Origin of the sequence: Microvirga sp. 2TAF3 (assembly GCF_052114965.1) — a bacterium.
Lineage (GTDB): Bacteria > Pseudomonadota > Alphaproteobacteria > Rhizobiales > Beijerinckiaceae > Microvirga.
The window spans coordinates 1-52,320 of the sequence record NZ_JBFRFT010000025.1 but is presented as its reverse complement, the minus strand read 5'-3'; the positions used below and the strand labels follow the sequence as shown (position 1 = coordinate 52,320).

Here is a 52,320-nt window from a genome sequence, read left to right as displayed (position 1 = left end):
AGCTTTTGGTCGGGACCCCTTCGCGGAGGGCATTATGGCCAGCGGTCATGAGCACCGCAGCAACAGGTCGAACACATGGCCGCACCGACCAACCTTGCAGCAGCGTTCAACAAAACCCTTGCCAACGGGGAGCCGTCCACACATGGCACGAGGCGGAAGTAGGGCGAATGTCTGCTCAGGAAGGGCAAATCGGACGCTCCCGAAGGGCAGCAGATTTCTGATTTGACCCGCAGCGGCCATTCCTTGAGGAAATTTCATCCTGAACTGTCGCGGTCTGTTCGACGAACGAGCACCACTCTTCTTACGATTGAGCGTGGTTGGACAAGATCGCCGCTGTCATAAGAGCTGTAAGGCCGCTGCCGGAACCCCAAACATTCGGTGAACCGTTCGGCTGAAGTGGACCGAGTCGGCGAACATGGCTTCGTTCGCACGCGCCCTACGATCCTCATGTGTTCCGCCCGCAATCTCCGCTTTCGTTCAAGGCCTACCACACGGGATTCGGCGACAAAAGTCAGCAGCTACGTTCAAGCGCTACACCGACTGCATGCATAGGTTGCGCGCTATCTGACCTGCGCCGCAACGGCGCCGGAAGAGGCCCCGACCAAGTGGCTGGGATGATGCACTCCGCCGTCCGTTCGGTGCAGATGATACATTTCGACGTCGTCCGATGAACCGCACGAGGAGCATGGTTATGACCAACAGAACATTCAGCCGGCGTACGTCGCTGCGCCTTTCGTCCGGTATGCTGTTCGTGGGACAACTCCTGTACATCGTGGTCACCCAGTTTCACGCCGGCGGGGACGCCAATAACCATCCCGCCATCTTCGCTGCTTACGCAGGCAACGGGATCTGGACGGCCGTGCACCTCGGTCAGTTCGCGAGCATGGCGATCCTGCTCGCGGGGCTGCTCGCCCTATTCTTTGTCCTGGACGTGCAGGATGGAACGGCAAGGTGGGCGGGTCGCCTCGGTGCGGCTTCAGCGGTTGCGGCGCTGGCGCTGTACGGCGTCCTCCAGGCGGTGGACGGGGTCGCCCTCAAGCAGGCCGTGAACGCGTGGGCGAACGCCCCGGACGCCGAGAAGGCGGCACGCTTTGCGAGCGCCGAGGCCATCCGCTGGCTTGAGTGGGGGGTAAGGAGCTACCAGGATTTCGTGCTGGGCCTCGCTTTGCTCCTGTTCGCGGCCGCGGTGGTGCGGATGGCTTGGGCTCCACGGCCGATAGCCTACCTGATGGGCCTCTCCGGCCTCACCTACCTCGTGCAGGGCTGGGTGGCCGCCGCCGAGGGCTTTTCGCCAACGCAGTCGGTCGCAATCGTTCTGGCCTGGGTCTTGAGTCTGGTGTGGATGATCTGGCTGGGCGCCGTCGCTTGGCAAATGCAAAGTTCTGAGATTGTCGATGAAGACGGAAGCCTCCCCACCGTCATCTAGCTATCCTACGGCCGACTACCTCAAGCGGAAGTGTCACAAACTGTCCGGTAACTCCGCTGAGTCTACGCGTCCGGCAAGTGCCGGAGGCGCAAGATGTTCAAAGGTCGTCAGTTTAATTGCTCGGTGATCCTCGAATATCATACAGTCATCTTCGTCGGCCTCGATGACGGCGCGTGGTGGAGCTTTGCTTCCGACCATATAGAGGGGACAGCCGGGTTCTTCGTGGCCTTCGCACGTGCTAAGCAGCGGGTGATCTTCACCTACTGTGCGCGCCGCGGGCAGCGCACCAAGATCACGATGCTTTATCAGCTTCTACAGACGGCGGGCGTCCAGATCACTGCCGTTGGGTGAGATAGCCGCCCTTCCGATTTGGAAGGAAGAGTGACTGAGTGCCTCGCCAGACTTCATGATCCTGAGGAACCTGATCGGGAGCGCCAGGTTCTAGATTGCGTTTAGAAGCGGCATTCGGTAGCAAAGACCACCCAATCAGGTTTGCGCGCCCGCGAGATCCAGCCTGCGTGAAACTCCAACAGCCTCCAGGAACGTTTCATCGTGGCTGACGACCAATAGTGCGCCGTCATAGGCTCGCAATCCCGCCTCGACGGCTTCGATGGAGTCGATGTCCAGATGGTTCGTCGGCTCGTCGAGGATCAGGAGAGGAGGCGGCTTTGGCCCGCTAAGTACGCAGGCGAGACCCGCACGAAGCAACTGCCCGCCGCTCAGGCTGGAGACGATCTGTAGCGCCGCATTGGCTCGGAACATGAACCGGGCCAGAGCCGCCCGGCAGGCATTCTCGTCAGCCTTCGGGTTGAGCCGCCGGAAGTTGTCTCGGATCGATGTCGAAGGATCGAGAAGGCTCACCCGTTGGTCGAACATCGCGAAGTCGGTCATGACCCGCACGGTTCCGGTCCAGGGTCGCAACTGCCCGGTGACGAGCGCCAGCAGCGTCGTCTTGCCGGAGCCGTTGGAGCCGACAACCGCAATACGTTCGGGCCCGGTGACGGAAAAGGAAAGATTACTGAGGATGGGCCGCTCCGGTTCGTAGCCCACGCTCGCGGCATCAATCGTGAGGACTGTCTTGCCAGGCGGCAGGTGCGTTGGCGGGAGAACGACGGAGAGCGGCTGAAGGACTTCGATGCGTTCGCGGGCGGAGGCGGCGGCCTCGAGAGCCTGCGTCCGGCGCCGCTCGGCGAGACGGGCGTTTTCACCTCCCGTGTCTTCGCTGCGATCCTTCCGCATCCCCATGAGGATGCGTGGCATGTCGCCCTGTGTACGCTTCCTCTGGCCTGCGCGATCCTTGCGCGCCTTCCTCTCGGCCGTCTCCTGCGCCCTTCGGTCAATGTCGGAAACGCGTTTCTCGGCATCACCCAGATCGCGCCGCGCTGCTGCAAGCTCGAGGGCCTTGCGCTCGCGGTACTGGCTCCAGTTGCCGCCGTAGCGTGTGGCTCCCAGGGAGGTCAGCTCGACGATGACATCCATGGTTTCGAGCAGTTCCCGGTCATGACTGACGATGATCGCGCCGCCCCGCCAGTTCGCGAGAAGGTCGATCACCGCCTTGCGTCCCTCCACGTCGAGGTTGTTGGTCGGCTCATCCAGGAGCAGGAACTGAGGCTCCGCGAAGATGAGCGCCGCAAGGCGAGCCCGCGTGCTCTGTCCGCCCGACAACGTTGCCAAATGCGTTTCGGGGCTCGCATTCAGCCCGACACGGCCGAGGGCGGACGCAACGCGTGCTTCCAGGGTCCAATCGGCACTTGCAAGCTCTTCGGTTGTGGCCTCGTCGTGGTCAGCGCGGCGGAGAAGGGCCAATGCTTCGGCAATGCCGAACAGGTCGGCGACCGTTTCGTTTGGATCGACCTGAGCGGCTTGGCGTAGGATGCCCATGGAGCCGTTGACGGTGACGGTGCCGGAGTGAGGCGGCACTTCACCGGAGATCAGCTTGAGGAGCGTGGTTTTCCCGACGCCGTTGCGACCGACCAGTCCCGTTCGTTCCGAGCCGAAACTCTGCTCGAGATCGGAAAGAAGGATACGGCCGTCAGGCGTGGACCATGAAAGATTGGAGACGGTGATTGAAGCAGGCATGGATATGGTTTTCCCCGATGGCAAGGCGAGTTGGCATTGCGGTCAGGTTGAAATCCATTGCTGCACACGTCCTATCGAAACTGACGCCTCTCGGTTGGCTGAGCGTCGGATGCCAGATATACGGAAGCACTCTACGTGGCGCAAGTCCCTGACCAGGCCTCGGGGACGTCTACAGCCTGGTGGTCTTTGCTACCGAATGCCGTTTAGAAGCGGAGCCCCAGGTCACGTGCTGAGGTTCATTTTCTGATTCTGAGCTCTCGTACAATTGCGGTGAGCTCAAGGTCCGCTCGTCGGGTTGAGTCTCTGTCGTAATGCTCGTCTCCGACACGGGCGCTGTTGTGTTGCAGCACTCCTTGGGTCAAGTGGGGATGTTCCCCACCAAAATAGGTCACCGTCGTTCTCGCGGCACGACGAAATGCATGTGGACTCAGCGGGACTCCAATCGTGACTTCCGTTGCGACGGTAATTGCTGCCCCCACCGCAGAGTAGGTGAGGGGCTGTCCTGTGACCGCGATCCATAGCGGGCCGGATAGGTTTTCCAATAGGCCGTTCGGTAGTGGCTGCATGCCTCTAGCACTGACCCTCTCACCATTCGTACCAGGAGTCTGTTCTCTGAGGAGAACTGGCCTATAGGTGGTGAGATACCGAACTATGAGTGGGTTCAGATAGTCCGGCACGCATCTCTCATCCACGCGGCCGCCCTTCGTGTCCTCAGCCTCGAGGATGATCCACCAGCTGCCGTCAAGATGACGGAAGCTGGTTCCCAGCATCAGTGCGCCAAAGTTCTTGTGCCGGATCGGGCGTACCGCGAGCAGCGCCATCATCAGTCCATTGCGGGCCAGACAAGCCCGCTTCTTCGGGCTGAGGTGAGAGGCAATCTCAGCCTCCTTGAACAGCGCTTCCCCTGCCTGCAACAGCTCATCGCTCGTGACGTTCTCGCGACGGCGCTTTGGGCGTGCTTCGGCTCGCAGTTCCGCCTCGATCTCACGCAGCCAGACCAGGTCTCTCTCCGGCGCCAAGATCTCGGTCATCCGCCTCAGCTTGAACACGGACTGGAATAGGGTGACGCTGCTCCAATGGGGCTCGACGAGCGTAATAAAGAGTTCCACGGCCTCCGGGGTGACCTGAGCACCGGCTGGTGCATCCGGATCGAACTGTCCGGCCTGCATCAAAGCTCAGAGGAAATAGCCATAGCGCCGCGCCAGCTCGTCTTGGGATACTCGCTTCATATGAGAGGCCCGGCCACCAAGGCGTAGCCGCTGCGTAGGACGGCACGCCTCAGCCCAGGCACACTGGTCGTCGCTTGGCCAGAAGGAGAGGGGAAGGGAGCTTGCCATCTCTGTCACCTCACACCAATTGATGAGAGCGCCTGTTCTCGCGAGCAAGTGCCGCAAAAATCTGATTGGCCTCGAGCGTCTCAAGACCGATGTAGTTGTTCATCGATGTCCTCGTGCCCTTGTGCCCAAGGACCTTCGCAACAAGTGGATAGTTGCCAGGGAACTTCTTGAGGAGCATCGAGGCCGCGACATGCCGGAACTGATGCACGGTGACCCGCAATCCGGTCCGCTGTTCGACCATGTTGCGGATCTGGGCACTCAGAAGGTGCGGTGCCTTGGAGCCGCCATTGTTCACTCCAGGAAAGAGCCAGCGCTTGTTCGAGCCGCGCAGCAGAACCGGTCGATGTACCTCGATGTACTCGGTCACAAGGGCCGTCAGTTCGGCATCGAACGTGAACTCGAGATCCACATGGTTCTTCACTTCGTGGGCTTCGTACTGCAGCCAGAAGTGCCCTTTTGGTCCTCCGACCCGGAAGAGATGCTGGTCGAGCTCGGTTGCAGCGAGATTGCCGATGCGCACCGGCGCCACAGTCAGAATGCCGATTGCGACAGCAATCTGCGCCTTCAGCGCAGCCTTGCGGAGGCTTCTCACCCGCTGTTGGCGTGCCTCGCGCATCAGGATTTCAGGCAGCGCGCTGACCCGCGCCCAGACGTTCGTTGACTTGGCCGCCCGGATCACACTCCGGTTCTTCTCGGTCAGCCCACGTGGCTGGTGCTGCTGCGCTGCGGATCGGATCTCGGCCAGTTCGTCCAGGGCCTCGGGCTCCAAGCACTGGCTTCCGCGGGCGATGACAAACACCCTCCAGGGCAAGTCGACGGTGTAGCGCTTTGGCTTGTCCCCATCTTCCGCCCAGTAGGCTTCGACCACATCCCGGACCACGGCCGGATCTAGGAGAACCGACAGGGAGGTGAGGGTCTCGATCGGGTGTCCGATCGAGACCGCTTTGCCGGCGAAGGCGATGAGCTCTCGCCGCCGGGTCTGGATGGTTCTGGGCGAGCAACTCCTCGCATTTCTTCGTCCAAGCCGCCGCTGTTGGCGGGTGATGCCATCAAAGTAGTTCTCGACCTCAACCTGCAAACTTGCGGGAAAGTTCGTCCAAACGGGCCCTTTGTAGCGCCGGTCGCGAGGCACCATGAGTTGCTGCTTGGGCCAGCCCGTAATGGTCTGAGTACAGAGGTTCCAGGCTCGGACGATTTGACGGTGCTCATAGAGGCCATAGCCCTGCGGCGTCTGCTCAGCTTGCCTGCCTGCTGAGCCCCGGAAGTTGGCTGGAACCACTGCAGCGCCTTGCGCAGGCTAGAGCGGTGATTGGCTGCAGTCTGAGGTGTCCAGCCGAGTTCGGCCGGATGGATCTGCTCAACCCGAGAGCGAACCCTGTTCCAAGAGGCAGGCAGTTCGTCAAATCTGCGATCCAAAGCCTTTGCGATCCGCCGAACAGAGCAGAGCAACTGACGGCGGCGTTGCAGCGAGAGTGTCGTGTCATTGGTGAGACCGGTGATCAGATCCTGAAAGAATGGCTCTTGGGCTGGGCTCATTGTGATCTCCTAAAGATGGCTGATCGTTCCCCAAGCTGTATTGTGATTTACGTTAGTCCATATTGTGAATACGTCAAGTGAATACCATCGCCTGGTACTTCAATGTACGATCATAAACTCTGTAAGTCAAAGTATACATCGATGTATGGTCATTCTTTATCGTTGCCGATTATTCGCATTGTGTGCTCAGCGAGATCGACGTTGCTATAGCAGCGCCCGGCAGTGTCGTGCCGGGCGCTCGCTGCATCAATATTCACTTGTGGATTTGCGGGTGTTGACTGCCTCATACTCGTCCAGGGCTTCTTCCGCGTACCGGATTGCTCGCCCCAGTCGCAGGAAGCGCGGTCCCGTCCCTTTCATGCGGGCCTTCGCCAGAAAGCTCACGCTCACTTTGAGGCGTTCTGCCGCCTCCTTCGGCGTCGCAAGTCGCCGGTTCTTAGGTTTGTCCATCTGGCACCTCAGGTATCCACGGCCATCACCGTGCCCCGAGAGGTTTCAGAAGCCTCAAAGATCGTCACACGACAGAATTGGTGCGCAGCGAGCCCTATTTTCGTTTTGGACCGCCCTTGCCGCGGGCGCGATCGATCCGCCGGGCGCAGGCGGCCAAGCTCTCCGAATGCATACCCTCCGGCAGGAAGCGCTCAATCTCGAAGACGAGTTCCGTAAAGGGAGTGGAGTAGGGGTTTGCCTCGCGACTGCCTGCCGTCGTCACCTCGATGCCGAGATGGCCGGCAACGCTGGCCATGAGATCGAACAATTCCGCCTTCCAATCCGACTGACGACGGCCTTTGCGGCTGGACGACATCGTAACCACCACAAGCGCCTGTTCGACCGTCGCATGCATCGCCTCGATCACGTGAAGGCCGGTCTCGAGTTCGCGGCGCGTGTCCCGGGGCAGGATGCCCTGTCGCCCGAGAGCCTTTGTCATCGCCAGGATATTGATAACCTCAACATCGAGATCAAACTGCAGGCCCTCGTTTAGGCCGACAAGAAGCTCTGCGCTCCTGGCCAACGCCGCCTCGAGTTCTCGCAGGCGCTGGCCAACACTTTTGCGATTGATCCGGGCCACCTCGTTCCAGTAGGTGCCCGCCACGAAGCGAATAGCGGGCATGAGTTCCTGATAGGCTGCCGCAGGATCGGGCGCCTCACGGTGGAAGCGCTTCGAAGGATCCAGGACAATCGTTCTGAATTGATCCTCTGCGATATCAACCGCGTAGATCGAGGATCCGCCACCAACGAGCGTGTCAAAATCGAAAGTTGTCATGACGATACGCTCTAGAACTCAAGCTGCCATCGCTTGCGCGCTCAGCGAAGTCACATGATCTCCCCAAAGGCGTAGCGCCTCGTGGCGCTCGGCCATGAACTCGTGGCGCTGGTAGACGGCGGCAACCCCGGAGATCGTGCCGCTTTGGTGATTGAGGATCTTGTCGGCCACGTGCGGCGACACCCCGAGGCGGGCCATGCCTGATACGACGGTGCGGCGCAGATCGTGCAGGCTCCAGTCGCTCACGCCCGAAAGGCGGTCGAGGCGCGCCTTGGCCTTTGAGTAGCCCTGGAACAGGGTAGTCCCGCCGCCGGAAAAGACCAAGTCCCCAGTTTGAGGCGTTTGGTTCAAGAGAGTGAGAGCCGGAGGGCTGAGGTGGACAGTATGGGGCTTGCCGTTCTTGGCGTGCTCGCCTGGGACGATCCAGAGCCCCTTGTCCAGATCCACCTGGACCCAAGCCATGCGTCCGACCTCGTCCCGGCGCTGGTCCGTGAGGGCCAACATCGCCACGATTGAGCCAAAGGGAAATCCGATCTCGCGGGCCGCTCGCAAGATGTCTGCCAATTCATCGTCCGCCAGAGTGCGATGTCGCGCCTGCTCCCGGGCGGGTGCGGCAACCCCGGCACATGGTGACGTGTCCAGGATACCCCGTCCGATGCACCAGTTGAAGAACTTGCGGATGGCGGCCAAGACACGGTTGGCCATGACCGGCGAGCCCCGTTCCCGCACCCGGTCGAGCAAGGCGATGACATCGCGCTTGCGCACTTCGGCCAAGGTCCACGAGCTCCAGTATGGCAGGACCTCCCGGTTCAAAATGCGGGTGGTCTCCGCGGCAGTTCGGTTCTGAGCGACATGGCGGGCGATGAACTCTGCTGCGAGATCTGCCACCTGCTCGGAGGCGATGCGGCGCTTTGAGATCCGCTTCTCCTCCTGCGGATCGCGCCCGGCAGCGCGCTTGGCCAGAACCCGTTGCGCCTCGACCCGGGCCTGGTGCGGCGTGGTCGGGCCATACTCGCCGATGGTGTACTTGCGCGGATTGCGGCGGTCGCCGGCCGGTCGGTACTGGACGAGGAAGACCTTTCGACCAGCGGGCGTGATCTTGAGCCCAAAGCCCTTGAGGTCTTCGTCCCACCAGATCGCGTCACAGTCACTCGGGGAGGGCAGGGCGTCGATGACACGCTTGGTGAGCTTGCAGCTGGGCATGACGGGAGGGCTCGCGGTTGGCTACCTGAATTGCAAATAGGTAGCCAGAAAAATGCAATCTGAGCTATTGGCAGGAATGAATAACTCGCAGAAATTCAGCAGTAGCAATGGTTTGTGACCGGCCGGCTACTGGTATCCATTATAAGGAATCGACCAATGCCTGACTTTTAATCAGAGGGTCTTGGGTTCGAATCCCACCGCTGGGCGCCACAGGCTTTTCAATTTCACAACCGGACTGGAGCATTTGGCGCGGGAGAGCACAGCGTAATTCGACCCATTTGCGACCGCGTTGAGGTCTTGGATTCGGGCTGCCAGAGAATGCGATTTGCCGAAAAGAACCGACATTTCGGGCACTTGCGAGCCTGGGCCCGAATTTAAAAACAGAACAATATCAAGAGTTTAGATAATGGCGGAGAGGGGGAGATTCGAACTCCCGATACGGTTGCCCGTATGCCGCATTTCGAGTGCGGTGCATTCAACCACTCTGCCACCTCTCCGGAGGGCGAAGGCCTTGTGCGCCATATATCCAAAACAGCTTGTAGATTAAGCCGTTATCTAAAAACCATATCAGATTAGTTTGCCGTCGCAAGACCGAGTTAGTAAGGTGTACAATCCAATTTGGGGCCAGGTGCGTCTCATTCAGTGTGACACCAGTGTGACAAGTCGGTCTGCGGGACTGCCTCGGTATTCATGTGCTTATAAGAGAGAACCCTGCTGTTGAGGCAGGGTTTCTCATTTGCATCAGATCAATCGAGCCAACGCTTTGCATCGATAGGAGAGAAGCGACTGCGCTCTCTTCGCTCTTCGCGTTCTCGTCTACGCTCTTCAGCTTTCTCTTGGCACTCTTTACAGTCGAAAGACTCATCATCTGAGTAGTCCCAATCATCAGCAAGAGGGCCGCCACAGTCGCAGCAATTGGGTATATTGTTAATGTATTTCATAAATGTATCCCTGAGTTAACGTTGTGATTTTTAATTTAAATTTTTAATTGCAGATAATTGCTGCTGATATATTTTATCCTATGGGGCGGTTTCAATTTTATTGAATGTGTATTCAGTTTCAATGATGTCATTGTTTTCCATGAATATAAGTTGTGTAATTAAGTCGTCTCGCGCTACGCACTCGACTTGTCGCTACGCTCCAAGCCTGAATGTAACGAATTTAATTAAAATATAGACTTTACGTTTCAGATGAATCTTCATCTAAATCGCGAAGCGCATTCATATGCGAGGTACGAGCATGTGAATGGCATCTGAAATCTGATGCTTAGCTTGGTTCTTGCGCCTCCAAGCTCGCAAACGCTCAGCATCATCCTTATGGATTCGTGGTCTTCCTCGTTTCCTTGAGACTTCGCTGCTCTCAAGCCCAACATCCAACTGGACAGCTCTGCTACCAGGGAAAATGTCCAACAGCGACTTTACCGTCGCATAGTCAGGAATCAGAATGGTTTTCGGCCCAGTGCATTGAGGCTTACGCAAGGAAGAGCGCATCACAGCCTGATAGACTGACAAGAGATGCGTACCGATCTGCGATGGTGCCAAGCCCCATAACTCTTGATGGAATTTACGACGGTCAGGAGCCAGATGCGCTGCCGTTAGAATGGCCACAGTATGGTAGCCAGAAAAGTCATTTAGGCCGTGAGGAAAGTTTGGGAGTTCTTTCGCTCCATCCATGCCCAAGAACGGCAGCGTATCTGCCCTGTCTTTGTTCTGCTGCCATAGGAATGATTGGTCAGCCAAATCGCGCCTCATCGCCTTGATAATAGCGTCTTCGACACCTGCTTGATTGCGGTGATGTTTGGACCATACACCAGGGAGACCCCATTTAATGGTGAGCAGATGGCCGTTCTCATGCTCACTAAAGGACAATCCCCTCTTTAGGTCCTGGTCTTCAATAAAGTTCACCCCTTGAGCCTTCCAGCCTTGATAAAGAAGGGTGTGCTCAAACAAGGCAGATGCAAAACGAACCGATTTGAAGATGCTTAGGCTGGATGCCTTACGCACCGAATATGCAGTTAGCTTTACGTTCTTACGGCTCAAAAGCTTGGTGAAGCTGTTAGTGAGAACATAGGTTTCCCAATCTTCTGAGCAGAGATAGCGGGCAAATGTCTGAAGTTTGCCCCAAACTTCGTCACCACTTTTGTTGTTCGCAATTGCCTGCACTTCAGCAATGTCATTGATCTTGAGACGGCTATACCTATCCGTAACAGCCTCAAGGCTGAGATATTGCGTTATAATCGGGTGAGATTTGGGGATATTCAGCACATGTGAGACGTCAAGATTAAGCTCCTCGTCGAAAATTGGCGTCCCACTCATTCAGTCGAGGCATCTCTTGGAGCTGATCAAATCCTTTTTGACAGATTAAAAGCACTTCCGCGTCTGTGTCTGCCCTCCCAATATGCTTCGAAATTTCCTCCGTCGCTCCACACACCGTGCCAGTGTGAATAGATCGAACCCTTACCGATTGGCTGGCACGTCGGATTCGCTCTGCTGTGCTATCGACGAGGAGCTTGGTCGGCTGCACTATAAGTGTTTTTCGCCCATCGTTGGCGTTTCTGATAGAAAATTCTACAATTGACTGAGTTTTCCCTGATCCTGCTGGCGCAGATAAATACATATACTCCAAATTTTTCTCTCTTTTAGCAAATTTCCAGTGGAATATTAATATAGCTTGTAAATCATATACCCTCTCCTATGGCTTATCTTAATAAAAGAGAGCACACAGGTCTCCCCATCTCAGTCTATCAATGCAAAGACGCAATTATCTGCGCCTATCAAGGAGACTAAGCCTGCAAAAAGTTATAATTTTGAGGGGTTTAATGAGAATTAGCCCAAGGCAATCCTCTCATTATTTTCGCTTTATATAGAATATTGTGAAGCTTGTCAACACATATTTTGGGAAACGCGCCAGCACCCCAACACTAACCTTGAGCTAACCTCATAGCCGACCTCGGAGAGGCGGTGAAAAAATGGGGCGCTATAAAGGCAGGGGCGTCAGTCCCATTGATCGGGTCCGAGAGATGAAGGCGGCTGGTCATGGATCATCTCCCGTCGCAAAAGAGCTTGGCATCAGCCGAATGAGCGTTCATCGCGCCCTCAAATCTCACGAAGCTCGGACATGAAAGTACATCAGTCCTGTCCTTAGGTAAGGCCCGATAGAGGCATATCGGCAATGCCTCAGGCCCTCTTAGTTGTCACTTGCAAGAGAATATCATTTCATAGGTCTTGCAAGCATCTCACACCTAACGGGAGCATCACTATGGGACTGCACATCTTTGATCTCTTGATCGCGCTACTGACTGCCTTTGTTGCAATCTACGGAATGGGTTCAGCGGCTCGCCAACACACTAAGGTTGATGAGGTGCTTACCTTGATCGAATGTGGCTACGGCTCATTCAATAATCGCCTCAAGAGAGCCAGCATTCATGAGGGTCTTAAGTCGCTCAAGAAAGTCTACGGTTGGGCGACTGTCATTGTTGTGGTCGCATTTTTCATTCTTGGGCGTAGTGTGGAAGCGAACAAAGCATTAGGCTCTGTTCTCTCGGTTGCTTTCGTCGCAACCTTTTTAGGCTGGTTCTCAATTCAATGGTCCACAGAACACAAAAAGGAATTGGCCAAGTCGGCTCCTCTCGTGTTGGCCGCCCTTGGCCCGCTGGTCATTGGCGCAATTGATTTTGTGAGTGGAACATCCTGGATCAACACCAGCGCGGAGCCATTTTACACCTTGATGGCGGGAATAGGGTTGAATGTTCCTCACGTCAATAACCCTGCGGTTCTCGGCGGCATCATCTCTGCAATTTTCGCCGTTTCTTTTGCGATATTCTATCTTCTGACATGGCTTATAGTCGCCCCTATAGCTTTTGCCTCTGTCGCGTTGATTGCCCTGCCGATTTGGTTTGCAAAGGTCGTTGACCTTATTGCTCCAAAGAAAGCATTTCCCGGCTTCATTATGATTGTCACAGTGGCATTGGCCTTATGGGAGTGGGCGTCCCACTTGTAATTTATGAGCCCAATAGGACCCTTTTTGCGGCAAACTAAAAAGGGTCCTAACACCTATACAACGAAGAAGTCGGCATAAGTCAGAGCAAGCCCTTTCTTCAGGACGGCAATCTGAACGGCCTTACCAGAACCGGACCCATCAACGTCATATGAGAGGGTACCGGTTTTCTTGTTGTAGACGAGATAATCGTTCTTATCCTTGGCTCGATCACCCACGGTGAAGTAAGCCTTATTCAGCTTTTTGGGGCTGCTTAGTGTGCCACTGCCGAGCTTCTTGAACACAGCATTATCCAGCCATACGGAATCGTCCCTGACATTGAAGTCAATGATCTTATCCCGATTGGTGCTGTTGTTTGGTTTGGTGTTGAATACAAACACGTCCTTACCTGCACCGCCTGTAAGCGTGTCGTTCCCCAAGCCGCCATAGAGGGTATCGTTGCCAAGGCCACCGGAAAGATTATCCCGGCCCTTGCCGCCTCTGATCACGTCGTTGGTGGCGACGTTTGTAGGAGGCACATACACCTCCTCATACACGTCTGTAACAGAAATGGTTATGGTCTGATCGTGATATTTCCCGCCGCTATCCGTGGTACGAACTATAAGCGAATGTGACTTGGCGGCCTCATAATCGATCAGTCCGTTTACAAGAATTTTGTTGCCATCGATCCTAAAGAGACCACCTGGATTCGTGATCAGCTTGTATGTGAACAGGTCGTCAGAGAACACATCTTCGGTGGAGAGTGTACCCACAAGGGTATTCACCGCACTGTTCTCTTTGATAGCGGAGCCAATAAAAGTGAGTTTGATCGGCGCGGCATCGGTATACGTACCGGCTGCGTCAGTGATCGTCTCGATACCGCTATTGAAAAGGTAACGCTTTTCCTCACGGCTGAAGGCGTCACCTGTCAGAATGACGTGATCAGATGCGCTCACATCACCATTGACTAGGAGGGCGTCTGTCTTGCTATCGGTGGTGATTGTGGTTCCCGATGCAGCCTTCAGATCAATGTGGCTGATCCCGGTAAGATTCACCACAGACAGATTGAACGATCCACCACCAACAAGTTCGATTAGATTCAGGCCGCTCTTTCCGTCTATGGTTCCGATCCCGTTCAGGCGCTCCGCATCGAGGACGAATGTATCGTCACCGGCACTGCCTATAACCCGTTCAAAATCAGAGAAAACGGCAGGTGCAGTCAAATCAAGACGACCAGCCGATGTTAGTTCAAGGGTATCATCACCACCGTTGCCTCTGATGATATCACCAGCGTCTAGGTTCGATGCTGTTGTATAAATCGTGGTTGCACTATCGGTGCCTGTGATCTTGTCGCTACCAGCTTCAAGGGTGAATGTGTCAGAGGCCGAATAATGCTTATAATGCACACCAGCTTCATCAACCCATGACACAACCCAGCCGTCAGCCGTTGCGGTGACGTCGTGATATGTTTGACGGCCTGCAATGTCCTCATTGACACGGGTAATCTGGTAAGCCGTGCCATCAGCCCCATAGATACGCTGATAAATGTTGGCTTCACCGCCTTCAAAAGAATCCCATTGGGACCACGTGACCACCCAACCACCGTTGGCCAAGGCAGCAATCTTGGGCTTGTCAACGGCATTCGTAACTAGGACATCTTCACCGGATGTAGAGCCATCAGCGGCATAGCGACGAAGAAAGGTGCCGTCTACACTCGTCCACGTGACCAGCCAGCCACTATCGGAAAGGCTCGTAAGGGCTAGATCGGTGACGTCATTCGCGGGATCAAACGCATAATCTTTTCTCAAAACACCACGAGTTTCCTCAATCAAATTGAAGTGAGTGAACCTGATGTTATTGTCTGTATCGATCCATGCGGTGATCCAACCACCATCTTGTAAAGACGCTGAAATAGACGGCTTCCCCGGCCAATCTTGGGCATAAACTTGACCATATTGATTGAAATACCCGGCAGTGACACCCGTTCCGTATTGAGAATATGTAAAAATAAGTTGCCCGCTAGTCAGAGCAACAACGCTGCCATTGAACGCATGATATGAGTAAGTGATATTGGTTTGAGGCGAAGAAGCCCCGTTGGCGTCGTATTTTTTATATACGACGTTGTTCTTATAATCCCCCGCGATCACCCACCCGCCATCGGGTGTTGCGGCAACTGAAGTGCCCGACCAATCGCCAAGAACCACATCATCACCGGATGTGGAGCCATCAGCATTATAATGACGTAGATAGTTCGTGGAATCGCTTTGCCATGTAACCACCCAACCACCATTGGCCAGGGAAGTAATGGTACTATAGCGGAAAACGCCAGATGAGGCTTGATTAACGGAAACCTCTTCACCAGCCTCAATCTGTTGGATCGCCATGGGATACCCTAATCAAACTTAGTTTGCAGAACCGACTTATCTGACTGCTTTAGGGAGTTATGCCGCGCTCTCTTGGAAGGCTAAGCGGCGCTCAATCACGCGCTCACCGTTGATCATGCGTGAGGCCAGCCAGACGAAGAAGCCCAAAAGAAGAATGAACGGCAAGTTTCGGCGCACATCACGGGCAGACTCGAAATACAAGGCAGAGCCGCCTATCGCCGCGATGAGAATAGGGATGATCGCGATCAGCTTGAGGACGAGAATGAAAAGGCCGGGCAACAGCCCGTTGTTCAGGATCGTACCGACAACCGTGATGAACAGGCTTCGAAGGAAGAGAAGGAGCATCACGCAACAGACGATGGTGGGAAACAGGTATGTCGTCACCAGCATCGAGAATGTCACATCACCAAGCTTCATGCCCTCGCCCAGCGGCGCGTTGATTGTGCCAAAGCCGACGCCAGCAACAATGATTGTAGCGATGGGGAAAAGAATGACCCCAGCCGTCCAAAGCAAATCGCTCTTATCGCTGAAGACCACAAACCGCGAGCCGGAACCCAGAACGATAAGCAGGAAGATGGCTACTCCCGCTGGCCATAGAACCATCGAAAGGTGACTTGTCTCCGCTATGGCCGAAGTTTCCATACTTTGCCTCAACCTCAATCAAAGAAGTTATACTTTTGTAATTGCATTTCATTAAAAGTCAAACTTCATGGCATAGATGGGCTGCTCCTCGCAATTTCGAGGACATGGTCACTGATCTCAAAATCCTTATCGGCACTCGGATTCGTGCAGCGCGTGAGGCCGCTGGACTGTCACGAGAGCAATTGGCAGCCCTCATAGAGCGGACCCCTGAAGCCCTCGGAAACATTGAGCGAGGGGCTAGCCTTGTTCCATTGGACACCCTTGGCTCAATTGGCGAAGCATTAAGCATCCCACTCACAGCTTTCTTGGACACTGAAGGTGTTAATGACCTTAAGAGGGTAGAGCTTGAGGCAAGGGCGTATGCGCTAATCCGTTCTTTAGATAGCAGTGATGCTGAGTTTGCCGTCGAATTTCTTGAAGCCCTGAAACGCAGAGCGAGGAAGCCGAGTTAAGTAGGCATCCCTGCAATTTGGCTTTTATGCTGCGCAGGCAGCCTCTCTGGCTGAGAACTACCGCGTAGATCAGCTAACATTGCGATGGATAGAGTGTCAGTAAGAACGAGAAGACGACGTTTATTCTGGCTCTGCTCAACAGATTGGTATGTCTGATTTCACAATCAGAGCAGTTTGTGGGTACAGTTCCTGGATCGCAGGAGCACTTAAAGGGGCAGCAGGTCCTATAATAATACGATGTGGCGTTAGCCCCGATCCAATACCCTGATTGAGAATAAGGTATCGGTGTTTGCCGCGTTCATCCTCTCTATGATTGATCGTCTTTAGAGCGGTGAGTCCAGTAAGGAAATTGAAACCAGATACACGAGCAGGGCAGGCAAAGATTCTAATCTCGCGCTCATCTGAAAAACTTGAATCTTTATGTTTTGCACAAAACCTCGTTAGTCGAGTTAGAAAAATGCTATCGACATCAATAAGATCTGGGTCGGGTAAGACCCGACTGTCTCGCCTATCTTGACCTATCCAGAGGAGCATTCGAAGAGTGAACTGCTCGACGAGATAGCGAAATTCAGAATCGCTTTTATCTATACCGTATACGACTTCCGCAATTTCAAGCCATGCATACGAGTAACGCCTCTTTTCTCTCTCAATAGTTTCCTCAATTTGCTCTCTATAAAATTGTAAACAGTACCCCTTATCTTTTGTGTAACGTGTCCAAAGCGTCAGAATACCTCGTTGGTCTTCCTCATCATTCCTGCCACGTGCAAAGGATGCCACGTAAAGGCTTCCATACCCGTCTTCGACCTCGGCCTGCTTTCGCATCTGATTCTTGAAATTAAAAACAATTTCTGAAACATCGCTTTTGCCTTTGGTCATATCTCGCAAATCATGCGGCACACGATCCAACACATTGCCTAGCATAGCCTCATATATAGCAGAAAATGCATATATGAACTCCGTCCTATCGTTGACGGAAATGAATTCAGTCGCCCAAAGGGCTTGAGAATGACTGATGCCACGAAGTCCTTGTTCAGTGGTGTAATGAGAAAAAGGTTTCATACCGGACTCTGTTAACTTAGGCTTTTGCGGCGCTTTTTGAGTATCGCCTCTCCACATCAGAAAGCAGCCATTTTGCTAGAGAAAGCGCCTCGTCTGTATCATCGATTTGTGCGTCAAGCATAATATCTTCAGCTATGGTTCGGAGCGCTTTATTTTCATCATAGCCACTATAATGAACTAACTGTCGATAATGCTGTCGTGCTTCCCAAGCCATTGAGCAGTGTTTAAAATAAGCATCCCATGCTGATCCCACTGCCGCGTTGCTCAGGGCACGATTAGCGGCTTCTTCCCAATTCACTTGATGATCCGCGTGAGCTTCGATGGTTACAAGACATTCCCGTATGTCATCGAGTGCAAGAGACTGATCAGGAATGTCTCTCCTACGCTGTTTAAGTTGGGTGGCAACATCCTGACAGCCAGAGCATATTAAAGTATTATTGAAATCACGCATTACGAAAGCATTTCGGAAGCCCGGCAACAGACGACGCCGGGCCCAAAGCGCCGTCTCATCCGTCTCAGCAATAGGCTCCAAATGCTCACGGATTCCTCCTGACCATTTGTTTCCCGTCTTTGACCACTTGACTATCTGCCGCTTTGACCTTTGACAGACGGGGCAACTCCAAATTTCAGGCGTAGCTTCCCAGCGGCGAGCCGAGACAGGGTCAGTATAGGCGGCATACTCAGCGTTACTTGGCACACGAACCTTATGAGCTGCTGAACTAGTTTTGGGGGCAATGACTGGCGAGTCCTTTTGAACTGACCGCGCTAGAAATTCATCGAGCATTCGAGATAACTCTCGTCCTCGCTCATCGCGGTTAGTTTCTGACAAGAATGCTTGGTAAAGTTGGGTGTGGGGGGCGAACTGTCGTTGTGTCACCCAAAACCATGGCGTCCCAAGCTCATGCCTAAGCACTCCAGATTGGATAAGGCTTAAGGTGTCGTCTATGAGCTTAAGACGCATTTCGAGCTTTGGGCGAGCTTGATCCCAAGCATCCTCGACCTTTTGCAAATCTATGCCGTGAGGAACGTTTGGTTTTGGTGTGATGAACTGCGCAATCTCTGATGGGGAAAAGCTAAAGTAGGTATGCACTTTTCCCTTCAGATGCGCCTTCGCCTTACCATCTGCCGCATTGCATTCTGAGCAGACCAATTCAGGTGTAAAGCTGGAAACAAGATGCTCCAGTTGATCGGCAAGATGGTGCCCACCTCTTGGGATATCGACCAACCATTTCTCGCCATATAGATCATGAGCCCGCTTGCGAACATAATCTCGCAAGTGATCATGATGCTCCTCTAATTTGGCTAATAAAATTCCACGTGTTGAGAGCCGAAAAATCTCGTTTTTTGACCTCTTGCAGATTGGGCATGTCCAGGTTTGTTCAACCAGTGCCCAATTCTGGTTAAGGTCCAAGCCTTTGGCATTATGGCGTTGAAGAGCCGCCTTTGTCTGCCCGCTCCATCTCCCATCGCGGCGTCTGAAGAACAGCTCCATATCCTCATCTGAAAGCTGCGATGGACACCAAAAGAGAAGTTTGACTATCCAAGCCCGATCAGGAGGCGTGTCAAAATCGACATCGTCCTGATCTTCATCGTCAGGAAAGAGCGACATCACGAACAGCCCTATTATTTTAGAACAGTTGCTAGTGGTTTATATTCTTCACCTTGTCCTGATTGTCTCTCATCAACCGTGGTACAATACACCCAGAATCAAACGTGCACTAACCAGTTCTTGCAATCCGACTTGAGGCTTTCCAATTGAAAGCACCTGCGAAGATCCTAGGCCGCCAATACTCTCAAACTGCCTAATATGGTTTAATTCGCCAGGGAGTGTTGAACCAATTCTTTTAAAGATGCCCAAACCATCTTTCAGCTGTAAGGCTGCAAGCCTTCCATGGTAGGAATCAAGAGTATCTAGTTGAATTTGAGCGCCTCCGAGTACGACCTGCTTTGGAAGAGCCAAAGGCACCGCGCTCTCATCGATAACACGGTAGGCAACTTTAATGCTTTGAAAGATCTTGCTTGCATCAACGGATACAGCTTCATCAGAGCCTCGATCAACCGTAAGATCATGATCAAAAATAATTCCAGTTACCCTGTGAAGGGCTACTTCATCTTCGCGAAGGAAGATGGTCTTGGGAGTCCTGGTACGTGGATCAAGAGTCTCTGCTGTAAGCCCGATCAGTTCTGAATTTGTAGATCGAAGAAAGCGTCGGGCAAGAATCTTATTTTCATGCCGCGCTACAACTAGGCGCCTGTCATCAACAGCTGTGGGTTCAGCTTCAACGATAGCTATTGAACCCTCTGGAGCGGCAAAGCCGAAATTATCCCGACGGAGATAAAACGTCGCTTTGCCTTCAAAAGCTTTAGGATCAAGAGGTTGGATTTCTTCTTGTGATTCTTCGGATGAGGAATGTTCAGTAAAAGCTGCTAGGTCAGGGCAAATGGTGATCTTGAGATTAGGAGCCTGAATAGGTTCCAGTGGGGTCGGAGAAGGCACAGGATCTCGAGTAGATGGATCACGCCTTCGCCAGCGTCTGCATTCGTCCCACATTTCTTCCGCGTGCTTGACAAGGCTATCAAGATCGTCAGTGCATAATGCGACATCACCTGCCCGAATCTCATGGCGTTTACCGTGATGCGACTTATTCATTAATTCAATGGTATTCGACTTATCTTGGAGCGCAGGATGGTCGACGAACTGCTTGAAGATGCGAATGCCAAACATTGATTGCGGCCCTGCTGCCGCGACTTGGCTGCGTAATCTGGAAACATAACTTGCAAGTGCTGGGTGAGGGTTTTCTTTAACCCATGTTGAGAAAGCAGGGTCTTCAAAAATATCCCCTAACTTGCTTTCAAGGAAAACCCGACATGCATCAGTGTAGTCACGAGCAGGAACTTCAGCGTCGCGATCCTCATCATAAGCTGCCTTACGCTTAATGATTTCGGAGCGTGGTGGAATGGTACGAAGGGTTGGATGTTTCCGTGTAGCAGGTTGTACCTCGAAGTGGGCCACACCTCCGATCCCAGTCGCTTTCGCTACACAGCTAGAGAAACGAGAATCATAAGACGTCAAGACAACTTGCGCTCCGATTTTGGGAAGTGAGCACAGGGCCGTGGCGAGATACTCGCGGTTCTCATCATCAAGCAGCTCTTGAGGATCATCAAACAGAATAAGGTTCAAACCACCTCGCTCTGCCATCACATATTCCCAGAAAGCTAGATAAAATGCCACAAGGCTTGCCCTTAGAGCAGAGGCATTCGTTATATGTTGAGCAGGCGCTGTTACTCCTCCGGAGCGCATTCGTAGGCCCAGTTCACCATCTCGACCCAACGAAGTACCAACCAGTTCATGCGCAATCGTTGGAAAGGCACCAGTATAAATTTTTTTGCGCCACGTTGCGGTGGAAGTACCTAGCTTCTCTTGAAGTTCATTAACCTGAAGGTCGGCTAGGTCCCCCAGTTTGAGGAGATTTCCTAATGCTGCGCTGGAAATGGAATATGTCTCTAGCCTCTTCTCGACAGTTCGGCGCTGAACGAGTTGGTTATCGAGGCGATGACATAAGTCTAGTGCGTCTGTTAATGGCTTTGCAGCCTTTACCGTCGCTTCAAGCTCAAGGAGCTTGCCAATCAGTGTCTTCTTTTCGACTGCTTCATTATCCTTTGCGGGTCTTCCAATGACCGTTTCAACAATTGTTCGAGCAAGCGGTTCATTGGCTTGTCGCCATCTTGCAAAGCGCAATGCTCGATCAACCCGTCTTAAAGTAAGCTCTAGCTCGCTGAATTCTGAAGGTAAATCGATTAAGGTCTCATCTGCTAATGCAGACTTGTGCATGACTGCAGCGTCGAATGCCTTTGCTGTTTCCTCTTTGAGAGGCGATAATACTCCTGAGAACGAAGGGTGCTCGAATAGCTCGTCGATGAGAGCAGCGCGAAGAAGATCACAAGGATGAGGAGGCAAATCAATTTTGATCTCTCTTTGGAGTGCCTCAGGCAACCCTGCCGATAGTTCATTAAGGGCAGCTTGAGACCATTGGGCGAGTGATTGAGAAAGTAGCTTAGCTTCTACTTTCGCTTCTTCTATGTGAATCTTGACGGCCTTACCGGTTACATCATCGACTACGTCAATGAGGGGACCGCCACATACGATGCATATATCGAGGTTAAGGTTCGGATCAGGATGGTCCGCTATCCAGGAAGCAATTCTCGCATATAGACGAGTCCTCGCAGCTGCATCTGGCGTCTTTGCAAGAGCAGCTAATGTCCTAGCCTCTTGTTGCAGATTTGCGATCTTGCCATCGACTGATTTCAATTGATCTGACGTTAAAGTTCTTAGGCTATTCAATCTCGCCAACGGCGTTAGGCGAGCAAGTTGAGCCAGCTCACTGAGAGCAGGGCCAATACTCTTTTCTAGATTGGCTTTACTCTGGCTGTCTGTGGGGTCGAATTCAGCACAGAGAATCTCTTTAACCGAGCCAAATGCAGACGACTTGAGATCATTGAAGTGCTGCTTAATCGCTTCCAAAGTAATCTCAATGGTCGCATCGTCGGAAGGCGGAGGTATATCGGCACTTGGTTTGAGATCTGGCCGATCTGCAAGTGCTCTCTCAAGATCATTTTTTATCGTATTATAAGCTTGGTCAATTCGATCCCGTTCCTGAATTTTCGCTTTTCTATAATCCTTATCGATCTTGTCTTTAGCACGTCGTGCATGACCAGCTAGATCGACCAAGGCTGAAAGTCCTGTCAGCTGAGATACAGCTCTGCCAAGCTCAGACTCCGAACCTACCTTGATGAAGCCCAGTAGTCCGGGCATTAGTGTTCCTATTCTCGTGCCAATCGGATCGATTCCCAACGCACTCAAATCGCAAGTTTCAACCGGCTTTCCTCTGGATGTGCGGATATGAGTTCGTCGAATAGGAATTGTATTTCCGTTCTCATCCTCGAAAGTTAACTCGACCCAGGTATCAGCCGGGACCCATTCATCAGATGGTCGGAAGTCAGCCACGTCAGGCATCGGAGTGACGGGTGTTAGCTGATGGATTGAGGGACTTCCATCGTTGATGGGATCAACCCAACACGGGAAATTCTGCTCTGTCTTCTCAGGCAGGCGTTGAGGCCGCAGCAGCTCACCGGTAAGTGCCCAAATAATAGCATTTGCAAGAGACGTTTTACCCGAACCATTTCGACCTTCGAATAAGGTCAATGACGCTGAGAAATCGTGGATATAATTTTCTGGAGCAGCTGCTGGAGTCCCAAACTTATGAAGTCCCGCAAAACGGTGGGCTTCTAGGCGTTTTAGGAGTAAGCGCCGTGTATTGGCATTAGCAGGGCGGGCCTGAAGCGGCGGCAACTCAGGAGGAGTTTTAAGAGCCGCATCAGCTAATTGCTCCCCACTAGTGAGACTGACATTTGCTGGCCATCCTTTGACGCCAACCTCATGGTACCATTGAAGGGTGCTGCGCGTTGCGTCATCTGGAAGGCGGTATTCCTTATCACCTACTAGGACAGCTCTGCCACTCACCAAGTCAGCAATCAGAGAGTCGAGTGTATGGAGATGTAGCGCTCTAGGTTGAAGCTCAGCCACGATTTGCCCCGTAGTTAGGGCTAGCCGCTAAGTCGGTTTACTTTGCCCTAGTTTTTCAATCATCGAGTGTAGTGTCTCCATTAATTTAAGCGAAGTTCAACTTTAGATGGTTAATGTGGTTAACTAAGGGGTATTGTAGCCTTAGTCCCTAGTTTTGTTTTCTTCTTTGCCATAAAATCCCATCAAAATTTAGAATAAAATTTTCATTCCATGTATATGTGAGCTTATCTGCTAAGTAAAAACAAGATGATTTAGTAGCATTATAAAAACAAACGCGAAAAAATTTATTCGGTGCAAATGTGATCTTAAAAAAAGAAACTCTTATTAGCATAATAGAGGTGTTGGGCTGATCATTCATAGCTCTCATTTTCATGATGAAATCGATCTAAGCTTCTTGGCGATATCTGCGGGTCTTAAATGCGTATAGCGAGCAAGCATACGTAGGTCGCGATGACCGCTAATCAAAGATACTTCTGGCGTAGAGAGACCATATTCGAAAAATCTCGATATAGCCTCATGACGTAAGTCGTGAAATCTTAGATCTTTAAGCTGAGCTCGTACAATAAGCCGCTCCCATGCCTGGCGCACTGCCATGGGGTCACGGGAAAGATACAAGCAGCCTCTCTCTGCATCGATAGGAATGTCCTACACGCGCATGGCGTCAAAGGAATTGTGCGCTCATAGCCATTCTTGGTTTGGCGCACATGCAGGGTCTGCGATGCAGCATCGATATCCTCCCATCGAATGGCTAAGAGTTCGCCCCGTCTCATGCCTGTTTCGATGGCGAGAGTTATAAAGGGCTTCATCCATGGTGCTCTGGCGCGGTCAACGGCTGCCCAAAAAGTCTCGATCTCGTCAGGGTTGAGTCTTCGTTGGCGGGCATTTCCTGCCTTGGGGAGTGTAATTTGTCGGACAGGATTGATCAGGATGGGAAGGTCCCATTCCTTTCTGGCCACTTCAAAGCAGTGTTGAAGGATGGCGAGTTCCCGCCGCACCGTTCCGCTGCTTACGAGCTTGAGCCTATCATCTCTATAAGAGGCGATCATTCGCCCAGAGATTTTATCGAGACCAGCCTTTGCAACGTCGTGAGCTTTGAGGATGCGGAGCTTATGGATCTCTCGATCAGCGCCCCGTTTCTTGGGGGTCACTTCGCGTTCATAGCGATCTAGCAGGTCATGAAGCCTCACCGCCTTTAGGGAGCGGTGATTAGGCAAAATTTCTGAGCGATCTATGGAGCGTTCTTTATCCCGTGCCCACGCTACCGCATCGGCATGGGTGGAGAAGCTTTGCGCGAGAGACGAAAAGCCCTGCCGTCGAACTTGGACCTGCCAGGAATTGCCGCGCTTGCGGATGGTAGCCATAGAAATCAGCCCGCCTGTGACACGAGTGTGACGGATTGATCTGTTGGGCTGTTTTGGAAGTCTCGAAGGCTCTAGCTGTACTCTAAGAAATCATAATGAAATCATAGGGTTAGCTGGCGGAGAGGGGGAGATTCGAACTCCCGATACGGTTGCCCGTATGCCGCATTTCGAGTGCGGTGCATTCAACCACTCTGCCACCTCTCCGGAGGGCCGGCTCGTTGCCAAGTTCGGCTGGTTGAGGCGGGGTGGATATCACGCACCTTCGGGCTCTTCAAGCACCCTTTGACGGGTTTTTGCAGGGTTCTTGGAGGGTTTTTGATTGACAACGGCCGGAGACTTCCCTTAGAGAGGCCGTCTTTACGCGTGGGCCCTTGTGTCTGCGCGTTTCGCTGCGGTGGCTGTCGGCCATCGTGAAATGAAGCCGGAAACTGCCAAAAAGCCGACCCTGCGGGTTTCCCGCGGAGAGTTGGGTTTGAACACGAGGATCAAGATGTTCGCAGTGATCAAGACCGGCGGCAAGCAGTATCGCGTTGCCGCCAATGACGTCATCACCGTCGCCAAGCTCGCGGGCGAGCCGGGCGCCGCCGTTACGTTCGACCAGGTTCTGATGGTCACGAACGACAACGGCACCCAGGTCGGCGCGCCCCTCATTGAGGGTGCCACCGTGGCGGGCGAGGTTGTCGAGCACACCCGCGGCGAGAAGGTCATCGCCTTCAAGAAACGCCGCCGCCAGAATTCGCGCCGCAAGCGTGGGCATCGCCAGGATTACACCGTGGTCCGGATTACCGAGATCCTCGGTCAAGGCGGGAAGCCCAAGAAGGCTGCGGCAAAGAAGACCACCAAGGCTGCGGCTGAAGAAGCTGCGCCGGCCACCGCTGAATAAGCGAACGGCAACTGACAGGAACACGGGAGTAGACCCATGGCTCACAAAAAAGCAGGCGGCTCGTCTCGCAACGGTCGCGATTCCGCAGGCCGTCGTCTGGGCGTCAAGAAGTTCGGCGATCAACAGGTCGTGTCGGGCAACATTATTATTCGTCAGCGCGGCACGAAGTGGCATGCGGGCGCCAATGTCGGCATGGGCAAGGATCATACCCTCTTTGCCACGGCCGATGGCCGCGTCCGATTTCTTACGAAACAAGGCCGAGCTTTCGTATCGGTCGTCCCGGCCCAAGAGGCTGCAGAGTAAACGGCGAGAGCAAAACGAAGGAGCTCCCGCCGGCATCACACCGACCCGGCGGATCCAGAAGCTCCTAAAAGGCCCGAAAAGGCCAAGCTCCAGATCCGAGATCGACAGGGGAGGTGGGATGTCCACCTCCCCTTCGTCATTTCAGGGCTCGCGAAAGGGCCCAACCGGATCGGAGCAGGACCATGTTTCCCGACCTCACCCGTGACGATGTTTTCCGCCTGGAAACCCGCCGCCTTTGGCTGCGCTGGCCCCGTCTTGCGGATGCCCAAGCCATCGTACGCCTTGCCGGTGAGAAAGCTGTCGCGGAGATGACGGCCCGCATTCCGCATCCCTACCCACCGGAGGACGCGGAGCGGTTCATCTTCCAGGCCCGGCAGGCCAATGCGGATGGCCATAGCCTGCAGCTCGCCATCACCCCGAAAGGCAAGCCGAACAGCTTGATCGGCGTCGTCGGCATCGGCCCGAGTCCGGAGGATGGCCGGCCGAGTCTCGGCTACTGGCTCGGCATCCCCTTCTGGGGGCAGGGCTACGCCACCGAGGCCGCCCGGGCGTTGATCGACGCGTTCTTCGCCTATGGCGACGAGAGCGAACTCACGGCATCCGCCCGGGTGATCAACCCACCCTCCCGCCGGGTGCTGGAGAAGTGCGGTTTCGCCTATCAGGGCTCCGGCCTTGCCGAGCTTCCCGCGCGGGGCGGGTTCTACCCCGCCGACCAGTTTCGCCTCGATCGGCGGGCCTGGGAGAGCCTGAAAACCTGGGGGCACACGGGCCTCGTCAGAGAGCCCGTCGCGCCTGAAACGGGCGAGGTCCTGTCCCTCGCCAGTTGATGCGAAAAGCGCTCCCGATCAATTCGGGAGCGCTTCCGGATGGTTCGCGTTGCCCCCGCACGCCTTGTCCCGTAAAGGATGCGGATTATGAAATTTCTCGACCAAGCCAAGATCTATATCCGCTCAGGCGACGGCGGCGCCGGATGCGTGTCGTTCCGCCGCGAAAAGTTCATCGAGTTCGGCGGGCCGGATGGCGGCGACGGCGGACGCGGCGGCGATGTCTGGGCGGAATGCGTGGAGGGCCTCAACACCCTCATCGACTACCGCTATCAGCAGCATTTCAAGGCCAAGAAGGGCGAGCACGGCATGGGCAAGAACCGTGCCGGCGGCAAGGGCAACGACGTCATTCTCAAGGTCCCGGCAGGCACCGAGATCCTGGACGAGGATGGCGAGACCGTCATCGCCGACATGACCGAGGTCGGCCAGAGGATACTTCTGGCCAAGGGCGGCAATGGCGGTTTCGGCAACGCCTATTTCACCACCTCGACCAACCGCGCGCCGCGCCGGGCCAATCCGGGTCAGGAAGGCCAGGAGCGTTGGATCATCCTGCGCCTCAAGCTGATCGCCGATGCCGGCCTCGTCGGGCTGCCCAACGCGGGCAAATCCACCTTCCTCGCCACCGTCACGGCGGCAAAGCCCAAGATCGCGGACTATCCCTTCACCACGCTTCATCCGGGCCTCGGCGTGGTGCGCGCCTATAACCGGGAATTCGTGCTGGCCGACATTCCGGGGCTCATCGAGGGCGCATCGGAGGGCGTGGGGCTTGGCGACCGTTTCTTGAGCCATGTGGAGCGCTGCCGCGTGCTCCTGCATCTTGTCGAGGGCACGAGCGAGCATGCGGGCAAGGCCTACAAGACGGTCCGTCACGAGATCGAGGCTTACGGCCATGGTCTTGCCGACAAGCCCGAGATCGTGGCGCTCTCCAAGGCCGATGCCCTCGACGAGGAGACGTTGAAGGAGCAGCTCGCGCGCCTGAAACGGGCCTCGAAGCGCACGCCCTATGTAGTTTCCGCCGCTTCGGGGCAGGGGGTGCAGGAGGTCCTGCAGGCGCTTCTCTCGGTAATCGATGAAGCCAAGGCCGTGGAGGCCGTGGTCGAGACGCAAGAGGAATGGCATCCGTGAGCCCTGACCTGCGTCAGTTCCGCCGTGTCGTCCTGAAGGTCGGCTCCGCGCTCCTGGTCGATCGCGCGCGCGGGCGCCTCAATCACGCCTGGCTTGCGGCTCTGGCCGAGGATATCGCCGATCTTCATGCGCAGGGCGCCGATGTGCTGGTGGTATCCTCCGGCGCCATCGCCATGGGCCGCACGGTGCTGGGACTGCCGCCAGGGCCGTTGAAGCTCGAGGAAAGCCAGGCGGCCGCGGCGGTCGGGCAGATCGCCCTGGCGCGAACCTGGTCCGAGGTGCTGGCTCATCACGGTATCACGGCGGGACAGATTCTGGTGACGCTCTCCGACACGGAGGAGCGCCGCCGCTATCTCAATGCCCGCGCCACGACCCTGAAGCTTCTCGAAATGCGGGCCGTGCCGGTGGTCAATGAAAACGACACCGTGGCGACGAGCGAGATCCGCTATGGCGACAACGACCGGCTGGCCGCTCGCGTCGCCACCATGATCGGCGCGGATCTGCTGGTGCTCTTCTCCGATATCGACGGGCTTTATACGGCGCCGCCGGCCTCCAATCCCGATGCGCAGCACATTCCCGTGGTCGAGCGGATCACGCCTGCCATCGAAGCGATGGCAGGGGGCGCGGCGTCGGAACTCTCCCGTGGCGGCATGCGCACCAAGGTCGAAGCGGGCAAGATCGCCACCGCCGGCGGCACGCATATGATCATTGCCGACGGGCGCGCGAAGAATCCCTTGAAGCGCATCGCCGAGGGCGGCCGCTGCACGTGGTTTCTCACGCCGTCCAATCCCGCGACCGCGCGCAAAACCTGGATCGCGGGTGCGCTCGAACCGCGCGGCACGCTCTATGTGGATGAGGGCGCGATCCGAGCCCTTCAGGGGGGCGCGAGCCTCCTTCCGGTTGGCGTGCGCCGGATCGAGGGCGTGTTCGCCCGGGGCGATGCGGTCACGATTCGTGACGAGCGCCGCATCCTGGGACGGGGCCTCGTCGCCTATGATGCGGAGGATGCTTCCCGTATCATCGGCCGTCCCAGCCGTGAGATCGAAGCGATCCTCGGCTATCCGGGCCGGACCGAGATGATCCATCGGGACGACATGGCTCTCAACGCCGAGTGATCAGGCCTTTACGTACTCGATGAGCTTTTGCGCATCGGCTGGGGCTGCGCTTTTCACGTCATTGTCGAAATAGACATAGGCATCGCGCTTCTCCCTGCGCCAGCGACGGAGCTTTTGCGCCCAGTTCCGTAGCGTATCGGAGCTGTAATTTCCCGCGTAGCGCCCATGGGTGCCATGGGCGCGAATGTAGATGAAATCGGCGGTGGCGATCCACGGCGCAGGAGCAGCGGCATGATCCGATAGGCAAAGAGCCGCGTTATGATCATGCAGCAGGTCGAGAACCTGGTCCTCGTACCAACTCGGATGGCGGAACTCGAAGGCGCATCGGCACCGCGACGGAACATGTTTCAGGCAATGGGCCAGCCGTTCGAAATTGTCCGGCTCGGCTCTGAAAGTGGGCGGAAGCTGGAACAGCACGGGACCGAATGTGGGGCCGAGCCCGGCCATGCGATCGAAGACAAGCTTGATGCTATCCTTCACGTCCTTGAGGCGCTTGAGATGCGTGATGTAGCGCGAGGCCTTCCAGGCGAAGAGAAAGCCCTCCGGAGCGCCGTCCCGCCAGGCCTTGACCGCCTTCTCCGTGGGAAGCCGGTAAAAGGAATTGTTGATTTCGGTCGTGTTGAAATGTTCAACGTAAAAGGACAGGAAGTCCTTCGGCTTCAGTTCGGATGGGTAGAAGGGGCCGCTCCAGGTCTTGTAGTGCCACCCGGACGTGCCGATGCGCTGTTCGGTTGCAGCCCCAGGACGGGCCTTGTCGGGAGACAGGGTGCGGCTGGGGTCACGACTCGCCGAGCGCGCCACGGATTTGGTTTTGGATGCGGATCGTCCGCGAGGCTTGGACATGGATGACACTCAGACCCTGAGCGGGATCAATCCCGCCGACCGACTCAACGCCGCGCATGCGGCTTCGGTTGAGGCTCGGGACATCCCAGCCCTGCTCAACGATCTCGGCCGCCGTGCGCGACAGGCCGCCCGCCGCCTTTCCATTGCCACCGCCGCCGAGAAGGAGGCAGCCTTGAGGGCCATGGCAGCCTGCATCCGCGCGCGTTCGGGTGCCATTCTCGCCGCCAATGCGGAGGATCTCGCCGAGGCGCGCCCCAAGGGCCAGACCCCGGCGTTCCTCGACCGTCTCACCCTCGACCGCGAGCGGTTGGAAGGCATTGCCGCTGCGGTGGAAAGTATCGCCGCATTGCCCGATCCGGTCGGACGTGTCCTCACCTCGTTCGAGCGTCCGAACGGCCTCCTGATCGAGCGCGTGGCGACACCGCTCGGCGTCATCGGCGTGATCTTCGAGAGCCGCCCGAATGTCACTGCGGATGCGGGCGCGCTCTGCCTCAAGGCCGGCAATGCCGCGATTCTGCGCACTGGCTCGGAAAGCTTCCGCACGGCCTCAGCCATCGCCGAGGCGATGGGGGAGGGTTTGGCTCAGGCAGGGTTGCCTTCCGATGCCATTCGTCTCGTGCCGACCCGCGACCGGGCGGCGGTCGGCACCATGCTCTCCGGGCTCGACGGCAATATCGACGTGATCGTGCCGCGCGGCGGCAAGAGCCTCGTGGCCCGCGTCCAGGAAGAGGCGCGGGTGCCGGTCTTCGCCCATCTCGAAGGCCTCTGCCATGTCTTCGTCCATGACAAGGCCGATCTCGACATGGCCAAGCGGATCGTCCTGAACGCCAAGATGCGCCGCACGGGCATCTGCGGCTCGGCTGAAACCCTTCTCGTGGACAAGGCCTGCGCCGCGACCCATCTGAAGCCGCTCGTCGCCATGCTTCTCGATGCGGGCTGCGCCGTGCGCGGCGACGCGGCGGTCCTGGCCGCCGATCCGCGGGCAACACCGGCTTCGGGGGAGGATTGGCGCACGGAATATCTCGACGCCATCATTTCCGCGAAAGTCGTGGACGGGCTCGACGGGGCTATCGCCCATATCGAAACCTTCGGCTCCCATCATACCGATTCCATCGTCACCGACGACGTGGCCGCCGCGGAGCGGTTCATGGCGGAGGTCGATTCCGCCATCGTGCTGCATAACGCCTCAACCCAGTTCGCCGATGGCGGAGAATTCGGCTTCGGAGCCGAAATCGGCATCGCCACGGGGCGGATGCATGCCCGCGGTCCGGTCGGCGTCGAGCAGCTGACCTCCTTCAAATATCGCATCCGCGGTTCGGGCCAGACACGTCCGTGATGCCGCCTTCGAGGTTCCGCCTCAGGCCCTCGGGCCTCGCCCGTCTGCCCCGGGTCGCCCCTGGCATGCGGATCGGCCTCTATGGCGGCTCGTTCAATCCCGCCCATGCGGGGCATCGCCATGTGAGCCTCATGTCTCTCAAGCGCCTCGGGCTCGATAGCATCTGGTGGATCGTCACGCCGGGCAATCCGCTCAAGGATCCGGGCGAACTCGCTTCGACATCGGTGCGGGCGAAGGAAGCCCGCAAGGTCGCCTCCCATCCCCGCATCGACGTCACCGTCTTCGAGGAGGCCATCGGCGCCCGCTATACCGTCGATACTCTGGCTTATCTCAAAAGGCGCTATCCCGGCGTCAAATTCGTCTGGATCATGGGGGCGGATAATCTCGCAAGCTTCCACCGCTGGCGCGGCTGGCGCAGAATCGCCCGGATGATGCCCATCGCGATCATCGACCGGCCCGGCTGGACCTTGAAGGCGGGACGCTCCCGAAGCGCCATCACCCTGTCGGGCGGCCGCATCGCGGAGAGCGAGGCACCGGCCCTACCGGACCTTGCTCCCCCTGCCTGGGTCTTCCTCCACGGGCCGCGCTCCTTTCTGTCGTCGACCGAGCTTCGCCGGTTGCGACGAACTTCTCCCTTTGGGGGGCGTTGAAATGAGGTGCCGTTCCACATTATCTTAGAGTGACGGCGCAACGTGTAGCGCTGGTTGAAAGGGTCTGAACCTGAACCGACTATCTTCGCTTGAAGCGGACCTGAATCCGCTTCCCCCTCTCTCCGGAGCGAAGGCTCCCCATGATGAGGATATCCGGGCGGCCGCCTTGGCCAGCCTCGAGGACATGAAGGCCGAGAATACGGTCGAAATCGACCTTGTCGGCAAAACCTCGCTTGCAGATACCATGATCGTCACGTCGGGCCGCTCCCACCGCCATGTGGGCGCGATCGCCGATCGTTTGATCAAGGATCTCAAGGACAAAGGCTTCGGAAACGCGCGCGTCGAAGGCCTTCCGGCCTGCGACTGGGTGCTGATCGATGCCGGCGACATTCTGGTTCACATTTTCCGTCCCGAGGTGCGTGGATTCTACAACCTCGAGAAAATGTGGGGCGCCGACCGTCCGCAAGATCGCACCAGCTGATAGAGGCTTGAGGCGTTGCGACTGAGCTTGCTGGCCGTGGGCCGTCTCAAAAGCGGCCCCGAGCGGGAGCTGGTCGAACGCTACAGGCAGCGGATCGAGGGCATGGGCCGTGGCCTTGGCATGGCCGGGCTCGATATTGTCGAATTGCCCGAAAGCCGGGCGCGCCGGGAGGATGACCGCCGGGCCGAGGAGGCTGCCGCTCTCCTGGAAAAGGCCGGGTCGTCCTTGCTGATCGTCTTCGACGAGCGCGGCAAGAGCCCTTCCAGCGAGGCCTTCGCCGAAAAGCTCAGGCATTGGCGCGACGAGGGCAGCCCCGGCATCGCCTGTGTCATCGGCGGCCCGGACGGGCTCGATCCGCAGGTCCTCCAGAGGGCCAAACTCGTCGTATCCTTCGGTGCGCTCACCATGCCGCACCAGATCGTGCGCGCGCTCGTGGCCGAGCAGGTCTATAGGGCGCTGACAATCATCGCCGGTCACCCTTATCATCGTGCCGGTCACGACGATTCATGAAGGGATGACCCGCATCACGCTTTCTCTTCCCCGCAGGGCTTTCGGCTTTGCTGCATGGTTGGTCGTTTTCACCCTGGGGGCCGCACAGGCTCAACAGGCGCCTGCGCCTGCCTCGGCGGTGCCGCAGGTGCCCCCGGAGACGGTCGAGCAGAAAGCCCAGCGGGAGAAAGACCTCAAGACCCTGGAAGAGGCCATGGCCGCGAGCGCCGAAGCCCGCAGGAAACTCGAGGCCGAGATCGCCGAGATCGGCACGGATCGGGCGAAGCTCAACGCGGCCCTGATCGAGACGGCGGGCCGTGTCCGTCTGACCGAAGACCGCATTCGCGATCTGGAGCAGCGCCTTCAGACATTGACGGCGAGCGAGGCGGCCATCCGCCGCTCCCTGGAAGGCCGTCGCGGCATCATCATCGAGGTCTTCGCTGCGCTCCAGCGCATGGGCCGTCGTCCCCCTCCGGCCGTTCTCGTGCGTCCGGAAGACATGCTGGAGGCGGTTCGCGCCTCGATTCTGCTCGGCGCCGTGCTGCCCGAATTGCGGACGGAGGCCGAGGCCCTGGCAACGGACCTGGCCGAACTTGTCCGCCTCAAGAACGCCATAGCGACCGACCGATCGACTCTGGGCACCGAGTTGACGGCCCTCACCGCCGAGCAGGGGCGCCTCACGGCTCTCGTCGATGCCCGCCAGCGCCGCATCGCCGAGGTCGAGCGCTCGGTGGGCGCCGAGAAGGAAAAAACGGCGAATCTGGCCCGTCAGGCCGGTACTCTCAAAGAGTTGATCGACCGCATGGAGAAGGAGATCGCCGGTGCCCAACGGGCGGCGGACGAGGCTCGCAAGGCCGCCGAGGCCCAGGAAAAGGAGGCCCGTGCGCGCTTCGCCCAGGCCGCTTTCCAGGATCCGGCCCGACTTGCGCCGAAAATTCCGTTTTCCGAGGCAAAGGGCCTGCTTCCAAGGCCTGTCAGCGGGGAGACGCTCCGGGATTTCGGGGCCTCCGACGGCTATGGCGGAACGACGCGCGGCATTTCGATCACGACACGTCCGAAGGCATCCATCATATCACCTGCGGATGGCTGGGTTGCCTTCGCCGGTCCCTTCCGGTCTTATGGGCGTCTCTTGATCATCAATGCCGGTGGGGGCTATTATTTGCTTCTGGCCGGAATGGACCAGATCAATGTCGATGTCGGGCAGTTCGTGCTCGCTGGCGAACCTGTCGCGGCCATGGGAGATACATCTCTCATATCGTCGGCTGGCGGAGCCATAGAAAAGAACAATCCGATTCTCTATGTAGAGTTCAGGAAAGACGGCGGTTCGATCGATCCAGGTCCATGGTGGGCGAAATCGCAAAGCGAAAAGGTTCGCGGATAATGCGCAAAGTGTCCCTTTTAATTCTTGGCGCGGTCATTGGCGCCGGCGGCATGTCGATGGTGTCGCAGACCAGCCTGCTGTCCTCAACGAGTGCGATTGCCGCCTCTACGGACACCTACCGGCAGTTGAGTCTCTTCGGTGACGTCTTCGAGAAGATCCGGACGGATTATGTCGAGAAGCCCGATGAATCGAAGCTCGTCGAATCGGCCATCAACGGAATGCTGACCTCGCTCGATCCGCATTCGAGCTACATGGATGCCAAGAGCTTCCGTGACATGCAGGTGCAGACCCGCGGTGAATTCGGCGGCCTCGGCATCGAGGTCACGATGGAAGACGGCCTGATCAAGGTTGTCGCCCCCATCGACGACACGCCCGCCTCCCGCGCCGGCATCCTCGCCAACGACATCATTACCCAGATCAACGGCGAGCAGGTCCAGGGCCTCAACCTGAATCAGGCCGTCGACAAGATGCGCGGGCCGATCAACTCGTCGGTCACGCTCAAGGTGCAGCGCAAGGAAGCCAAGGATCCGCTCGAGGTGAAACTCACCCGCGAGACGATCAAGGTCCGCCCCGTGCGCGTCCGGGCCGAAGGCGATATCGGCGTTCTGCGCATCACGCAGTTCAACGAGCAGACCTATGAAGGCCTGCGCAGCGGCATCGAGAAGCTCACGAGCGATATCGGCCAGGACAAGCTCGCCGGTTTCGTCATCGACCTTCGCAACAACCCCGGCGGTCTGCTGGATCAGGCGATCATGGTGTCGGATGCGTTCCTCGACCGGGGCGAGATCGTCTCGACCCGCAGCCGCAATCCGGAGGATACCCAGCGCTTCACGGCGAAGGGTGGCGATCTCACCAAGGGCAAGCCGCTCGTCGTGCTCGTCAACGGTGGTTCGGCTTCCGCTTCGGAGATCGTCGCCGGCGCCCTGCAGGATCATAAGCGGGCGACGGTGCTCGGAACCCGTTCCTTCGGCAAGGGCTCCGTGCAGACCATCATTCCGCTCGGAGGCAACGGGGCCGTGCGCCTGACGACGGCCCGGTACTACACCCCGTCCGGCCGCTCGATCCAGGCCAAGGGCATCGAGCCCGACCGGGAGGTTCTGCAGGACGTTCCGGACGAGTTGAAGGGCAAGGACGAAACCAAGGGTGAAGCCGGCCTGCGCGGCCATCTCCAGAATGGCGCCGACAAGGAAGAGCGTGGCGGTTCCTCGGCCTATGTCCCGCCGGATCCGGCCAAGGACAAGCAGCTGACCGCCGCCTACGACTTCCTCCATGGCGTGCGCAAGGGAGCGGCCAATACCACTACGGGCGTTCCGAACTAAGACATCACCTGTTGCGGCCTGACGGCCGCTGCTGAAAGAAAGGGCCTGATGGTTTCGCGCCGTCGGGCCCTTTCGCTTTGAAGAGCGGGACGCACAGAAAAGCTTGTGCATGGCGAAGCGACACGGCACTCTTGCAAGTGTTCGGGAACCAAGAGCACGCGTCGGGCGATCATGAATGGTCGATAGGCCGTGTTTCGAACATTGTCGGGCCTGAGCGGGAGGATGTGGTCGGATGAGAGGCGCCAAAGGATTGCAGGCCAGGACCAATCTCCCCTATCGCGCCTGCGTCGGCGTCATGCTTCTCAATAGGGAAGGCCAAGTCTTCGTCGGCCGCCGCCGCTCCGAGCCCAGCGGCGATCAGGTCGCCGACGGCTATGCCTGGCAGATGCCGCAAGGGGGAATCGATCCGGGCGAGGAACCTTATCAGGCCGCTTTGCGCGAATTGTATGAGGAAACCAGCGTTCGCTCCGTGCGCCTCCTGGCTGAGGCGCCGGATTGGTATTCCTACGATTTGCCCTCGATGGTCGCCGGCCGTGCGTGGCGAGGGCGCTATCGCGGTCAGACACAGAGATGGTTCGCTTTCAGGTTCGAAGGCGACGAGAGCGAGATCAATATCCACCAGCCCGGCGGCGGGCACCACAAACCCGAATTCGACGAATGGCGCTGGGAAGAGATGCAGCGGCTGCCCCAGCTGATCATCCCCTTCAAGCGGCCCGTCTATGAAAGCGTGCTCGGCGCCTTCGGTCACCTGAGCCGCCGCGATGCGCAGGTCTGATCGAGGAATTCATCGCTCGACGACCGGCATTGGCCGAAGCGCCGATGCCTCCGTTGAGTTCTCGTAACCGGTGATGGTCATAAGCGGAAAGGAAGCTGCGACCGCTCTGCTGCGTCGTTGAAGGAGCATGATACCCGTTTCGTAAGATAGGACCTCCGGTAGTCCCATCCTCCGGAAGACAGCGACGCAGGCAAAGCGGCTCCGCAGGCGCGACAGACTTTAACGGACGCTCGGGTGATCGGAGGCGAGCAGCGGCGAGGCGCCGATCCGCCAGCGCGCGGGCGCCAGGAACACGCGTCGCCGCTTCTGAGCCTCGAAAGCCAAGGGCGGCTTCGTGTTATCGATGAAGCGGCCGATCTGCTGCTGGAATTCCGCTCCTTCCCGCCAGAACCCGACATTGACGAAGGTGGTCCAGCGCCGATCGAGGTTCCAGACCATCCACGGAAATTGTTTCCGATCTTCGACACGCGAGAGGAATTCGCCGATGAGGCCGGAACGGTCTGCGATGGTCGCGCGTGTCGCCCAGTACTCCAGGAACTCGTCCTCGCGTCCTTTCTTGATCCGCCACTCGACCAGGACGATTCGGGCCTCGGTCGTATGCTCCACCCCAGTTTGTACCGGCGGCCGTGCGGGGGCCTCTTGCGCGAAGGACATTGCCGGGGAGAGCATCAGGCTGAGAGCCACGGCAAGGTGAGAGATTCGCAGCGTTCGAACCAGGTCGAGAGAAGTCTTCAATTGCGCCCCCAAGGAAATTTATGCTGGGATAATTACACCGCCACCTACCAGGGCCAAGGGCCATGGTCGATCGCCATCCGCGATCTTTTGTTTTGAACTTGCCAGCCTGGTCAAGCCCTAGCGCATCGTGCGCAAAAGTGGACCCGGTTTTGCAGTCACACGATGCTCTCATCCGATGCTTTAGCGTCCTTCGGCGGATGGATGCGGCCATCGTCGGTAAACCTGATCCAGCTGCCTCAAAGGCCACAGACAAAGAGTATGATGAGGAGGCCGAGGCACTTGGCTCCTCACAGCATGATGAGCCTAAGGCGTACGGCCTGCGCGACGGCATCCGTCCGGCCGGTTGCGTCGAGTTTCGCGGCGATGGAGGCGACGTGGAATTTGGCGGTATGGACCGAGATGCCGAGGCGCCGGGCGATGAGCTTGTTGGATGCTCCTCCCGCCAGCAGGCCCAGGACCTCGAGTTCCCGTGCCGTGAGAAGATTTGTCTCGTGCGGAGGGAACGGTCCGTCGGACGCATCGTGGATTGCCGACGATTCCGGTTTGACAAGCGCCCGAGGCATGATCGCGAAGCCCCGCGCCGCAGCCTCGACAGCCAGAGCGAGATCAGCAGCAGTACAGTCGCGTGGCAGCACTCCGCTTGCTCCTGCGCCAAGGGCCTCGGACGCATCCGGGCGGTCTTCCAGAAAGATCGTCGGAGACCCGGTGAGACAAGGCAGGTGATCGGTGATCACCACATCGGGGTTGTCCTGGATATCCAGGAGCGCGATGTCGGGTTCCTCGGCGAGCATCGCGGAGATCCGCTCGCCAAGGTCCGTATCATCGATCAGAAGTGCCACGCTTCGCATGGCATTGCCTTCCTGGGCCCCGCCATCAGGCTTGGGGCCGCTCCCGTATCTGGACGGGGACGATCATCCGCTCACCGGCCCGCAAGATCCCCAACTCGACAGACTGGCCGACGCTCTCAGGCCCAAGGAGGGTATGCAACCCGCGCACGGATCGAAGGGGTTGCGCATTCCAGCTGATGAGAACATCGCCCTGCCGAAGTTTCGCGGCCTGTCCCGGGCCGTCCGGGTCCACGTTGATGATCATGAGACCTCGTGGTTCGTTAAGGCCAGCCGCTTGAGCAACGGCCGGATCGATCCGAAGTGGCTGCACGCCGAGACCCAGATAGCCGCGTGCGATCCGGCCGTGTTCGAGCAGTTGCGGCACAACCCGTTCAATGGTCTCCGATGGGATCACCAGGACGCGGCCTCGGGGGCCGAGGACCGTCATCCCGATTACCCGCCCATCCGCGTCGAGCGCGGCTGCGCCTTCCGACCGAGGATCCAGCTGGAGATCCAGGTGAAGAAGCCGATCGATGTGGCCGCCGCGCAGGCTCCGCCAGGGGGCGCCTGCGAGAGCCACGATGCCGAGCGCGGCGCTCAGGCCCTCAGGTCGCCGACCCACCGCAATGGCGAAATGACCGGTCCGGATCGCGTCAGTCGCCCCGACGGGAATCTCGCCGAGGGGCTGCTCCTCGGTTCGAAGCAGGGCGATGTCAGTACTTGGGTCGCGGCCGACGAGGGTGGCGGCAGCCTGGGTTCCGTCCGGGCGGGTGATCGAGATGTTCTCATCCGTCTCGAGGGCTTCTTCTGCCGTGACGATGAGGCCGGGCCGCCAGAGAATGCCGCTCGATGAACCGCGTCTGCCTCCATGGACGATCACGAGTCTGGAAGAGAGGCGGTCGATGAGATCGGCAAGATGGTCTGAGATTGCGCCGAGTGAGAATGCTGTCGATTGGGCTGGCATGAAACACCTCCCTGACAATTCGAGACGCATTCTGGCGGCAAACGTGTTGGCCGGATACTGACCGGGTGGCTAGGTAGGCTGATCGCTCGCAAGCGCCGTCCTGTCTGGGGCGGAGCCGCTCATGCGCTCAGGTGCCTTCCGAGAGGAGGAATCGCACGGCTATGGGTTGTTTAGGGCGACGACCCCAAAAGAGAGCAGGTGAAAAACGGGATTCACAGCCGGAAGGTGGTCCAAGGTTGTATCGAGCTGGCGGTCGAATGGGGCAAGACCATTTGCATCAGTGCGTCGACAGAGTGCCGACATGGCGACCTGGAAACTAAAACCGTTCGAGCGAAGGGGCCAAAAACATCACTCAAATCAAAATGGTGCCCCTGGCCGGGATCGAACCAGCACTCCTTGCGGAACTCGATTTTGAGTCGAGCGCGTCTACCAATTCCGCCACAGGGGCAACGCGGTGCCGAGTAACACGGCCGAGGAAGGGCGGTCAATGTGCATGAGGCGGATGGCGCGGCACTTCATACCTCTCGCCACCGGCCCCGGCTTATGCTCAAAGAAGCAGGGCTAAGACGGCCCTGTTCTGCCTCATGCGGCCCGGATGACCATGCTCAGACGCCTCTACGACTGGACCCTCTCCCTCGCTGCCAAGCCGTCGGCCCCCTATGCGCTGGCGGCGGTCTCCTTCGCCGAAAGCTCGTTCTTTCCGGTGCCGCCGGACATCATGCTCGTCCCGATGATGCTGGCGCGGCCGGATCGGGCTTGGTCCTATGCCCTGATCTGCACGATAACCTCTGTGCTTGGAGGCATCCTCGGCTATTTCATCGGCCACCTGCTCTATGATTCGGTCGGAAGCTGGCTGTTTCAGCTCTATGGCCTGACCGAGGGAGCCGAGACGTTCCGGCATTCCTATGCGGAATACGGCCACTGGGTCATTCTGCTGAAAGGCCTCACGCCGATCCCCTACAAGCTGGTCACGATTACCTCGGGCTTTGCCGGCTACAGCCTCGGCTGGTTCATTCTGCTGTCTATCCTGACCCGGGGCGCGCGCTTCTTCGTGATCGCGCTGCTGATGAGTCGATTCGGATCGTTCATCAAGAATGTGATAGACCGCCACTTCAATCTGGTGGCGATCCTCGCCATCGCAGCTTTCATCGGCGGTTTCGTCGCGTTCCGCTACCTGTTCTGAAGGAGCTGCCATGCGGCCTGAGCTTAAGATCCGGCAGGTGGCGCTGACGATTGCCCTGGCCGCAGCGGCGACTATCGGCGGCGCGCTCGTGTTCCAGCATGTCTGGGGCTATCAGCCCTGCAAACTCTGCCTCCAGCAGCGCAATCCCTATTACCTCGCCATCCCTCTGGCGTTGCTGACGGCCGTCATGCCTCCGCGTTGGGGGCGCATCGGCCTGTGGTGCCTTGCGCTCATCTTCGTGGTCAGTGCAGGCATGGGGGCCTACCATGCCGGCGTGGAATGGGGCTTCTGGCTCGGTCCGAGCGATTGCGGCGGCGGGGCGGCCGCAGGCGCCGGCAATGTGGGCGATCTGCTCAACCAGCTTCAAACGATCCGCGTCGTCAGCTGCACGGAGGCCGCATGGCGGTTCCTCGGATTGTCGCTGGCAGGGTGGAATGCGCTGATCTCGCTCGCGCTCGCGGCTCTGGCGGGTATCGCGGCCCGAAAGGGCAGGGCCTGAGCGGCCGCTCTCAAGGTTCGAGTTCGCTGTCCCAGTAGAGATAATCGAGCCAGCTGTCGTGGAGATAGTTCGGCGGGAAAAGGCGACCGTTGGAATGAAGGTCGTTGAGGGTCGGGGCGAAGGGGCTCTGTCGCGGCCACATCTCCACATCCTTGGGCATCCGGTCCCCCTTTCTCAGATTACAGGGAGCGCAGGCGGCGACCACGTTTTCCCAGGTCGTCTGGCCGCCCTTCGAGCGGGGAGTGACGTGATCGAAGGTGAGATCCTCATGAGCGCCGCAATATTGGCAGGTGAAGCGGTCGCGGAGAAAGACGTTGAAGCGGGTAAAGGCCGGATGGCGTGTAGGCTTGACGTAGGTCTTGAGCGAGATGACCGAAGGCAGGCGAATTTCGAAACTCGGACTTCGGACGACTTTGTCGTATTCGGAGACGATGTTCACCCGGTCGAGGAAAACCGCCTTGATCGCATCCTGCCAACACCAGATGGACAAGGGATAATAACTCAAAGGCCGATAATCGGCATTGAGGACGAGGGCCGGGCAGGCCTCCGGTCGCACAACAGGCTGGACGTGTATCGTCACCTCACCTCCTCAAAGAGAGAAGATCCGCATCCCGTTGCATGAGACTATGAAACTGTGACGCTGTTGTGAAGCATCACGTGCGGGGCGTATGTGACGCACCCACAGAAAATCCGTGATGAAAAACATGGGGGGGTTGCTGATGGGAAAAGCCTTGATATGCTTCAGGAATTCGTCATCGGGACCAATGATCTGAGCCGGTAGACCGATGAGCATGCTGCAACAAGGCCTGTCCTGGATCGAGCCTGCCATCGTGGCCTACGGTGTCCTTGCTCTTTTCGTCATCCTCTATTTCGAATCCTTCGGTGTGCCTCTGCCCGGTGAGAGCGCGCTGATCATCGCCTCCCTGTTGGCGGCTCGCGGCGATCTCGCCATCGGCCATGTTTTCCTGGCGTCCTGGCTGGGCGCCGTGTTTGGCGACAGCACGGGCTATCTCATCGGCCGGTTCGGCGGGCGCCCTGTCTTGAGGCGGTTCGGATATCTGGTGAAGCTTACCCCCGAGCGCCTTTTCCATCTTGAGGCATTGGCGCAGAAGAGAGGGTTCTTCATGGTTCTGACTGCGCGCTTCATCGTCGTGCTGCGACAGCTCAACGGCCTCATTGCAGGGTCGGTGGGCATGCCATGGCATCATTTCGTCGTGGCGAATGCCATCGGGGCGGCGCTTTGGGCGGGACTCTGGAGCTTCGGACCGTATTTCTTCACGGATCTGTTCCGCCGAATGGTTTAGGCTCCGATCCTGCGGACCTTGCAGCCTTCAGGCGGGCGATCTCCGCACGAATGGGAGCGAAGGGCCCGTAGATGTGCTGTTCCCGGCTGAACCCATCCACATAGGGGCCATAGGGTGTATCGGCGGGCTTTAGCAGCAGGTCCGGATAATCCTTGTCCAGACCCGCCTTGCGCGGCCGCGGCTGCGAGACGACGAAGGCCGCGACGTCCCAGGCATCTTCCGGGGATAGGCGCGGGGCCGTGTAGCTCGTGCCGTTCGGCATGTTGGAATGGACGAAGTTCGCCAGGGTCTCGAGACGGTTCATGCCGGCCCCGTCATTGAAGCTGTCCGGTCCCCACAGAGGCGGCACCATATAGCCGAGATCCGTGGTCGGCAGGCTGCGGCGGAGGCCCCGGCCATCCGGGCTGTGGCACATGGCGCAGGTTTCTTTGTAGATGTTCGCGCCACGCCGCGGATTGGCCGGGCGGTCGGGCTCCGCCATCCGGCCTGCTCCAAAGCCGGTCAGCTGCTCGCCTTTCTTCACGCCCGCCGACAGGAATTCGATATAGGCCACCATGGCCCGCATCTCTGGTGCGTCGAGGGGCAGGGGCCGGCCGTTCATGCTGCGGGTCATGCAGGCATTGAGCCGCTGCTCGATGGAGATCCCGTGGCCGGCCTCGGAATCGTATTGCGGAAACTGGTCCATCAATCCCCAGAGCGGATTGCCGAATTTCTTCGTGCCCGCGTCCAGATGGCAATTGCGGCAGGCGAGGTTGTTGCCGGCATATCGCTTGGACGGGTCGGGGACTTCAGGGCCGAGATGGGCATAGGTCGCTGTGATCAGGTCTCGGCCGCGCCGCACGAGGCGGCCCTGATCGTCATCGGGTAGCGAGCCGATATCCGGAACGTTCCAGAATGGGTCAGGGCCCGGCTGCGGGGCCTGGGCCATGGTGGCATGACCGAAGAGAAAGACGCCCGCAGCGAAAATCACTGCTTTCAATGAACGTCGCGTCCTGCCCTGCATGATGCTGCCCGTTTGTCGCCGTGCGTATCCTGCCAGCGGGCAGGGGCCGACGCCAGACGAACAGTGTAACGATAGGGAGGCGGATAAGGGTTTAGCGCGTCGGGACAGGCTTCTCGCCGCGATAATCGTAGAAACCGCGCTTGGCCTTCCGGCCGAGCCATCCGGCTTCCACGTATTTCACGAGAAGCGGGCAGGGGCGGTACTTCGAATCCGCCAGACCTTCGTGCAGCACCTGCATGACCGAGAGGCAGGTATCGAGGCCGATGAAGTCCGCTAGCTGGAGTGGGCCCATCGGGTGGTTCGCGCCGAGCCGCATGGCGGTGTCGATGGCATCGACGGAGCCGACGCCCTCGTAGAGGGTGTAGATCGCCTCGTTGATCATCGGCAGAAGGATACGGTTGACGATGAAGGCGGGGAAATCCTCGGAGACGGTTACGGTCTTGCCGAGCTTGCCGATGAATTCCTTGGCGGATTCGTAAGTCGGATCTTCGGTCGCGATTCCACGGATCAGCTCGACGAGCTGCATCACGGGAACCGGGTTCATGAAGTGGATGCCGATGAAGCGCTCCGGCCGGTCGGTGGCGGCGGCAAGGCGCGTAATGGAGATCGACGAGGTATTGGTCGCGATCATCGCATCCGAGCGAAGGGAAGGGCACAGATTGGTGAAGATCTTGCGCTTCACCTCCTCGTTCTCTGTCGCCGCTTCGATGACGATGTCGCAGGCGGACAGGTCGTCATAGGTGAGGGCCGGAGCGATGCGGGCAAGCGCCGCCTGGCGATCGGCGTCGGAAATGGCTTCCTTCGAGACTTGGCGCGCCATGTTGCCGTTGATCGTGGCGAGGCCGGCATTGATCCGCTCCTCGGAGAGATCGTGAAGACGGACGTCGAAACCTGCAAGCGAGCACACATGGGCGATGCCACTGCCCATCTGACCTGCGCCGATAACGCCAACGGTTTTGATTTCGATACTCATCTTCCTGCTGCCCCGGACATTTCCATGCCCTCAAAATGACCCGGGCAGGAAGCCCGCCCGGTTTATCCTCATTCCTGGACTCAATGACCGGCCTTGGTCAACTCCTCCTGGAGTTGGGGGAGGATCTGGAAGAGGTCACCGACGAGGCCGTAATCGGCGACCTGGAAGATGGGAGCTTCCTCATCCTTGTTGATCGCCACGATCACCTTGGAATCCTTCATACCGGCGAGATGCTGAATAGCCCCTGAAATTCCCACCGCGATGTAGAGATCGGGCGCCACCACCTTGCCGGTCTGGCCAACCTGCCAGTCGTTCGGGGCATAGCCAGCATCGACCGCGGCGCGCGAGGCGCCCATGGCCGCGCCGAGCTTGTCGGCGATCGGCTCGATATACTTGGTGAAGTTTTCCGCCGAGCCGAGCGAACGTCCGCCCGAGATGATGATCTTGGCCGAGGTGAGTTCCGGCCGGTCGCTTTGCGCGATCTCCTCGCCCTTGAAGCGCGACACACCCGGGTCGTCAGCTGGGCTGACCGCCTCGATGGAAGCGGAGCCACCCTCGCCTGTCGCTGGGAAGGCAGCCGTGCGCACGGTGATGACCTTCTTGCCGTCGGTCGCCTGCACCGTCTGGATCGCGTTGCCGGCATAGATCGGCCGCTCGAAGGTGTCGGGCGAGACCACCTTGGTGATGTCGGAGACCTGCATCACGTCGAGCAGCGCCGCCACCCGCGGCATCACGTTCTTGCCCGTCGTCGTCGCAGGTGCGACGAGCGCATCATAAGAGCCGGCCAATGATACGATCAGCGCGGCGAGCGGCTCGGCGAGCTGATGCTCGTAAGCCGGGCTATCTGCCAGCAGCACTTTCTCGACGCCCGCGAGCTTGGCGGCCGCCTCGGCAGCGGCCCTGGCGTTCGATCCCGCCACCAGCACATGGACGGGCGCGCCGAGCGCCGTGGCTGCGGAAAGCGCCTTGTGCGTAGCATCCTTGAGATGAGCGTTGTCGTGCTCGGCGATCAGCAATGTGGTCATGGTTCCTGTCTCCCGCTCAGAGCACGCCGGCTTCGACTTTAAGCTTGTTCACCAGCTCGGCCACCGACCCGACCTTCACGCCGGCCTTGCGGCCGCCGGGCTCGGCGGTCTTGAGCACCTTCAGGCGCGGGGCCACGTCGATTCCGAGCGCTTCCGGCGAGGTTTCGTCGAGCGGCTTCTTCTTGGCCTTCATGATGTTGGGCAGCGAGGCATAGCGCGGCTCGTTGAGGCGCAGGTCCGTGGTCACGATGGCCGGCAGATTGAGGCCGACCGTCTGCAGGCCACCATCGACCTCGCGGGTCACGTCGATGCTGTTCTCGTCCAAATTGACCTTGAAGGCGAAGGTGCCCTGCGGCCAACCCAGGAGTGCGGCCAGCATCTGGCCGGTCTGGTTGGCATCGTCGTCGATCGCCTGCTTGCCCATGATCACCAGCTGAGGGCTTTCTTGCGCGATCACCTTCGCCAGGATCTTGGCGACGGCGAGCGGCTCGACGGTTGCATCGGTCTTGACCAGGATGCCGCGATCGGCGCCCATGGCCAGCGCGGTGCGGATGGTCTCGGCGGCCTGGGCAGGGCCGATCGAGACAGCCACGACCTCGGTCGCCTTGCCCTGCTCCTTCAGACGGATCGCCTCCTCGACGGCGATCTCGTCGAAGGGGTTCATCGACATCTTGACGTTGGCCAGCTCGACCCCCGAGCCGTCCGGCTTCACCCGGATCTTCACGTTGTAGTCGACCACCCGTTTCACAGGCACAAGAAGCTTCATTCGTCTGTCCTCATCGAAAGGTCAGATCCGGGTGCGGCCGTTTGCCAGCTCTCCGGACGGGCAGGGAAAAAGATGACCGGACCGTACCCGGCGGCATCTGATTGTCAACGCGGCGATTGCATTTCCCGCGCCTCGATGCGCGCAAGCACGGGATCGTAGCGATGCCGCATGATGGGGATGAGAATAGCGCCCGCTATGAAACCGCCAAGGTGGGCAAACCAGCCAATGCCGTCGTCTCCACCGAAGAAGGCCGAGACAAATTGCAGGACGAACCAGAATCCGATGGCCCAATAGGCTGGAAGACGCAGCGGAATGCCTTTCAGGAAAAGGCCCCAGATGCGCACGCGCGGATAGAGGATGAGATAGGCCGCGACGACGCCCGAAACCCCGCCGGAGGCTCCGACCAGAGGGCGGTGCGAGTCCTGCTCGATGAAGGCGTGCGTCAGGCTGGCCGCGGCCCCGCAAAGCATGAAGAACGCCAGAAAGCGCCAATGCCCCATGGCATCCTCCACATTGTCCCCGAATACCCACAGGAACAGCATGTTGCCGATCAAGTGGAACAGGGACATGTGGAGGAAGATGCTGGTGACCAGGGTCAGCTGCACCGGCACGAAGGGATAGCCCTCGGGAAGGATCTCGGTGCCGAAGAGCACGGAGGGGATCAGGCCGAAGCCCGCCACCATGGCATCCGCTCCGAGCGGGCCATGAAATGTGAAGAGGTAGATCGCGCAGCAGGCCGCAAGAAGGATTCGGGTCGCCAGCGGCGTCTTCATGTTCTTCAGGGGGACACCGTCATGCAGCGGGAGAAACATGATCCGCTCTCAGCGATTCTGGCCGGGAACCCAGAGAACGTCGATGTCGCCTTTATCGTTGACGTAACGCGATGCCACAAAGAGGAAGTCGGAAAGCCGGTTGAGATACTTCACGGTCTCCGACGATACCGTCTCATCCGGCTTGTCCATCAGTTCCACGACCCGGCGCTCGGCACGCCGGCAGACGGTTCGGGCCAGATGCAGAGCCGCCGCCGCCGCTGTTCCGCCGGGCAGGACGAAGGAGCGCAGCGCGGAGAGGTGATCGTTGAGCTGGTCGATTTCCTGCTCGAGCCGCTCCACCTGTCCTTGGGTAATGCGCAAAGGTTCATAGGGCAGGGGCTTGCCGGTCTCGACCGTTGCGAGATCCGAACCGAGATCGAAAAGATCGTTCTGAATGCGCCCCAGCATGGGGTCGACCTCATGCCCGGCGGTATGGAGGCGCGCCATGCCGATACAGGCATTCGTTTCGTCCACGGTGCCATAAGCTTCGACGCGGAGATCGTATTTGGGGCGGCGCCCGCCGGCCGCGAGAGCGGTCGTGCCTTTGTCACCCGTTCGGGTGTAGATGCGGTTCAGGACGACCATGCCAAGCCCCGATGCAGGGGGAAATGATCAGAACGTATATCCGACCCGCGCGCCGACATTGGTCAAGCCCCGATTTTCGGCGCAGGCACCGGCATTAGACAGATGCTCGATCGTCGCCATCACGCTCCAATTGGCCGAAAGGCGCACGCCGACCGAGCCTGATTCGCGGAAAAGCGGAGAGCAGCCGAGAGACTGATGATGGGGTGACGCATTGAAAGCGTTCTTGTCGCCATTGTGAATAGCGCCGCCGAGGGAGCCTTCGACGAATAGATTCGGCGTCAGGTCGAACGTCCAGGTCAGGCCGGCATAGGCGAAGCTCGTACGGCCGTCGAAATTGGCGCTGCCGCCGATATGCGGGCGCGGGATGAAATAGCTGGTGAACAGATCGGATGCGGTAAACGGCTTGGCGAAGAGAATTTCGCCGGTGAGATTGGCGGAACCGTCTTTTCCTTCAGGTCCCCAGGGATCCTGCGCCGAAAAGCCGATCCGGAACTCGGACAGGAGGCTCGGCTGAGCGTTCGACGGCGATGCGATGGGGGACTGCCGCTTCGAATCCGCGGCAAGGGCTCCCGATGCTCCTACGACGGATGCGACCAGAAGGCTGAGGCCCAGAACTGTGCCGATTCGCATTAAGAGACCCATCATCGAAATAGGAGAGCTGGCCGAAGCGGCCATGGCTAATAGTGTCTTATAAAGAACGATGGCGACAAAGTGTCAATATGGAGCAAGCTAGGCCGCTCTCCACCAGATGATGCTCATGATCACGACAATCGCGAGGAACTGCAGCAGAACCCGCATCCGCATGAGCTGCTGCGACCTGTTGGCGCTGCCGCCGCGCAACATATTGATAAGACCGAGCAAAAGAACGAACGCCACCGCCAAAACGGCAGCAAATACAATGATGTTGGAAAGATCGGTCATCGTGATTCCATATGAGGGTGCGACGCGGACCCTGGCCCGAAGCCGCTATCAAGACAAGGCCTGATCATAGGCCTCAATTGCGCCGCAGCAGACGGTCGAAATAATCGAGTTCTTCCTGCGGGCGACTCGGATCGCCGAGTTTTCGACGCAATTCCTCCAAGATTCGCGCTGCCCGCGCGGCGGCCGATTCATCGAGGCCGGGCACGCGGACATTGCCGTCCGAGAAATCGCGACTTCGGGTCGGGCGGCCGAGGGGGTCGTTGTTGCGCTGGTTCGCCTGCCCTTGGCCCAGAGGGTCGGCCTGTCCTCCCGGTTGATCTCCGGCTTGGTCGTTGCCCTGTCCCTGCTGCATCTGTTGCATCTGCTGCGCCATGCCCTGCATGCCGCGACGTAACCCTTCGAGCGCACGGCCCTGGGCGTCGACGGCATCCCCGTTCTGGCCTTCGCCAAGAGCGCCTTCCGCATCGCGCATGGCCTGCTCGGCCTCGCCGAGGCCTTGCTCGTTCTCCATGCCCATGCCCTGCATGCGCCGCTGAAGCTCCTGAAGCTGCTCCCGCAGGGCCTGCTGCCGCTCGTCGAGACCCTGGCCGTCCTGTCCCTTCTGATCCTGCTGTCCCTGCTGGCCACGCTGGCGCTGGCCTTGCCTTTGACCCTGCCGGTTGCGGTCGCCTTGCTGCATGCGCCTGTTCTGCCCGTCCCGGAACGTCTCGTCGCGCAGCCTCTGCTGTTCTCGTGCCATGTCTTCGAGATTCCGCATGGCCTGGTTCATTTCCCGGCCGAGAGGATCGGTCATGCGGCTGTTGGGGCGAGCCATCTGAAGGTTTTCGAGAATGTTGCGCAGCTGCTCGAGAAGCCGTTGCGCCTCCGCCATATCGCCCCGGCGCATGGCGTCTTCCATCTGCCGCAGCATGCGGTTGAGATCGTCCTGAGAAATGATCCGGTCCGGCGGGGTCTGGTTCTGATCCTGCGATTGCGGGTTCTGTTGCATGCGCTGGGCGAATTCACGCAGGAACCTGTCCATGGCTTGGCGCAGCTCGTCCGTCAGGCGCTTGATTTCCTGGTCGGTGGCGCCGCGATCCATGGCATCCTTCAGGCGGTCCTGAGCCGCACGCAGATCTCGCTCGGCGTCGGAGAGATTGCCGTCCTCGATCTGAAGCGCCATGGTCCAGAGCCAATCGGCCACGTCGAGCAGATCCTGGTCGCTGCGGGCCCGGCGCAGGCGCTCCGCGCCGAGGCGCAGCCCCATGAACACGCCCCATTGCGGCGTGAAGCTGTCAGGAGCGATCAGCAAGGCATCGAGGGCCGTCTGCACCCGCTTGCGATCATCGGGAGCCAGCACCAGGTTGCGTCGTTGCTCCACCAGCGCCTTGGCCAGCGGATTGGTAAAGGGGCGCTGGGGCAGCGTGAAGTCGATGGTTTCGCTTAAACCCTCCTGGCCGGCCTCGTCCTTGGCCCGAAGCGTGAGCTTCACCAGTGCGCCGGCCCAGGGGTGGTTGGTGAGATCGACCGGGGAACGCGTATCCGGGGCATTTTCCTCGTGGCTCGGAATGGCAAGCGTGAGTTGGGGGGCGGGCACCAGGCTGCGCCCTTTGGGACCCCTGCCTTTTTCCACCAAGCCTTCCGTCGACGTGATCCCGTAATCGTCCTTGCCCTTGTAGGTCAGGGTAAAGATGCCACGGGCATTGACCTCGGGCGGGGCCGTGAAGGCGATTTCCGGCGGGAGGTCCGGAATGGCCTCGATAAAGAGGGTGACACCGTGCGCAAAGCCGGTGCTGACCGAGAGATCGGCGCTGTTTTCCAGGGTGAAGCGCTCCTCCCGCAGATCGGCCCGCTGGCCGCCCTTGGGCGGCAGGGGCGTGAGTCCAGGCCCCGGTGACACGTCGGCGGAGCCCTCGCCGGCAATGCGGATGACGATCGTCGAGTGAACCGGCGCGCGCAGTTGCTGTCCCTTGGCCAGATCGATCATGATCGGCGGAGCGCGCGTGTACAAAGGTGGGTCGATCCATCCGTCGATGCGAAAGGCCGGCGCGGCCGCTCCCGGATTGCTTCGGTCGAAAGCCGCAGCCAGACGCGTGCCGAGTTCCGGGCCGGCCACGAAAGCGCTCGCCACCACCGCCAGCAGCGCCGCCGCCCGCAACGCGTAACGGTCGTGCCTGGGCATGTCGGGATCGGGCGGGGCGACATGCATGCGTCCGATCGCTTCCTCGGCGCGCTTGCGATGCAGCGACCAGAGGGCGCGTGACCCGGCATCGCCCGAGCCTAGCGCGAGCGTGTCGTCCAGGGCGCGGGCCGGCCCATGGTTCAAGCCGGTATCCCGGTCGAGACGGTCGAGAGCGCTTGCCCGACTCGGCCTGCGCAGGCGCAGGAGCGGCCAGAGCGAGACCAGGAAGGCCGCTGCGAAAAGTGTCACGCCGACGCTACGCCAGAACGGCGACATGTCGAGCCAAAGGCCGAGCCAGGAGAGCGCGAGGAAGACGAGAACAATGGCGAGAGGCAGCCATAGGAGCGGCCAGGCCTGCTCCAGCAGCAAAACCTTGCCTGCGCGGCCGATTAATCGCCGGAATCGTGCGTCCAGCCTATTGGGGGCAGGCCATGGGCCTTCGCTCATGCCGATTTCTCCCATCGCGCAACGCTGCGCATTTTCAGCCCCTGACAGAAGCTAGCACGGCACGCCGAAATGACCAGCGGTCAAAGAGGCACATAGCAACAAGTAGATTGCGGTTTCAGCAAGAGACCGGGCTGCCACGGAAATATTGCGCTCGCACCTCACTTACTTTGGAATGATCAGATTCTAAGAGTATATTTATTTTATTATATATTTATATGCGTCATATTCACCTTCATAATTATAAAATTTAAATGAAACATACAAATGTATATTTGATATTAGCTAAAATGTATTTTGCTTTTGAAGAAGCTGAAGGGGGTTTTTGTAATCAAAAGGGGGCTGAGCCGTGCTTTACGACTGTAGACTGTTGACCTCATAAACGTGATAACGATACATGTAAGTGACTTGAAAAAGCGATATAACGTTTATCAGTTGGAGATATCTAATGGCGGCGGTCACCCTAGAATATAAAGACGGGTCGGGCACGATTGCAGAAAATTCGGAAAACGGCACTGAAATCGGCACTCTGTCTTACAGTGGAGGGGGATCTTATATCTGCGAGATCCGAGATGGAACGGATAGCGCCGGGCGCTTCGAGATCGTCGAGGGCAACAAGCTTCTCGTGAAAAACGGAAGTCTGTTCGATTATGAGTCGACGACCGAAATTCGATTCATTGTGAACGTTCTCGATCCTGTTACCAAGGCGATCCTGGCAATCGACTTTGTCTCAGTTGCTGTCGGCGACGTGAACGACAATGCGCCGACGGCGGTGACGCTGGCGGGTTTGTCGATTGCCGAGGATGCGGCGGCCGGCACGGTTGTCGGCAAGCTCGGCGCGGTGGACAAGGACACGGTCAACGATTTCAGCTACGCCATCGTCGATGCCGCCGGCAACCCGGTCGCGGACAGCCTGTTCGAGATCCGGCAGAACCCGGCCACGCACGCCTACGAGCTGGTGCTCAAGGCCGGGGTGACGCTCGACCACGAGACCGCAACCGAACACACAGTCCGGGTGCAGCTCTCGGACGGCGTGCATGCGCCCATCACCCAGGACTTCACCATCGCCATCGCCGACGTGAACGAGGCTCCGGAGGTGAGCTGGACCGCTGTCACGGTGGCGGAAGGCGCTGACGCCGGCACGGTGGTCGGCACGATCAGCGCGAGTGATCCGGACCGCGATGCTCTCACCTACACCCTGGTCGGTGCGGACGAGAGCCCGTTCGAGCTGGTGCTCAACGAGGCCGGCACGGCCTATGACGTCAAGCTGAAGGACGGCGTCACGCTCGACTTCGAGACGGCGGCGCATCACACCGTGAAGGTGAGCGTGTCGGATGGCGTGCACGTCGTCGAGAAGGAGTTCTCCCTCGACCTCCAGGACCTGAACGACGCTCCGGTCGTGTCTGCTCCCGCGGTCACGAAGACGGTCGCCGATACGGCCGTGGTGGCGCCGTTCACCGATGTCTCGTTCTCCGATGTGGACAGCACCACACTCACGGTCACGATCACCTTCGATAAGGCCAAGGGTGCGCTCGAGAACCTCGGGGTGGGCCACTACGATGCCGCGACCGGCATCTACACCGTGGAAGGGACGGCGGCGGATGTCACGGAGGCGGTGAAGGCGCTGCGGTTCAATCCGACCGACCGCCCCACCGCCGCCGCGGGGTCGGTTGAAAGCACCACATTCACGATCTCGGTTTCCGATGGCGCGCTCTCGGACAGCAAGGCCACCATCACGGTGGAGGCGGCGGCTGCCAACCGGGCTCCGACCGGGATGAGCCTGAGCAATCTGTCGGTTGCCGAGAATGCGGCGAACGGTACAGTGGTCGGTGTGCTGTCGGCCGTGGATTCGAATGCCGACGAGACCTTCACCTATACGCTGAACGACGACCGCTTCGAAATCAAGGCCGGCAAGCTGGTGGTGAAGGACGGCACCAAGCTCGACTTCGAGACCGCCGCGTCGCACGCGATCAAGATCACGGTGGCCGACAAGGCCGGTGCGACCTTCGCGAAGACCTTCACCATCGCCATCACCGATGTGGTCGAGGCGCTGAAGGGCACTGCGGGCAAGAACGTGCTCAAGGGCGGCAGCGGCGACGACAAGCTCTACGGCAAGCTCGGCAACGACGTGCTGACCGGCGGTGCGGGCAAGGATATCTTCGTGTTCGACACCAAGCCGAACAAGAAGACCAACCTCGACACGATCACCGACTTCAATGTCAAGGATGATACGATCTGGCTCGACAACGCCGTCTTCAAGAAGCTCGGCAAGGGCTCCGAGGCCAAGCCGGG

General features: G+C 58.3%; 50 protein-coding genes and 3 tRNA genes. 21 read left to right on the top strand and 32 right to left on the bottom strand.

What is annotated here, in order from left to right:
* Positions 1-691: 691 nt before the first annotated feature.
* Together AB4Y97_RS19520 and AB4Y97_RS19515 are read left to right on the top strand one after the other, a co-directional pair.
* On the top strand, positions 692-1,426 hold the full coding sequence (locus AB4Y97_RS19520) for a DUF4386 family protein (protein WP_442000708.1): 735 nt from the start codon (positions 692-694) through the stop codon (positions 1,424-1,426).
* A 93-nt stretch (positions 1,427-1,519) separates the two neighbouring features.
* Positions 1,520-1,777: a hypothetical protein gene (locus AB4Y97_RS19515; RefSeq protein ID WP_442000707.1), complete on the top strand. Its 258-nt coding sequence runs from the start codon at positions 1,520-1,522 to the stop codon at positions 1,775-1,777.
* 135 nt (positions 1,778-1,912) lie between these two features.
* On the opposite strand, the gene AB4Y97_RS19510 is transcribed toward AB4Y97_RS19515, so the two are convergent.
* The 9 genes from AB4Y97_RS19510 to AB4Y97_RS19470 all read right to left on the bottom strand — a co-directional run bounded on the left by AB4Y97_RS19510 (position 1,913) and on the right by AB4Y97_RS19470 (position 11,512).
* Positions 1,913-3,505 carry an ABC-F family ATP-binding cassette domain-containing protein gene (locus AB4Y97_RS19510; protein ID WP_442000706.1) on the bottom strand — a complete coding sequence of 531 codons (1,593 nt, stop codon included), beginning with the start codon at positions 3,503-3,505 and terminating at the stop codon, positions 1,913-1,915.
* 236 nt (positions 3,506-3,741) lie between these two features.
* Positions 3,742-4,674: a hypothetical protein gene (locus AB4Y97_RS19505; protein WP_442000705.1), complete on the bottom strand. Its 933-nt coding sequence runs from the start codon at positions 4,672-4,674 to the stop codon at positions 3,742-3,744.
* Between the two features lie 178 nt (positions 4,675-4,852).
* Entirely contained in the window at positions 4,853-6,121 is a 1,269-nt protein-coding gene (locus AB4Y97_RS19500) for a site-specific integrase (RefSeq protein ID WP_442000704.1), read from the bottom strand.
* 503 nt (positions 6,122-6,624) lie between these two features.
* A complete protein-coding gene (locus AB4Y97_RS19495; protein WP_442000703.1) occupies positions 6,625-6,828 on the bottom strand; it encodes a helix-turn-helix domain-containing protein in 204 nt (67 codons plus the stop codon).
* Between the two features lie 94 nt (positions 6,829-6,922).
* On the bottom strand, positions 6,923-7,642 hold the full coding sequence (locus AB4Y97_RS19490) for a hypothetical protein (RefSeq protein WP_442000702.1): 720 nt from the start codon (positions 7,640-7,642) through the stop codon (positions 6,923-6,925).
* An 18-nt stretch (positions 7,643-7,660) separates the two neighbouring features.
* Positions 7,661-8,845, bottom strand: a complete 1,185-nt coding sequence (locus AB4Y97_RS19485; protein WP_442000701.1) for a tyrosine-type recombinase/integrase — start codon at positions 8,843-8,845, stop codon at positions 7,661-7,663.
* 407 nt (positions 8,846-9,252) lie between these two features.
* Positions 9,253-9,342 (bottom strand) — tRNA-Ser (locus AB4Y97_RS19480).
* A gap of 723 nt (positions 9,343-10,065) precedes the next feature.
* Complete coding sequence (locus tag AB4Y97_RS19475) at positions 10,066-11,160, bottom strand: hypothetical protein (protein ID WP_442000700.1); 1,095 nt, start codon at positions 11,158-11,160, stop codon at positions 10,066-10,068.
* On the bottom strand, positions 11,126-11,512 hold the full coding sequence (locus AB4Y97_RS19470) for a DEAD/DEAH box helicase family protein (RefSeq protein WP_442000713.1): 387 nt from the start codon (positions 11,510-11,512) through the stop codon (positions 11,126-11,128). The genes AB4Y97_RS19475 and AB4Y97_RS19470 overlap by 35 nt, the downstream gene beginning before the upstream one ends.
* 301 nt (positions 11,513-11,813) lie before the next feature.
* On the opposite strand from AB4Y97_RS19470, the gene AB4Y97_RS19465 reads away from it, so the two are divergent.
* Positions 11,814-11,966 carry a helix-turn-helix domain-containing protein gene (locus AB4Y97_RS19465; RefSeq protein ID WP_442000699.1) on the top strand — a complete coding sequence of 51 codons (153 nt, stop codon included), beginning with the start codon at positions 11,814-11,816 and terminating at the stop codon, positions 11,964-11,966.
* Between the two features lie 137 nt (positions 11,967-12,103).
* Entirely contained in the window at positions 12,104-12,844 is a 741-nt protein-coding gene (locus AB4Y97_RS19460) for a hypothetical protein (protein WP_442000698.1), read from the top strand.
* Positions 12,845-12,897: 53 nt separating this feature from the next.
* Here AB4Y97_RS19460 and AB4Y97_RS19455 read toward each other — a convergent pair whose 3' ends face one another.
* Together AB4Y97_RS19455 and AB4Y97_RS19450 are read right to left on the bottom strand one after the other, a co-directional pair.
* The gene (locus AB4Y97_RS19455; protein ID WP_442000697.1) at positions 12,898-15,204 is read right to left on the bottom strand and encodes a hypothetical protein; all 2,307 of its coding nucleotides are present in this window, start codon (positions 15,202-15,204) and stop codon (positions 12,898-12,900) included.
* 57 nt (positions 15,205-15,261) lie between these two features.
* Entirely contained in the window at positions 15,262-15,846 is a 585-nt protein-coding gene (locus tag AB4Y97_RS19450) for a hypothetical protein (protein ID WP_442000696.1), read from the bottom strand.
* 104 nt (positions 15,847-15,950) lie between these two features.
* Between AB4Y97_RS19450 and AB4Y97_RS19445 the strand changes: the two genes are divergently transcribed.
* Entirely contained in the window at positions 15,951-16,298 is a 348-nt protein-coding gene (locus tag AB4Y97_RS19445) for a helix-turn-helix domain-containing protein (RefSeq protein ID WP_442000695.1), read from the top strand.
* A 135-nt stretch (positions 16,299-16,433) separates the two neighbouring features.
* Here AB4Y97_RS19445 and AB4Y97_RS19440 read toward each other — a convergent pair whose 3' ends face one another.
* The 6 genes from AB4Y97_RS19440 to AB4Y97_RS19415 all read right to left on the bottom strand — a co-directional run bounded on the left by AB4Y97_RS19440 (position 16,434) and on the right by AB4Y97_RS19415 (position 24,506).
* On the bottom strand, positions 16,434-17,357 hold the full coding sequence (locus tag AB4Y97_RS19440; protein WP_442000694.1) for a DUF2971 domain-containing protein: 924 nt from the start codon (positions 17,355-17,357) through the stop codon (positions 16,434-16,436).
* Positions 17,358-17,373: 16 nt separating this feature from the next.
* Positions 17,374-18,969, bottom strand: coding sequence for a hypothetical protein (locus AB4Y97_RS19435; protein ID WP_442000693.1), 1,596 nt, complete (start codon positions 18,967-18,969; stop codon positions 17,374-17,376).
* Positions 18,970-19,038: 69 nt separating this feature from the next.
* On the bottom strand, positions 19,039-22,941 hold the full coding sequence (locus tag AB4Y97_RS19430; protein WP_442000692.1) for an ATP-binding protein: 3,903 nt from the start codon (positions 22,939-22,941) through the stop codon (positions 19,039-19,041).
* 369 nt (positions 22,942-23,310) lie between these two features.
* Positions 23,311-23,535, bottom strand: a complete 225-nt coding sequence (locus AB4Y97_RS19425; protein ID WP_442000691.1) for a tyrosine-type recombinase/integrase — start codon at positions 23,533-23,535, stop codon at positions 23,311-23,313.
* Positions 23,478-24,302, bottom strand: a complete 825-nt coding sequence (locus AB4Y97_RS19420; RefSeq protein WP_442000690.1) for a tyrosine-type recombinase/integrase — start codon at positions 24,300-24,302, stop codon at positions 23,478-23,480. The genes AB4Y97_RS19425 and AB4Y97_RS19420 overlap by 58 nt, the downstream gene beginning before the upstream one ends.
* 114 nt (positions 24,303-24,416) lie before the next feature.
* Positions 24,417-24,506, bottom strand: a tRNA-Ser gene (locus AB4Y97_RS19415).
* A gap of 286 nt (positions 24,507-24,792) precedes the next feature.
* Here AB4Y97_RS19415 and rplU point away from each other — a divergent pair.
* The 5 genes from rplU (at position 24,793) to proB (ending at position 28,552) form a co-directional block, all read left to right on the top strand.
* The gene (rplU, locus tag AB4Y97_RS19410) at positions 24,793-25,185 is read left to right on the top strand and encodes a 50S ribosomal protein L21 (RefSeq protein WP_442000689.1); all 393 of its coding nucleotides are present in this window, start codon (positions 24,793-24,795) and stop codon (positions 25,183-25,185) included.
* Positions 25,186-25,221: 36 nt separating this feature from the next.
* Positions 25,222-25,488 carry a 50S ribosomal protein L27 gene (gene rpmA, locus AB4Y97_RS19405; RefSeq protein ID WP_226742681.1) on the top strand — a complete coding sequence of 89 codons (267 nt, stop codon included), beginning with the start codon at positions 25,222-25,224 and terminating at the stop codon, positions 25,486-25,488.
* Positions 25,489-25,670: 182 nt separating this feature from the next.
* Positions 25,671-26,315 (top strand): GNAT family N-acetyltransferase, encoded by a 645-nt coding sequence (locus tag AB4Y97_RS19400; RefSeq protein WP_442000688.1) that lies wholly within the window; start codon positions 25,671-25,673, stop codon positions 26,313-26,315.
* A gap of 87 nt (positions 26,316-26,402) precedes the next feature.
* Positions 26,403-27,437, top strand: coding sequence for a GTPase ObgE (gene obgE, locus AB4Y97_RS19395; protein WP_442000687.1), 1,035 nt, complete (start codon positions 26,403-26,405; stop codon positions 27,435-27,437).
* Positions 27,434-28,552 carry a glutamate 5-kinase gene (proB, locus tag AB4Y97_RS19390; protein WP_442000686.1) on the top strand — a complete coding sequence of 373 codons (1,119 nt, stop codon included), beginning with the start codon at positions 27,434-27,436 and terminating at the stop codon, positions 28,550-28,552. Before obgE ends, proB begins: the two co-directional genes overlap by 4 nt.
* On the opposite strand, the gene AB4Y97_RS19385 is transcribed toward proB, so the two are convergent.
* Positions 28,553-29,395, bottom strand: coding sequence for a DUF72 domain-containing protein (locus tag AB4Y97_RS19385; protein ID WP_442000685.1), 843 nt, complete (start codon positions 29,393-29,395; stop codon positions 28,553-28,555).
* Between AB4Y97_RS19385 and AB4Y97_RS19380 the strand changes: the two genes are divergently transcribed.
* The 7 genes from AB4Y97_RS19380 (at position 29,394) to AB4Y97_RS19350 (ending at position 35,826) form a co-directional block, all read left to right on the top strand.
* Positions 29,394-30,731, top strand: a complete 1,338-nt coding sequence (locus AB4Y97_RS19380; RefSeq protein WP_442000684.1) for a glutamate-5-semialdehyde dehydrogenase — start codon at positions 29,394-29,396, stop codon at positions 30,729-30,731. The two genes, AB4Y97_RS19385 and AB4Y97_RS19380, sit on opposite strands and share 2 nt — an antisense overlap.
* Positions 30,731-31,381: a nicotinate-nucleotide adenylyltransferase gene (locus AB4Y97_RS19375; RefSeq protein WP_442000712.1), complete on the top strand. Its 651-nt coding sequence runs from the start codon at positions 30,731-30,733 to the stop codon at positions 31,379-31,381. The genes AB4Y97_RS19380 and AB4Y97_RS19375 overlap by 1 nt, the downstream gene beginning before the upstream one ends.
* Before the next feature lie 151 nt (positions 31,382-31,532).
* Positions 31,533-31,862, top strand: coding sequence for a ribosome silencing factor (rsfS, locus tag AB4Y97_RS19370; protein ID WP_442000711.1), 330 nt, complete (start codon positions 31,533-31,535; stop codon positions 31,860-31,862).
* A gap of 15 nt (positions 31,863-31,877) precedes the next feature.
* A complete protein-coding gene (rlmH, locus tag AB4Y97_RS19365; RefSeq protein WP_442000683.1) occupies positions 31,878-32,372 on the top strand; it encodes a 23S rRNA (pseudouridine(1915)-N(3))-methyltransferase RlmH in 495 nt (164 codons plus the stop codon).
* Between the two features lie 4 nt (positions 32,373-32,376).
* A complete protein-coding gene (locus AB4Y97_RS19360) occupies positions 32,377-33,732 on the top strand; it encodes a murein hydrolase activator EnvC family protein (protein WP_442000682.1) in 1,356 nt (451 codons plus the stop codon).
* On the top strand, positions 33,732-35,051 hold the full coding sequence (locus tag AB4Y97_RS19355) for a S41 family peptidase (protein WP_442000681.1): 1,320 nt from the start codon (positions 33,732-33,734) through the stop codon (positions 35,049-35,051). The genes AB4Y97_RS19360 and AB4Y97_RS19355 overlap by 1 nt, the downstream gene beginning before the upstream one ends.
* A gap of 232 nt (positions 35,052-35,283) precedes the next feature.
* Complete coding sequence (locus tag AB4Y97_RS19350) at positions 35,284-35,826, top strand: RNA pyrophosphohydrolase (RefSeq protein WP_442000680.1); 543 nt, start codon at positions 35,284-35,286, stop codon at positions 35,824-35,826.
* Positions 35,827-36,045: 219 nt separating this feature from the next.
* Here AB4Y97_RS19350 and AB4Y97_RS19345 read toward each other — a convergent pair whose 3' ends face one another.
* The 4 genes from AB4Y97_RS19345 to AB4Y97_RS19330 form a co-directional block, all read right to left on the bottom strand.
* Positions 36,046-36,432: a hypothetical protein gene (locus AB4Y97_RS19345; protein ID WP_442000679.1), complete on the bottom strand. Its 387-nt coding sequence runs from the start codon at positions 36,430-36,432 to the stop codon at positions 36,046-36,048.
* A 416-nt stretch (positions 36,433-36,848) separates the two neighbouring features.
* A complete protein-coding gene (locus AB4Y97_RS19340; RefSeq protein WP_442000710.1) occupies positions 36,849-37,160 on the bottom strand; it encodes a response regulator transcription factor in 312 nt (103 codons plus the stop codon).
* 274 nt (positions 37,161-37,434) lie between these two features.
* Entirely contained in the window at positions 37,435-38,352 is a 918-nt protein-coding gene (locus AB4Y97_RS19335; protein ID WP_442000678.1) for a S1C family serine protease, read from the bottom strand.
* 363 nt (positions 38,353-38,715) lie between these two features.
* Positions 38,716-38,800, bottom strand: a tRNA-Leu gene (locus AB4Y97_RS19330).
* 153 nt (positions 38,801-38,953) lie between these two features.
* Here AB4Y97_RS19330 and AB4Y97_RS19325 point away from each other — a divergent pair.
* Both AB4Y97_RS19325 and AB4Y97_RS19320 read left to right on the top strand, forming a co-directional pair.
* Positions 38,954-39,535 (top strand): YqaA family protein, encoded by a 582-nt coding sequence (locus tag AB4Y97_RS19325; RefSeq protein WP_442000677.1) that lies wholly within the window; start codon positions 38,954-38,956, stop codon positions 39,533-39,535.
* 10 nt (positions 39,536-39,545) lie between these two features.
* On the top strand, positions 39,546-40,034 hold the full coding sequence (locus AB4Y97_RS19320) for a disulfide bond formation protein B (RefSeq protein ID WP_442000676.1): 489 nt from the start codon (positions 39,546-39,548) through the stop codon (positions 40,032-40,034).
* 10 nt (positions 40,035-40,044) lie between these two features.
* Here the strand turns inward: AB4Y97_RS19320 and AB4Y97_RS19315 are convergent, their stop codons facing one another.
* Complete coding sequence (locus AB4Y97_RS19315; protein ID WP_442000675.1) at positions 40,045-40,614, bottom strand: HNH endonuclease; 570 nt, start codon at positions 40,612-40,614, stop codon at positions 40,045-40,047.
* Positions 40,615-40,840: 226 nt separating this feature from the next.
* Between AB4Y97_RS19315 and AB4Y97_RS19310 the strand changes: the two genes are divergently transcribed.
* On the top strand, positions 40,841-41,338 hold the full coding sequence (locus tag AB4Y97_RS19310) for a DedA family protein (RefSeq protein ID WP_442000709.1): 498 nt from the start codon (positions 40,841-40,843) through the stop codon (positions 41,336-41,338).
* On the opposite strand, the gene AB4Y97_RS19305 is transcribed toward AB4Y97_RS19310, so the two are convergent.
* From AB4Y97_RS19305 to AB4Y97_RS19265, 9 genes are all read right to left on the bottom strand, one after another.
* Entirely contained in the window at positions 41,310-42,341 is a 1,032-nt protein-coding gene (locus tag AB4Y97_RS19305) for a c-type cytochrome (RefSeq protein ID WP_442000674.1), read from the bottom strand. The two genes, AB4Y97_RS19310 and AB4Y97_RS19305, sit on opposite strands and share 29 nt — an antisense overlap.
* Before the next feature lie 91 nt (positions 42,342-42,432).
* Entirely contained in the window at positions 42,433-43,314 is an 882-nt protein-coding gene (locus tag AB4Y97_RS19300) for a 3-hydroxybutyryl-CoA dehydrogenase (RefSeq protein ID WP_442000673.1), read from the bottom strand.
* Positions 43,315-43,394: 80 nt separating this feature from the next.
* Positions 43,395-44,339 (bottom strand): electron transfer flavoprotein subunit alpha/FixB family protein, encoded by a 945-nt coding sequence (locus AB4Y97_RS19295; protein WP_442000672.1) that lies wholly within the window; start codon positions 44,337-44,339, stop codon positions 43,395-43,397.
* A 16-nt stretch (positions 44,340-44,355) separates the two neighbouring features.
* Entirely contained in the window at positions 44,356-45,105 is a 750-nt protein-coding gene (locus AB4Y97_RS19290; RefSeq protein ID WP_442000671.1) for an electron transfer flavoprotein subunit beta/FixA family protein, read from the bottom strand.
* 104 nt (positions 45,106-45,209) lie between these two features.
* Positions 45,210-45,917, bottom strand: a complete 708-nt coding sequence (locus AB4Y97_RS19285; protein WP_442000670.1) for a rhomboid family intramembrane serine protease — start codon at positions 45,915-45,917, stop codon at positions 45,210-45,212.
* Between the two features lie 9 nt (positions 45,918-45,926).
* Positions 45,927-46,502 carry a cob(I)yrinic acid a,c-diamide adenosyltransferase gene (locus AB4Y97_RS19280; protein ID WP_442000669.1) on the bottom strand — a complete coding sequence of 192 codons (576 nt, stop codon included), beginning with the start codon at positions 46,500-46,502 and terminating at the stop codon, positions 45,927-45,929.
* A gap of 27 nt (positions 46,503-46,529) precedes the next feature.
* Positions 46,530-47,132 (bottom strand): acyloxyacyl hydrolase, encoded by a 603-nt coding sequence (locus AB4Y97_RS19275; protein ID WP_442000668.1) that lies wholly within the window; start codon positions 47,130-47,132, stop codon positions 46,530-46,532.
* A gap of 99 nt (positions 47,133-47,231) precedes the next feature.
* On the bottom strand, positions 47,232-47,423 hold the full coding sequence (locus AB4Y97_RS19270; protein ID WP_442000667.1) for a twin transmembrane helix small protein: 192 nt from the start codon (positions 47,421-47,423) through the stop codon (positions 47,232-47,234).
* A gap of 73 nt (positions 47,424-47,496) precedes the next feature.
* Positions 47,497-50,031: a TIGR02302 family protein gene (locus AB4Y97_RS19265; RefSeq protein ID WP_442000666.1), complete on the bottom strand. Its 2,535-nt coding sequence runs from the start codon at positions 50,029-50,031 to the stop codon at positions 47,497-47,499.
* 445 nt (positions 50,032-50,476) lie between these two features.
* Here AB4Y97_RS19265 and AB4Y97_RS19260 point away from each other — a divergent pair.
* On the top strand, positions 50,477-52,320 hold a 1,844-nt coding region (locus tag AB4Y97_RS19260; RefSeq protein ID WP_442000665.1), incomplete at its 3' end, for a M10 family metallopeptidase C-terminal domain-containing protein.

What these genes read in the sequence shown, in the direction of transcription:
- AB4Y97_RS19520 (WP_442000708.1), top strand. Translation starts at nt 692, where the DNA reads ATGACCAACAGAACATTCAGCCGGCGTACGTCGCTGCGCCTTTCGTCC.
- AB4Y97_RS19515 (WP_442000707.1), top strand. Translation starts at nt 1,520, where the DNA reads ATGTTCAAAGGTCGTCAGTTTAATTGCTCGGTGATCCTCGAATATCAT.
- AB4Y97_RS19510 (WP_442000706.1), bottom strand. Translation starts at nt 3,505, where the DNA reads ATGCCTGCTTCAATCACCGTCTCCAATCTTTCATGGTCCACGCCTGAC.
- AB4Y97_RS19505 (WP_442000705.1), bottom strand. Translation starts at nt 4,674, where the DNA reads ATGCAGGCCGGACAGTTCGATCCGGATGCACCAGCCGGTGCTCAGGTC.
- AB4Y97_RS19495 (WP_442000703.1), bottom strand. Translation starts at nt 6,828, where the DNA reads ATGGACAAACCTAAGAACCGGCGACTTGCGACGCCGAAGGAGGCGGCA.
- AB4Y97_RS19490 (WP_442000702.1), bottom strand. Translation starts at nt 7,642, where the DNA reads ATGACAACTTTCGATTTTGACACGCTCGTTGGTGGCGGATCCTCGATC.
- AB4Y97_RS19485 (WP_442000701.1), bottom strand. Translation starts at nt 8,845, where the DNA reads ATGCCCAGCTGCAAGCTCACCAAGCGTGTCATCGACGCCCTGCCCTCC.
- AB4Y97_RS19475 (WP_442000700.1), bottom strand. Translation starts at nt 11,160, where the DNA reads ATGAGTGGGACGCCAATTTTCGACGAGGAGCTTAATCTTGACGTCTCA.
- AB4Y97_RS19465 (WP_442000699.1), top strand. Translation starts at nt 11,814, where the DNA reads ATGGGGCGCTATAAAGGCAGGGGCGTCAGTCCCATTGATCGGGTCCGA.
- AB4Y97_RS19460 (WP_442000698.1), top strand. Translation starts at nt 12,104, where the DNA reads ATGGGACTGCACATCTTTGATCTCTTGATCGCGCTACTGACTGCCTTT.
- AB4Y97_RS19455 (WP_442000697.1), bottom strand. Translation starts at nt 15,204, where the DNA reads ATGGCGATCCAACAGATTGAGGCTGGTGAAGAGGTTTCCGTTAATCAA.
- AB4Y97_RS19450 (WP_442000696.1), bottom strand. Translation starts at nt 15,846, where the DNA reads ATGGAAACTTCGGCCATAGCGGAGACAAGTCACCTTTCGATGGTTCTA.
- AB4Y97_RS19445 (WP_442000695.1), top strand. Translation starts at nt 15,951, where the DNA reads ATGGTCACTGATCTCAAAATCCTTATCGGCACTCGGATTCGTGCAGCG.
- AB4Y97_RS19440 (WP_442000694.1), bottom strand. Translation starts at nt 17,357, where the DNA reads ATGAAACCTTTTTCTCATTACACCACTGAACAAGGACTTCGTGGCATC.
- AB4Y97_RS19425 (WP_442000691.1), bottom strand. Translation starts at nt 23,535, where the DNA reads ATGGCAGTGCGCCAGGCATGGGAGCGGCTTATTGTACGAGCTCAGCTT.
- AB4Y97_RS19420 (WP_442000690.1), bottom strand. Translation starts at nt 24,302, where the DNA reads ATGGCTACCATCCGCAAGCGCGGCAATTCCTGGCAGGTCCAAGTTCGA.
- rplU (WP_442000689.1), top strand. Translation starts at nt 24,793, where the DNA reads ATGTTCGCAGTGATCAAGACCGGCGGCAAGCAGTATCGCGTTGCCGCC.
- rpmA (WP_226742681.1), top strand. Translation starts at nt 25,222, where the DNA reads ATGGCTCACAAAAAAGCAGGCGGCTCGTCTCGCAACGGTCGCGATTCC.
- AB4Y97_RS19400 (WP_442000688.1), top strand. Translation starts at nt 25,671, where the DNA reads ATGTTTCCCGACCTCACCCGTGACGATGTTTTCCGCCTGGAAACCCGC.
- obgE (WP_442000687.1), top strand. Translation starts at nt 26,403, where the DNA reads ATGAAATTTCTCGACCAAGCCAAGATCTATATCCGCTCAGGCGACGGC.
- AB4Y97_RS19380 (WP_442000684.1), top strand. Translation starts at nt 29,394, where the DNA reads ATGGATGACACTCAGACCCTGAGCGGGATCAATCCCGCCGACCGACTC.
- AB4Y97_RS19385 (WP_442000685.1), bottom strand. Translation starts at nt 29,395, where the DNA reads ATGTCCAAGCCTCGCGGACGATCCGCATCCAAAACCAAATCCGTGGCG.
- AB4Y97_RS19375 (WP_442000712.1), top strand. Translation starts at nt 30,731, where the DNA reads ATGCCGCCTTCGAGGTTCCGCCTCAGGCCCTCGGGCCTCGCCCGTCTG.
- AB4Y97_RS19360 (WP_442000682.1), top strand. Translation starts at nt 32,377, where the DNA reads ATGACCCGCATCACGCTTTCTCTTCCCCGCAGGGCTTTCGGCTTTGCT.
- AB4Y97_RS19355 (WP_442000681.1), top strand. Translation starts at nt 33,732, where the DNA reads ATGCGCAAAGTGTCCCTTTTAATTCTTGGCGCGGTCATTGGCGCCGGC.
- AB4Y97_RS19350 (WP_442000680.1), top strand. Translation starts at nt 35,284, where the DNA reads ATGAGAGGCGCCAAAGGATTGCAGGCCAGGACCAATCTCCCCTATCGC.
- AB4Y97_RS19335 (WP_442000678.1), bottom strand. Translation starts at nt 38,352, where the DNA reads ATGCCAGCCCAATCGACAGCATTCTCACTCGGCGCAATCTCAGACCAT.
- AB4Y97_RS19325 (WP_442000677.1), top strand. Translation starts at nt 38,954, where the DNA reads ATGCTCAGACGCCTCTACGACTGGACCCTCTCCCTCGCTGCCAAGCCG.
- AB4Y97_RS19320 (WP_442000676.1), top strand. Translation starts at nt 39,546, where the DNA reads ATGCGGCCTGAGCTTAAGATCCGGCAGGTGGCGCTGACGATTGCCCTG.
- AB4Y97_RS19305 (WP_442000674.1), bottom strand. Translation starts at nt 42,341, where the DNA reads ATGCAGGGCAGGACGCGACGTTCATTGAAAGCAGTGATTTTCGCTGCG.
- AB4Y97_RS19300 (WP_442000673.1), bottom strand. Translation starts at nt 43,314, where the DNA reads ATGAGTATCGAAATCAAAACCGTTGGCGTTATCGGCGCAGGTCAGATG.
- AB4Y97_RS19295 (WP_442000672.1), bottom strand. Translation starts at nt 44,339, where the DNA reads ATGACCACATTGCTGATCGCCGAGCACGACAACGCTCATCTCAAGGAT.
- AB4Y97_RS19290 (WP_442000671.1), bottom strand. Translation starts at nt 45,105, where the DNA reads ATGAAGCTTCTTGTGCCTGTGAAACGGGTGGTCGACTACAACGTGAAG.
- AB4Y97_RS19285 (WP_442000670.1), bottom strand. Translation starts at nt 45,917, where the DNA reads ATGTTTCTCCCGCTGCATGACGGTGTCCCCCTGAAGAACATGAAGACG.
- AB4Y97_RS19280 (WP_442000669.1), bottom strand. Translation starts at nt 46,502, where the DNA reads ATGGTCGTCCTGAACCGCATCTACACCCGAACGGGTGACAAAGGCACG.
- AB4Y97_RS19275 (WP_442000668.1), bottom strand. Translation starts at nt 47,132, where the DNA reads ATGCGAATCGGCACAGTTCTGGGCCTCAGCCTTCTGGTCGCATCCGTC.
- AB4Y97_RS19270 (WP_442000667.1), bottom strand. Translation starts at nt 47,423, where the DNA reads ATGACCGATCTTTCCAACATCATTGTATTTGCTGCCGTTTTGGCGGTG.
- AB4Y97_RS19265 (WP_442000666.1), bottom strand. Translation starts at nt 50,031, where the DNA reads ATGAGCGAAGGCCCATGGCCTGCCCCCAATAGGCTGGACGCACGATTC.